A 57,671-nucleotide genomic window follows, 5' to 3' on the forward strand; every position below is an offset into this window, starting at 1 on the left:
CTTGAGCCCGCCCTTTCTTGCCGTAGCGAGCGGAGCTTTTTCTTCGACTTCTCCAGTAGCCAAGTCCACAATAGGCTTGGCAAGCTAATTGGGGTCGCGTGGACGCTTAGGCTTTTGATCTGTCATACTTAGAATATGACATTCAAGTTTGACGATTCCCAGACTGAATTTCAAACTGACCCACGACCGCGCGAAGTGAAAGCTCCACGTTTGGATTATCTAACTTAAATATATGATTGATAATAAACGAAACTTCGTTTCCAAACATTCTTCCCTTTAGAGAAGAATGGCGCGAGTGACGGGGCTCGAACCCGCGACCTCCGGCGTGACAGGCCGGCACTCTAACCAACTGAGCTACACCCGCGCATTGTTCTGATGTTTTTCAATCAGGAACGCTGCTCATGTATTCGGGAAGTGGAGCAGCGTCAATCGTTTCTATGCGTAAGACCATAAAAAAATTCGGATAATTCTAATTTAGACCTGCATTTGTGGAAAACGTCCGAATTTTTTTCATCCTGGATGCGGACAAATGTTCATCCAGGCGGGATTTTGAGCAAAGTGACACCCCAAAATGTGTGTCGCTTAAATGAGATTCGTTATTGCTTGACGGATTCGCCGGTCTTAGGATCGATAAGGTCGCGCTCGGCCGGAGCTCTTATTGCCACGCGCCAAAGTGCGTCTGCAGAAAGCAGCCGAACACGAGGAAGGCCAATATGGCCAGGGCGATCAAGAGTATTTTCATTTTCCGATCATCCGCATTGTTCAGATCACATACAAGAAAACTGTATGTGATCTGAACCTGTCAGATTGATCGGTTTCAGGGAATGATCTTGATCAACGGTTACGATTATCGACCGAAAACGCACCAGCGCCGGTCGCTACCAGCGTCAGAAATACGAAGCAGAAGAGAATGGCTGCATCACCGCCGTTGGCGACAGGGAAAAAGCTCTTCGGGAAGTGCGCCATAAAATAAGCAAAGGCCATATGGCCCGAAAGAATGAAGGCGACAGGACGAGTGAACCAGCCTAGGAAAATCAACGCACCACCGACGATTTCAAGCAAGGCCGATGCGAGCTGAATTGCAGACAAGCTGTCAGGCCCTGCGATTGGAAAGCCGAACGCTTTTTGCGTGCCATGTTCAAAATAGAGTAGCGCGGTCACGACGCGCAGGATGCCAATAGCATAGCGTTGATACTTATTGAGCAAGCTGGATTCTGCCATCAGTTTCTCCAAATATGAGTTTTTAATTCAACAAACTCATGAAGCCAAAAATGTGAGAAAATGCAAGAAGTTGCTAATTTATATTCCACGCAAGCCCATCTGGTGATCTGATTCCGGCGTTTGTATCCCTCGGTTGCAAGTGTTGGACAAATGTCGGAATCAAAATGACCACTCGTAACTTTATGAACCTGGTGGATTTTTCGAATGTGGCGTTTGAAACTGCATTTATGTCAGTCGGGATTCATACGTCAGATTCAATCCACTAACGACAGCGCGATTGCCCGAGTTTAACCTCAAACCGTCGCAGTCCGATCATTCCATTTTCACAAGCTTGGAGGCAATGGTCGCTCTGAGGGAGCCGGGGCCGGCAATGATCCGATATTGATCCTCTTTCTATAACAGCCCGAAAATAAATGGAGCGGGTAGCGGGAATCGAACCCGCGCATTCAGCTTGGGAAGCTAGCAGGCTACCATTACATCATACCCGCCCGGTATCGATCCATCCTAGCAAGACAGACGGCGGCACGCCAGTGCTGTCGGAAGTGCCAGCATGTTTGCTGCAATCTTATCGTCTTCCGGTCCGATCATTAATAGACGTAAGAAGATTTCATTGCCACTCCCATTGATATCCGTAAATCCGTCGCCATTTGCGGTACTCAATATTTCAAATCGGAATGTCCAACAGGTACCTATGGCCACATCTTGCAAGCGCCGAGCATTGCTGATCGTCAATCCGAAAGCCCGCAACGGCAAAGGGTTTAATACCGACATGCGTGGGATACTCGAGCGCGGTGGCATCTCACTCATTGAGAAGACGGCGAAGGGCGATGAAACCATTTCTGATGTTATCCGCGCCAATAGCGAAGTGGATTTAGCTATTGTTGGGGGCGGTGATGGTACATTGAATGCAGCCGCACCGGGCCTCGTCGAAACGAAGGTACCGCTGGCCATACTGCCGCTTGGCACCGCGAACGATTTTGCTCGTACAATTGGCATTCCCGCTGATCCTACAGAAGCGACGCGACAGCTGCTCACTTACAAGCAGCATCCCATTGATTTGGGTGAAGTGAATGGCCACCTCTATTTCAATGTGGCCAGTATCGGTTTTAGTGCGGAACTCGCGCAGAAACTCAGCGCAGAGGCCAAGAAGAAGTGGGGTAAACTGGGCTACGCCATTGCGGCAGGCCGTATTCTGATGCGTTCGGAGCTCTTTACGGCCTATCTCGATCATGATGGGATTACGGAGCAGATAAAGACGCTTCAGGTTTCGGTTGGAAATGGCAAGTTTTACGGCGGTGGCATGGCTGTCGAAAAAGATGCCGCCATAGATGATGGCAAGCTCGACTTTTACAGCCTCGAAGTCGATCATTGGTGGAAATTGTTGCGCCTGCTGCCCAGCCTGCGTCAAGGGACGCAGTCGAAATGGGATGATGTTCGCGCATTTCCAACAACAGAAGTTATCATCCGCACCAAAAAACCGAGGCCGGTGAACACTGACGGTGAGCTATCAACCTGGACGCCAGCCCACTTTCGCTTGCATCGCGAAGCGGTCAACGCTTACAGGCCATCCTCTTTTTGATAAAAAATGGCCCGCTCTTTGAAAAGCGGGCCCAATTCATGACGTTAGGTGACTGGCTCGGAGGTCATAAGAGCCGTAGATGAAACGGCTGAAGCGCCCAATAGTTCCATCATCAGTAGAAAAAGTACCAGGTAAACAGAATAGCGATGAATGATACGCCGAGAAGCCAAAGGATTAGAGCGCATCCCGAAAAGTGTGAAACGGTTTTTGGACAAAGATGCGCATTAAAACAAATATTTAGAGCGCCGATTTGATCCAATCAGATCGAAATGCGCTCTGGTGTACGGAACATGTCCGTTTTTGCCCCTTGTCGAAAAATCAATGCTTTATCGGTCTTTTTATACCCTTTTTACTGTGACGAAATTTATTAACCTACATCGACTCAAATGTGGGATTTGCAAAACCTTTAATGATCCGTCAATAATTCGGTGACATCACTGTATCCTAAAAGATATTTTCGACGTGTTGGGTCGTGTAAAGAGTTGCGGGCGTGCGGCGTATGAGTTCAAACGGATGGCGAAACCGTGTTAAAAGTGCAGGCCTATCGATAACGTGTGAAAAGCGCGGATCGACTGCTATGTTGACATTCATGGCGCTGGCTGTGGCTTTGGCGGGTTGTGCAAGCGCTCCCGAGCCAAAATCCAAGAAAAAACATCCAAAAGAATATTTCGCTGAATCCAAATATGGCGTGAAAGCCAGTCCGCGCGTCACCAGTGTTCAGGGAAAGCCTTTGCCGCGTGGCGGTGGACGTAATCAGGTCGGAAAACCTTATCAGGTTAAAGGTCGCTGGTATTATCCGAAGGAAAACAAGAATTACGCCTCAACCGGCCGCGCTTCCTGGTATGGCAGCGCTTTCCATGGGCGTCTGACCGCCAACGGCGAAATCTATGACATGACGCATTTGACGGCCGCGCATCCAACGATGCCACTGCCAAGTTACGCGCGTGTCACGAATACGTTCAATGGCAGTTCCATTATTGTTCGTGTGAATGACCGTGGACCATTTGAACGCGACCGCGTTATCGACCTGTCGCAGAAGGCTGCCGAGATGTTGGATTATCAGCATCATGGGACTGCTGATGTGAAGGTAGAATATGTTGGGCGTGCGCCACTTGATGGGCAGGATGATGCTTATCTGATGGCGTCTTACCGTTCAGGTAATGGCGATCCTATCGGGCAACCAGCCACGGGCGTCATGATGGCCATGAATGCGCCGACACCAACACCTGCGGGTATCGCCGCCATGCCGGTTCCACAGTCTTCGCCATTTGAAGTTAATCCCGCTTATGGCGATGGTGAAATGCCGTTGCTTCCCGCAAATGTTCCAGTTCCATCGCAGCGTCCGGCTGGCAGCTTTGGCGTCGCCACCGCGGCGCGTATTGGCGGTCTTGGCTATGCGTCGGATCGCTTGGCTGCATCAGCCTATGCAGAAGAGCGTACCTATGGCAGCATCCTGACAGCAAACGCTGTTTCCGATGCATGGAAGCGTCGCAATACGGAAGATCAGCGTGAATATGTCGAAATCGGCATGTTTAATTCGCTGGAAGATGTGGCGCGGCTGGAAAAATCTCTGCCACGATCTGCGCGTGTGACCCGCACAAAGATACCGACAGAGCAGGGGGATGTTTACGAGCTGACGGCTTTTGCCGAAAAAGGCAACAATGACGATTTGCTTCGTGCCGCGTGGAATGCCGGAGCGACTGACGCATTTGTCGTTCGTCCTGACTGATTTTGGCCGGAAAGGCTACGAAGGCTCGTCGGAAGTTGAAAGTATTTAAGCTAAAAGTGTGAAACAGTTTTCGCAATATAATACTTAAAAACAAATAGATAGAGCGGTTCCAACGATTCAATCTTAATTGGACCGCTCTAAGCAGACGGGTAAAGCATGGGGCGTTTTTCAAACAGCGTAAAGCTTGTAGCAGCAGTTTCCGTTGCGGTTTCGATGACTGTGCCGGGTTATGCAGAGACTGTGCAGGCTGCATTCGCTACCAAGGCGCCCCAAGTCCTGTTACTCGACGATAAGAGCGGCACCATTCTTCTGTCAAAAAATCCGGACATGAAGGTGCCGCCCGCATCGCTGGCCAAACTGATGACGGCTGAAGTTGTCTTTGAAGCACTTGAAAAGGGCCAGACAACGCTCGAAACCAGCTATCCCGTTTCTGAATATGCGTGGCGCACCGGCGGCGCACCTTCTGGCACTTCAACGATGTTTGCCAAGATCAAGTCGACCCCTACTGTAGCCGATCTGTTGCAGGGCATGATCGTGCAGGCGGCCAATGATGGCGCCATCATTCTCGCCGAAGGTCTGTCAGGCAGCGAAGCGACCTTTGCGCAAAGGATGAACGAGCGTGCAAAGGAATTGGGGCTCACCGGCTCGAATTTCGTGAACTCAACTGGGCTGCCCGCGGCAGGACAAACGGTAACACTATCCGACCTCATAAAACTCGCCCGACATATTCATAGCGCTCATCCCGAACACTACACCTATTACGCGCAGCCAGCATTTACCTGGAACAACATCATGCAACGCAATCGAAACCCGCTTTTGCGGCTCGATATTGGTGCTGATGGTTTGGGAACAGGCTACACTGAAGCGTCTGGCTATGCTCTGGTCGGCTCGGCAGAGCAGAATGGTCGCAGGCTGTTTCTTGCAATGAGCGGCTTGACCAGCATCAAGGAGCGTGAGGAAGAAGCGAAAAATCTTATCCAATGGGGTATGACTTCATTTGATACTGTCAGTATTTATTCGGCTAACGAAAAGGTCGGTATTGCTCAGGTTTTCGGTGGCTCCGCCTCCAGCGTCCCGCTCAAAGTCAAAGATAGTGTCGAGTTGCTGCTTCCCAAGGAAGGGCGTGACAAGCTCAAAGCCCGTGTTTCCTACCAGGGGCCGTTAAACGCGCCTATCGAGGCCGATACACAAGTCGGGATGCTGCAATTTGAACTGAACGGCAATGTGGTTCAGCAAATGCCGCTTTACACGGAGCAAGCGGTGCCTGTCGGCAGTCTCTCACAGCGAGCAATGGGGGCAGCACTTGAACTCTCCACGGGCTGGCTGAGGAAATATTTGTAAACACTCGACCTCGCTCGCAAACGCCGTTAAACAGTTTGAAAGCCTAAACAGGCATGAACTCAATTTTGCGGAAGTCAGTGTGACCGGATTGTTCATTACATTCGAGGGTGGGGAAGGCGCGGGTAAATCGACCCAGATCGCCTTGCTGGCAGAGCATCTGCGCACTCTTGGTCTTGATCCGCTGATAACGCGCGAACCGGGTGGTTCCGCGGGTGCCGAAGCTGTGCGGCATGTGATTCTGAGCGGTAATGCCGAAAACTACGGTCCTGCCATGGAGGCGCTGCTCTTCGCTGCGGCTCGTGCCGATCACGTGGATCAGCTAATCCGACCCGCATTATCCGAGGGCCGCGTTGTGCTTTGCGACCGTTTTATCGATTCGAGCCGTGCCTATCAGGGCGTGACCGGAAATCTGGATGCCACCTATATGGCAGCTATCGAACGTATTGCTATCGATGGCACAATGCCTGATCTCACGATCATTCTTGATATCCCTGCGGAAAAAGGTCTCTCACGCGCAGTCAAGCGTCGCGGCGCTGATGTGGCCGATCGTTTCGAGAAAGAAGCGATTGCCGTGCATGAAGCGCGGCGTCAGGCATTTCTAGCAATCGCGAAAGCGGAACCAAATCGCTGCAAGGTGGTCGATGCTGATCGATCTCAGGACGTGATATCAGCCGATATTATTGGCATTGCAGACGAAGTTTTGAAGAAAAAGGGACTTCTGTGATCGAAGAACTTGATGTCCCCAAGGCCCATGATTCCATTGAAGGCGTGGCCGAGCCGTCCGCCAGCGATTATCTGACAGGTCACGGCGAAATAGCAGCTTTCCTGGCACAGGCTTATCGTGAAGGCCGTATGCATCATGCACTGCTTTTTGAAGGGGAGCAGGGTATCGGCAAGGCAACACTGGCTTTTCATCTGGCCGGCCACATGCTTGCGCATGGCGACCATAGCTCCGCACCTGAAAACATTGAAACACCTGATTTCAGCAAGCCGCTCTGGCGACAGATCGCAGGCGGTATGCATCCGGCGGTGTTGCATATTAATCGGCCCTTCGATCAGAAAACCGGCAAGTTCAAGACTGGCATTCCTGTCGAGGAAATTCGCCGCGTCACCCATTTTCTGACCCGTACCGCATCAGACGGCGCATGGCGCATTGTCATTGTCGATCCAGCTGACGATATGAACCGTAATGCTGCGAATGCGCTTCTCAAAACTCTGGAAGAGCCACCGGCACGCGCGATGTTTATTCTTATTTCGCATTCGTCGGGACGGCTTCTGCCAACCATTCGTTCGCGCTGTCAGAGCATCCAGTTCAAGCCGCTCGAAGATGATGCGCTGACCGATGCACTTGCACATATTGGACCGAGTGTCGGGCTTGATGCGGATAACATCACTCAATCACTTCTGACGCGCTCTGAAGGCAGTGTTCGCAAGGCGTTGCTTCTTGTCGCGCATGGTGGTCTGGAGATATCGGATACTGTCGATGCAATCTTGCAGGGACAGAATTTCGACCTGCCAAAAGCACAGGCGCTTTCCGGTGTTCTCAATGGTCGTGAGGCCGAAGTCCAATATGAACTGTTCCGCGATTATCTTATGAGCCGGATCGCGGACGGGGCTCGACGTTATGCAGATTCGGGCCGGTTGCGGGAAGCCGATCAATGGTCGCGTTTCTGGAGCGAACTGACGCGCGAAATTTTGAACGCCGAGACCTATAATCTCGACCGGAAACAGGCAGTTATGATCCTTTTGGAAAAAACGCATCGCGCTTTTCGATCTGGCATGCCTCCGCTTACGTGACATGGTGCTTCACTTGCGTTATGTCACCGCTAACGTTTTTTAAACACCACCCTTGAAGAAGCCGGATTTCTGATGAGCCGCGAAAAATTCTATATCACCACCGCAATCGCTTACCCGAATGGCAAGCCGCACATCGGTCATGCTTATGAATTGATTGCGACTGATGCCATGGCGCGTTTCCAGCGCCTGGATGGCAAGGATGTTCACTTCCTGACCGGCTCGGACGAACACGGCATCAAGATGTTGCAGAGCGCGCGCAAGGAAGGCATCACGCCCCGCGAACTCGCAGATCGCAACACGGCTGCTTTCCAGCGCATGGGCGAGTTTCTGAATAGCTCGCACGATGATTATATTCGCACCTCGGAAGAGCGCCATTATAAGGCCAGTCAGGCAATCTGGCAGGCAATGTCGGCCAATGGCGATATTTATAAGGGCGGCTATGCGGGCTGGTATTCGGTGCGCGATGAGGCCTATTACGGCGAAGAAGAAACTGAAGTCCGTAGCGACAATGTTCGCTACGGTCCACAGGGTACGCCGGTCGAGTGGGTTGAGGAAGAAAGCTATTTCTTCCGTCTGTCGAATTATCAGGACAAGCTGCTTGAGCTTTATGAAAACAATCCCAGCTTCATCATGCCGACGGAGCGTCGCAACGAGATCGTTAGCTTCGTAAAGTCTGGCCTGAAGGATCTGTCGATTTCGCGCACGACATTCGATTGGGGCATTCCTGTTCCAGGTGATGAAAAGCACGTCATGTATGTCTGGGTCGATGCTCTGACCAACTACATTACCGCACTCGGCTATCCAGATACGACGAGCGACAAGTGGGCTTACTGGCCAGCAGACGCGCATATTATCGGCAAGGATATTTCGCGTTTCCACGCGGTCTACTGGCCAGCATTCCTGATGTCGGCGGGCGTTCCGCTGCCAAAGCGCGTGTTCGCGCATGGCTTCCTGTTCAATCGCGGTGAAAAAATGTCGAAGTCCCTCGGCAATGTCATCGATCCGTTTGAACTGGTCGAACGCTATGGCCTTGATCAGCTGCGTTACTTCCTGATGCGTGAAGTGCCGTTCGGTCAGGATGGCAGCTACAGCCACGACGCAATCGTCAACCGTACCAATGCCGATCTCGCCAATGATCTTGGCAATCTTGCACAGCGTTCGCTATCGATGATTGCAAAGAACTGCGAAGGCAAGGTGCCTGTTCCGGGCGCGTTTTCGGATGCCGACAAGGCCATTCTCGATCAGGCCGATGCAGCATTGGAAACCGCGCGTAAGGCGGTCGGCGATCAGGCATTGCACATCGCGCTTGGCGGCATTTTTGCGGTTGTTGCGGAAGCAAACCGTTACTTTGCAGGGCAGGAGCCTTGGGCGCTGCGCAAGACCGATCCTGCGCGTATGGGCACGGTGCTGTATGTGACGGCTGAAGTGATCCGTCGCGTCGGTATCATGGTGCAGCCTTTTATTCCGCAGTCGGCAGAAAAGCTGCTCGATACTCTGGCAATCCCAGCAGATCAGCGTCAGTTCTCTGATGTAGCGGCAAGCCCGCTTGTCGGCGGCGCAGAACTGCCAGCGCCACAGCCGGTTTTCCCGCGCTATGTGGAACCAGAAGAACAGAACTGAGCCTATTATGCTTGTCGATAGTCACTGCCATCTCGACTTTGCGGATTTCGAGCCAGAGCGCGACGCTGTTGTGCAACGCGCGCTTGATGCCGGCATCAAACGCATGGTCACGATTTCAACGCGGGTTCGCAAGTTCGATACGATCCTCGCACTCACCGAGAAATACGAAAGCGTCTATTGTTCGGTTGGCACCCATCCGAACAATGCACATGAAGAACTCGATGTGACCGCCGACGATCTCGTGAAGCTGGCAGAGCATCCGAAAGTTGTCGCCATAGGCGAGGCGGGGCTTGATTATCATTATGATTATGCCCCACAGGAAGCCCAGCGTCAGGGCTTTCTCGTGCATATTGAAGCTGCGCGCCGCACGCAGTTGCCGCTTGTAATCCATGCGCGGAGCGCGGATCAGGACATGGCAAACATTCTGGAAGCTGAGACAGCGAAGGGTGCATTCCCCTTCATCCTGCATTGCTTCTCATCAGGAAAAGCACTGGCTGAAAAGGGCGTCGAGCTGGGCGGCTATGTGTCGTTCTCGGGCATTCTGACCTTCAAGAACTCGGCCGATATTCGCGAAATAGCACAGATAGTTCCGCGTGATCGTCTGCTGGTTGAGACTGATGCGCCTTATCTCGCTCCAATGCCGCATCGCGGTCAGCGCAATGAGCCGTCCTTCGTGCAGCATACGGCAGCTGTGCTTGCAGAGACAATTGGTGTGAGCAAAGATGAAATCGCTGACATCACCAGCGAAAATGTCTTCCGACTTTTCTCCAAAATGCCAAAGCCGGTTGAGGGATAGTCATCGTGGGTTCTCCTCGCAATTGCCTGCGTTTTACGATTTTGGGATGCGGTTCATCCCCGGGAACGCCACGCATCAATGGCGATTGGGGCAATTGCGATCCGAAAAACCCGAAGAACAAACGCGGTCGTGCTTCGCTGCTTGTCGAACGTTTCGACGCAGAGGGAAAGAGCACGGTTGTTGTGATCGACACAGGCCCGGATTTCCGCGCTCAAATGATCGATGCCGATGTGCGCTTGCTTGATGCTGCCGTTTATACGCATCCTCATGCCGACCATATCCACGGCATTGATGACTTAAGAACCTATGTCGTTGAAAACCGGCGACTGATGGATGTGTATGCCAACCGGCTGACACGCAACCGCCTGTTTGAAGCCTTCGGTTATTGTTTCGAGACGCCAGCGGGATCGAGCTATCCGCCGATCCTGTCGATGCATGATATCATGGCTGAAACGGCATTCTCGATCACTGGTGCGGGCGGGCCGATCCACTTTGAGCCATTTAGTCAGGTTCACGGTGATATTGAATCGCTTGGATTCCTTATCGGTAATGTCGCTTACTGCACAGATGTCAGTGCTTTCCCCGATGAAAGCCTGAAATATATCCGCCGGGCAGATGTGCTGATTATCGATGCTCTGCAATATCGACCGCATCCAAGCCACTTTTCGCTGGAACAGGCGCTGGAGTGGATCGAGTTTTTCGGACCGAAGCGCGCGATACTGACCCACATGCACATACCGCTTGATTACGAAACAGTCATGCGTGAAACGCCTGATCACGTAGAGCCCGGCTATGACGGATTGCGCTTTGAAGTTTCCATCTGAAAAAAGCCCGCTGCGGTATTGGCAGCGGGCTTTTCTTTTTGAGCTGTAGTTGTTGATCAGGCTGCCGAACCCTTGACCGGGAAGGGCATCACATTGCTGGCTTCTGCGCCTTCTTCTTTTGCGGCCTTTTCACACTTGTCTTCAAGTTGCAGACCGCCAGCACGAAGCAGGTCGGAGAAGCGGCCACCGCGAGCAGCCAGTTCATCGAAGCTGCCACGCTCGACCAGATGGCCCTTGTCCATGAACAGAACAATATCGGCAGAGCGTACAGTCGACAGACGGTGCGCAATGATGAATGTCGTGCGGTTCTGACTCAAATCATCGACGGCCTGTTTGACCTTTTCTTCGGTCTCTACGTCGAGCGCACTGGTCGCCTCATCGAGCACGAGGATTGGCGAATCCTTGAGGATAGCGCGTGCAATCGCCAGACGCTGACGTTCACCACCGGAAAGCTGCGAACCACGCTCACCAACGACCGTGTCGTAACCATTGCCCTTGGCGAGAATAAAGTCGTGGGCAGCAGCAGCCTTGGCAGCGGCATGGACCATTTCGTTGGTCGCATTTTCGTTGCCGACACGAATGTTCTCTTCGACCGAACGGTTGAACAGACCCGCATCCTGGAAGACGGTTGCAATGGCATGACGCAACGAACGACGGCTGACAGTCCGTGTGTCGGTGCCATCGATCAGAATACGACCGGCAGCAGGATCGAATACGCGCTGAAGAATGTTGATCAGTGTGGTCTTGCCAGCGCCCGTTGGGCCGACAATAGCCACCGTCTGGCCGGGCTTCACCTCGAACGATACGTCATAGACGCCCTGACCCGAATTCGGGAACTCGAAGGTCACATTGTCGAAAACAATATCGCCCTTGACGTTTTCAAGATCGGTCGCGCCCTGTGATTCCTGACGATCAGCGGTCGCGTCTTCCATTTCGAAGAACTCTTCAAGCTTGGCGCGTGCTGTTACTGTCTGGTTGATGAAGGCGCTGATCTGGTCAAGACGACCGATCATAAGCTGTGCGAAGCCGATAAAGGCAATCACGTCGCCAACGCGCATCTGACCCTTGGTCACGAAGTATGCACCAAGCAGCAGCACGATAACCATCGAGAGCGTCGAAGCCATACGGTTCAGACCGCTGGCAAGCGCCCACCAGTTGAGGACCGGGAACTGTGCGTTCTCGAGGTTCTTTGCATACTCACGCAGCGACTGCGTTTCAGAAGCAATGCGGTTATAGCTCTGGACAACAGAGACATTGCTGATGGTGTCGCTGACATGCTCGAACAGCTTATGGTGATGCTTTTCAACCGCGGACTGGCCGTCTTTGGTCTTGCGCATGACGAGCTGGCCGATCATCACATAGATGACGCCGAGCACGATCAACACCATGGACATGCGCATATCCATGGTCATGGCGACCGGAATAAGTGCAACCAGAGCCACAACCGTGGTCAGGTGCTGACGCATGAATTCGAGCCAAAGCGTGAAAAGAGAGTCAGTTGCACGGATCAGCGTATGCAACGCATTCGACGTACCGCGCTTCTGGTGCCAGGAAAGTGGCATGGTAATGATACGCTCATAGGAGTCGATCATCACGCCGAGACGACGGCGATGGGCGAGGCGGTCTGCGCCACGCGCCACAAACACGGCCGCGATAATGTTAAACGCACCAAGTGCAGCCCACATGGCAAGCTGCGTAAAGATATCGCCCTTATCCGAGATAGCCTGGATAACCCGACCGAAAAGGATCGGTTCGGCCAGCATGACAAGGGCAACCAATACGCTTGCAATACACATGGTGATCGTTGCAGCCTTTTCAGCCGCAAGATATTCCATGGCGCGCCAGTAGATTTTGAGCAATGACACCTTCGCACTCCCGCTCGTTCTATTTCACAAGACTAAATGGTGCAGTCCTGTTGTTCTAGCAATATGAAATGAAGGCAAGAAGTGGCGAATGCGTGTTAAGATTGACCATAAATTAAAAATGCGTGTAACCGAGCGTGAAGATTCATAGCCGCATTCCTATTCTTTGCGGACGGTTCACGCTTTAGCAAAACAGCGGCAGATTGTTGTTTTCCCCAATTTAGCCTAGCAATCCGCCCCTCGCGCGTCTATTGACTGATTTAAAGCGCATCTCGAAAGACGAAACGGGCTCTCGGATATAAGACGCACAAAAAAGACAGGCACGCAGGTTCGTGCCCAAAAAGTATTGATCGGGTTTTCCATGGCAGGCGTTGAACAGAAGAGTGTGGCTGCAGACGAGACGGGTATGCGTCTTGATCGCTGGTTCAAGGTCCATTTCCCCGGACTGGGGTTCGGACACCTGCAGAAACTGCTGCGTTCCGGTCAGGTCCGCGTCGATGGTGGTCGCGCCAAGTCTGACACGCGTTTGCAGGCAGGTCAGTCGGTACGCATTCCACCCCTTGGTGTTGATGAGAAAGCAGCAGGTCCGGTAACAGCTCGCACCATCCGCAGTCAGGATGACGGTGATGTTCTCAAGCAGATGTTGATTTACGAAGATGCAAAGGTCTTTGTTTTCAATAAGCCGGCAGGTTTGGCAGTGCAGGGTGGTTCAGGTCTGGTGCGCCATGTTGATGGCATGCTGGAAGCATGGCGCAATAAAAAAGGTGAAAAGCCTCGCCTCGTGCATCGTATCGACCGTGATACGTCGGGCGTTCTGGTTGTGGCACGCACGCGCGGTGCAGCACAGGCGCTGACGGCTGCTTTCCGTGAGCGTGATACCAAGAAGACTTACTGGGCCCTGGTGAAGGGCGTTCCGCGCAAGCGGGAAGACAAGATTTCGACATGGCTGGTCAAAGAGCAGACGCCGGATGGCGACAAGATGCGTGTTTGCCAGCACGGTGAACCGGATTCCGATCATGCAGTCTCTTACTACCGGATCATCGAAAAGGTCGGTAACAATCTGACCTGGCTGGAAATGGAGCCCTATACCGGCCGCACCCATCAGCTGCGTGTTCATGCGGCACATATCGGTCATCCGATCATTGGTGATCCCAAATATTTTGAAGCGGATCAGAACTGGGAATTTCCCGGCGGCATTCAAAAGAAGCTGCATCTGCATGCGCGCCGCATTCGTATTCCCAATCCTTCGGGCGGTATCATTGACGTCACGGCACCTTTGCCACCGCACATGGTGCAGTCGTGGAACTTGCTTGGCTTCGACGAGGCAAACGCGGAAGAATAAGAATGTCAGGTGCGGGGGGAGGAACGGCAGGAGGAACAGTTCCTGGCCGGGTGTCATTCGACGGGCTGGCGATTGCGCTCGTCATGTTCATCATGTTCACGTGGGGGCTTAATCAGGTTGCCATCAAGATCGGCAATCGCGGTTTTAACCCCATGCTCATGGCCGCAGGCCGCGCGGCATTGGGTGGCCTCTGCGTTTTTCTCTGGTGCTACTGGAAACGTATTCCGCTTTTCGGACGCGACGGCACGCTGATACCCGGCATTCTGGCTGGTTTTCTATTCGGTGTCGAATTCGTCCTGATCTTTCTCGCGATGGAGCTGACTAGCGTCGGTCGCGTCACACTGATGATGAACGTGATGCCGTTCTGGGTCGCGATCGGCAGTCATTTTCTTTTGGGGGAGCGCATGTCCGTGCGCGCCTTCATCGGCATGTGCGTGGCATTCCTTGGCGTCTTTGTCGTCTTTTCAGATCATATCAGTCGCCCGGGTCCCAATGCTATTTACGGCGATCTGCTCGCGTTGATTTCCGGGATGCTTTGGGGAATGACGACGCTCGTCATCAAGCGGACGAAGCTTGCAAGTGCTGCGCCCGAAAAGACCCTGCTTTATCAGTTGGCTGTTGCTGCACTGGTGCCATTGCCATTCATACCATTGAGCGGTCCATTGATCCGTGATCCCGATGTGCTCTCGGTTCTGTCATTTTTATTCCAGTCGATGTTTGTGGTAGCCGTGACTTACCCACTATGGTTCTGGATGGTGCGGCGCTATCCCGCGTCCAAACTGTCCAATTTTGCATTCCTCACGCCCGCTTTCGGTGTGCTGTTGAGCGGTGTGCTGCTCAATGAACATCTGGGTTGGAAAATCTTTGTGGCGCTTGCTCTGATCGGACTGGGGCTCGTTATCATCAACCGACCAGCAAAAACGGGAGCCGCCCGATGAAACTCGTTCTCTTTGATTGTGACGGCACGCTTGTCGATAGCGGTGACACGATTCACCATTGTATGGCTGCAAGCTTTGCCGACGCAGGGCTGGAGCCGCCGGAAATTGCTCAGACACATTCGATTATCGGCCTTTCGCTTCCTTTGGCGATTGCACAATTGCTGGATCGGGAAGTCGATGAGCAGGTCAACTGGCTTACACAACGCTATAAGGAAAATTTCGTGCGGCTGCGTCAGACGCCGGATTTCTCTGAGCCGCTTTATGATGGTATCCTGCCGCTGCTGACAGAGCTCGGCAGTCGCGACGATCTTCTGCTGGGCATCGTTACCGGCAAGTCTCAGCGCGGCGTTCGTTTAGTGTTTGAGCAGCACAATATTGGCCACCATTTCATGGTCATTCGGACAGCAGATGATTGTCCGTCCAAACCGCATCCGGCCATGGTGCTTGAATCCTGTGCCGAAATGGGGATAGAACCGGACAGAACCATCGTGATCGGCGATGCGATTTACGATATGCAAATGGCTCGTTCAGCAGGTGCACGTGCCGCAGGGGTTTCTTGGGGTTATCATGGCCCGAGCTTACTTGTAGAAGCAGGTGCGCATCATGTCCTGAATAGGCCTGAAGAACTCCATGCGATCCTGCATGAAATGGATGCTGTGGTTTCCTGACACTAGAGCATTTCCAGCAAAAGTGCGAAGCGGTTTTGCGTCGGATAATGCGAAAAAACAAAGAGATAGAGCATTTCCAGTGATTCAAGCAAAACAGGAAATGCTCTAAACAACTGGACAATATTATGCGCGACACTCTGAGCGATCCTCAATCTGAAATGCCAATTTCGCAAAAAGACCCGGTGGCGCGCTCACAGGAACTGATGCGGACGCCATTGCCGAAACGCTTTTATGAAAAAGCTGAGGTGGCCGAAGTTGAAGGCGGTTTCACCGTGCATCTGGACGGCCGTCCAGTCAAAACGCCGGCACGTGCGGTTCTGCTTTTGCCAACTGCATCAGCTGCCGAAATCATTGCAGAAGAGTTCCGTGCGCAGGAAAAGGTCATTGATCCTTCCAAGATGCCGGCCACACGTCTGGTAAACACAGCCATCGATGGCATCGCGCAAGACCCGCAGGCGGTTTTCGAAGACATCCTGCGTTTCGCTGGTACAGACATGATCTGCTATCGTGCCGCGACCCCGAAAGAATTGGTTGCCCGGCAGACTGAACAATGGGACCCGCTGATCGACTGGGCGGAAAGCCTTGGTGCACGTTTTGCACTTGCAGAAGGTGTGATGCATGTCGAACAGTCACGCGAAGCGATTTCAGCTTTCGGCATCCATCTTTCTGAATTCAAGAATCCTATAGCGCTGGCATCACTCCACACTATGACGACATTGACTGGCTCGGCACTTATCGCATTGGCAATTGCCAAGGGCGAGATATCTGTCGAAGACGGTTGGTCGCGCGCGCATCTCGATGAAGACTGGACCATTGAGCATTGGGGGGAAGACGCCGAAGCGCAAGCCCGCCGCAAGACGCGTAAAGGCGAAATGATGGTTGCGGCGCAGGTTCTGCAAGCGCTCTAGTCTTTATTCAATTAAAAGGCGTAATATATTGATAGTAATAGAAAACCCGGCTTTCGCCGGGTTTTCTTTCGCGTGCTTCAGCACGTCGTTCCCCTCGGTAACTGAGATAACCAGGGCGGGTCTCCAATCTATTGATTGTCGACCCGCAATATTGGTTAGACCGAGTAGTACATGTCGAACTCGATCGGGTGAGGCGTTGTTTCATAACGCATCACTTCAGCCATCTTGAGTTCGATGAAGCTATCGATCTGATCGTCTTCGAATACACCACCAGCCTTGAGGAACTCGCGATCCTTGTCGAGCGACTGCAGCGCTTCACGAAGCGAACCGCAAACAGTTGGGATCTTCTTGAGTTCCTTGGCAGGCAGATCGTACAGATCCTTGTCCATAGCCTGACCTGGGTGGATCTTGTTCTTGATACCGTCAAGACCAGCCATCAGCAGGGCTGCGAAGCAGAGATACGGGTTCGCTGCTGGATCCGGGAAGCGGACTTCAAGACGCTTCGACTTCGGCGACGAGCCGAATGGAATACGGCAGGACGCGGAACGGTTACGAGCCGAATAGGCCAGCAGAACCGGAGCTTCATAACCCGGGACCAGACGCTTATAGGAGTTGGTCGATGGGTTGGTGAATGCGTTCACAGCCTTGGCGTGCTTGATGACGCCGCCGATGAAGAACAGGCAGTTTTCCGACAGACCGGCATATTCGTTACCAGCAAACGTTGGCTTGCCTTCTTTCCAGATCGAGAAGTGAACGTGCATACCCGAGCCATTGTCGCCAAAAACTGGCTTTGGCATGAAGGTTGCAGTCTTGCCGTAAGCATTGGCAACCTGGTGCACGACATACTTGTAGATCTGCATCTTGTCGGCATTGCGAACGAGCGTGTCGAACTTGACGCCGAGTTCGTGCTGAGCCGAAGCCACTTCGTGGTGATGCTTTTCAACGGTCACGCCCATTTCCGTCAGAACGGTGAGCATTTCCGAACGCATGTCCTGTGCGCTGTCGATTGGCGGAACTGGGAAGTAACCACCCTTAACGCGTGGACGGTGGCCGAGGTTGCCGGTTTCGTAATCGGTGTCGTCATTCGACGGAAGTTCGGTCGAGTCGAGCTTGAAGCCTGTGTTGAACGGATCAACCTTGTATTTCACGTCATCAAAGACGAAGAATTCGGCTTCTGGACCAACGTAAACAGTGTCGCCGATGCCGAGCGACTTCATGTAAGCTTCAGCCTTCTTCGCAGTCGTGCGTGGGTCGCGCCCATAAGCTTCACCCGAAATCGGATCAAGAATGTCGCAGAGAATAACCAGCGTGGACTGAGCGAAGAACGGGTCAATGTGAGCCGTTTCCGGATCTGGCATAAGAACCATGTCGGATTCATTGATGGCCTTCCAGCCAGCAATCGAAGAGCCGTCAAACATAACGCCGTCAACGAACATATCTTCGTCTACGAGGCCGATATCCATCGTGACGTGCTGCAGCTTGCCCTTTGGGTCAGTGAAGCGGAGGTCAACAAACTTGATGTCGTTGTCTTTGATCTGTTTCAGAATGTCATTGGCAGTCGTCATTTTGGTATCCTGTTTGCACGACGATGGTCGGTAGACTGGGGTCGGGTAGGCTGGTTTTATCAGATAGCATCCACGCCGGATTCACCGGTACGAATACGGATAACTTCTTCGATATTGGAGACGAAAATTTTACCGTCACCAATACGACCCGTCTGGGCTGCCTTGCGAATAGCTTCAATGGCGCCATCGACGGTTTCGTCGGCGACGATGACTTCGACTTTCACCTTGGGAAGAAAATCGACAACATATTCCGCACCGCGGTAAAGCTCAGTGTGGCCTTTCTGTCGGCCGAAGCCCTTGGCTTCAATTACAGTAATTCCCTGCAAACCAACTTCCTGAAGGGCTTCCTTCACTTCATCGAGCTTGAAAGGCTTAATGATGGCTTCGATCTTTTTCATCAGAGAATGGTCTCCGCTCTTGTTCGGAAATGGGCATCGTGCCCGTTTCGCTGATATAGAAGCACGAACTGTGCCAACTCGGTAAGTGCTGACCAAATTTTTTCAGTTCGTTGCTCTTTCAAGCAAAATTTCCCGCAATTGCCGTATGGCTCCTATTGAAAAGAGCGCTATTGTCGATGTTGGCGTAATTTCAATAATCTCAGAAGTGCAACTTTCTTTGCCCTAGAGTGGCATTATTATCGTCATCTCGACAAGGCGGTCTGTGTGAAAGATTTTCAACAGGGTTTCGATCTCGTTATTGTGATTAAAAATTAGACAAAATGCAAAGAAGTTAGTCAACCTTGCGTCGATGCGATTGCCGCGTAATTAATCATCCGCATAACCAGAGGAAAAGAGTGTGCCATGTTCGAACTGCTGACACCGGAAGAAATGGCACGAGCTGATAGCCTGACAATCGATGCCGGAAAACGCGACGGCTTTTCTCTTATGCTTGCTGCAGGTCACGCTGTGGCGGATGTCGCTCAGCGCATGTTTGTTGGGGAAGGCCCGGTGGCAATTCTATGCGGGCCGGGAAACAATGGCGGTGATGGCTATGTTGCCGCACAATTTCTGCTTGAGGCTGGACGTGATGTCGTCTGCTTCGGAACAGCGCAACCGCGCCAGGGCAGCGATGCCATGCGGGCGCTTCTCTTTTATAAAGGCGAAGTGCGGCGCATAAGCGCTTTGATACCTGCAGACTTTATCGGTGTTATTGATGCAATCTATGGTGCCGGGTTGGCGCGTCCTGTGGGAGGGGCAGAGGCTCGTGTGATAGAAGCGGTCAATGCGTCGGATATTCCTGTGCTTGCAGTGGATTTGCCGAGCGGGATTTCCGGTGAAAGCGGACAGGTTCTTGGAACGGGGATGCAAGCGCGGGCGACTGTAACCTTCTTTCGGAAGAAGCCCGGGCATCTGTTGCAGCCTGGCCGAACTCATTGCGGCGTGCTGCATGTCGCAGACATTGGTATTTCTGATGATGTACTCAACAAGATAGGCCCTGATACCTTTGAAAATACGCCTGAGCTTTGGCGAGATAGCTTACCTGCGCTTTCAACCAGCGCTCATAAATATAGCCGCGGCCATGCGGCAGTATTCTCTGGGCCAGCCCATTCGACTGGCGCCGCCCGCCTGTCAGCAATGGCAGCGGCCCGAAGTGGTGCAGGGGCGGTAACGTTGCTTTCTCCACCTGACGCGCTTTCCACCAATGCAGCGCATCTGACGAGCATTATGGTGCGAGAAACACGCAGCCTCAAAGATATAGAAGCATTTTTGATCGACCGAAAAGTCGCTGCCTGCGTGCTGGGACCGGGCTATGGTAGCTCATCATTTGCACGCGATCATGCCTTGATGCTGTTGACAGCCGCTGATGGACGCGCAGAAAGCTTTAAGGGACTGGTGTTGGATGCGGATGGCATCACGGCATTTGAAAGCAAGCCTGAGCAACTCTTTAACGCGAAGCGCAGTTCACACACCGCCCTCGTTCTCACACCACATGAGGGTGAATTTCGCCGTCTTTTCCCTGAAATTTCGGTCGAGAATAATCTCTCCAAGACTGATAAAGCCCGTAAAGCAGCGAAGTGCGCGAATGCAGTGGTGATCTATAAAGGTCCAGATACGGTGATTGCTGCCCCTGATGGGCGAGCCGTTATCAACGCAAATGGCACGCCATTTCTGGCAACGGCCGGATCGGGCGACGTGCTTTCGGGAATTGTTTGCGGATTGCTTTCACAGGGAATGCCTGCCTTTGAAGCAGCAAGCGCCGCCGCGTGGGTCCATGCTGATGCCGCCCGGCGTTTTGGCCATGGGCTTATCGCAGAAGATTTGCCAAACCAGTTGCCTGCGGTCTGGTCCGGGTTAACGCCCTGAACTGCGGCTGCCTCCGGTGCCGACATCGACCGTAATGCTGCCGGAGATCGAAACATCGGTATTGCCGATGCGGAAATTCTTCCATGTTCCAGCAGCCTGAGAGTTAGGTTCCGGCACAGGTGGAGGAGCCGAAACGATCGGCTTCTGTGGTTCTACGCCGGGAAGACCAGTAGGTGACGGATCATTTGCAAAAGCGCTTGCTGATAATACCGTTGAGAAAACAGCAGTAAATATAAGAAATCGCTTCATAATCATATCGCCTTATCTCAGACTTTATCTGCGACTGCTTCCAACAACTGTTCGGCCATTTCCAACGTGAACGCGTCATAATGAGATATGACGCGGCTTGGCTCATAGTGCTGCACTGGCAAATCAGTATAACCGAAATCAACCGCAACGACAGGAATACCTGCAGCCTTGGCCGTGTCGATATCGGTGCGGCTGTCTCCAACCATCACCGCGCGGTCACGATTTCCACCGGCTTTGGCGATTGTTTCCGTCAGATGACGCGGATCGGGCTTACGGAAAGCAAAAGTGTCGGCACCGCAGATAGCGGCAAAGCGGTGCGCTTCGCCCATTGAAGTCAACAGCTTGATGGAAAGGGCTTCAAATTTGTTTGTGCATACGGCGAGCGTATATCCGTTCGCAGAGAAGCGGTCCATTGCTTCCAGAACACCGGGATAGAACGTCGAATGCCCCGGCATATGCGCTGCATAGTGCTCGCGAAATTCTTCAACCAGATGATCGAGTTTCACATCGTCTATCTGCTTCTGTTGTGCAGCAAAGGCGCGCTCAATCATGACGCGGCCACCTTGTCCGACGAAACGGCGCAGGGAATCCTTGTCAGCAGTATGCAAACCTGAAATCGCAAGACAATGATTTAAGCTATCCAAAAGGTCCGGCGCTGTTTCAACCAATGTACCGTCGAGGTCGAAAACGATGATAGGCTTGGAATTTACAGCGGACATATGATTTCCTTCAGGAATGAGACTTGCGAGCGCATTTCTAATCGTTGTTTCAAATAGGCTAAACTTCGCGCAGAAACGAGGGCCTATCGCAAAAATCGCGATATTTTGTATTGAGTGCTTTGTTGCGCTGCACGCTCATGCTAGAGGCGTTCTCGGAGCCGGATGAGAATCCGCTAGTGGTCTGATTCCGATATTTGTATCCCTTTGTAACAAGCGTCGAGCAAATATCGGAATCAAAAAGACCACTAGGAACCGTATTAAACTAGTGGATTTTTCGAATTTGACGTTTGAAACAGCATCTCACTCGGTCGGGATTCAAACGTCAAATTCAATCCACTAGGAAATCAGGAATTCAGGCATGGATGAAGCACGCAAGCTGAAGATCGCCGCTGCAGCAGAGGCATTGACGCACGTCAAGGACGGAATGCGTCTGGGAATTGGAACCGGTTCTACCGCCGAAGAATTTGTACGGCTGCTCGCCGAAAAAGTAAGTGGCGGCTTCAAGATCATCGGTGTGCCGACTTCCGAACGTACCGCTGCTCTTTGCACTGAACTCGGTGTTCCTCTGACGACCCTCGAAGAAACTCCACATCTCGATCTCACCGTTGACGGTGCGGACGAGTTGGATGTGAACCTGACCCTCATCAAGGGGGGCGGTGGTGCCTTGTTGCGCGAAAAGATCGTTGCAGCTGCTTCCGATTCAGTGATTGTTATTGCGGACGGATCGAAAGTGGTTGAAACACTTGGCCGTTTTCCTTTGCCAATTGAAGTCAATCGCTTTGGCCTTGGCGCAACTTTACGCGGTATTGAGATGGCTGCATCGCAATGCGGCCTTGCAGGTCCACTGGTCCTGCGGTTAAAAGATGGCTCGCCGTTTGTAACGGATGGTGGACATTATATCGTGGATGCATCTTTTGGCCGCATTCACGATCCAAAGATTCTATCTGACGCTCTCTTCGCCATACCGGGTGTTGTTGAGCATGGACTTTTCATCGGACTGGCAAATGCCGCGGTTATCGCAGGCGCTGACGGCATCCGAACCATGAACCGGCCTTGAAACGCCGACAAGAATTGTTTGAACGGAGTACTGACCATATGATCCCGGCAACTGGCTTCCGCCGTCTGATTGCACCGTTTTCCGCACTCGTCCTGATGTCAGGCGTTCATGCGGCCTCTGCTCAGGAGATTTCAGCATCTCATCTGGAAGCTGCACGTGCAGCAATCTCCTCGATCAATGCCACCGAGCAGTTCGACGAGATCCTGCCGAGTGCTGCGCGCGCCCTTAAGGGTGAGCTCATTCAGAAAGATCCAAACCTTGAAGCACTCATCACCAAGACGGTTGATGACAAGGCTCTGGCTCTTGCAGCCCGCCGTGCAGATCTCGAAACCGAATCTGCCCGCGCTTATGCAAATGCGTTCAGCGAAGACGAACTCAAGGCAATTGCAGCTTTCTACACGTCGGACGCTGGCAAGAAGCTTCTTGCAGAAGGCCCAATCGTGACGCGTGAAGTCGTCAAGGCCGCCAACATCTGGCAGAATGGCATTGCGCGCGATCTCGCAACATCTGTTGCAGAAGTTCTCGCAGCACAGGCCGGCGCAACTGCTGCCCCAGCTCCTGAACAGCCAGCTCAGCAGTAATTCGCTATTGTAACGCAGATTTTAAAAGCCCGGCTACTTGGCCGGGCTTTTTCTTTTGCTTACATAGGTTTCAACATGAGAGCGCATCCGGAAAAATGTTAAGCGGTTTTCGGGAAAAATGCGCGTTTAACAAAGGATTAGAGCGCCAATCTGATGCAATCAGATTGAAACGCGCTCCAGATTTTGAACGGAGAACACCATGGCCGGCTACGATTATGATCTTTTTGTTATCGGCGGTGGCTCCGGTGGAGTGCGAGCAGGGCGTCTTGCTGGCGCCATGGGCAAAAAGGTAGGATTGGCCGAAGAATATCGTATGGGCGGGACCTGCGTCATTCGCGGCTGCGTTCCCAAGAAGCTTTTTGTCTATGCTTCACAGTTTCCCGAGCATTTTGAAGATGCTGCCGGTTATGGCTGGGAAGTTGGCAAAAGCAGCTTTGACTGGAAGAAGCTGATCGAAGCCAAAGACAAAGAGATCACTCGCCTTGAAGGCCTGTATCGCAAAGGGCTTGAAAATTCGAAGGTCGATATCTTCGCAAGCCGCGCCGAACTGATCGATGAGCACACAATTGAACTCAAGGCGGACGGGCGCCGCGTAACTGCTGATCAGATTTTGATCGCGACAGGCGGACATCCAAGCGCACATGAAGCCTTGCCAGGCAACGAATATTGCATCAGCTCCAACGAAGCCTTTCATCTCGAAGAACTGCCGAAAGCAATCGTGATTGCAGGTGGTGGCTATATCGCTGTCGAATTCGCCAATATTTTCCATGGCCTCGGAGTTGAAACCACGATTGTTTATCGAGGTAAAGAAATCCTCTCCCGCTTTGATCCAGATATTCGACGCCTGCTTCATGAAACGATGGAAGCAAAGGGTATCAGAATTATTTGCGGTGCGGTTTTCGAGAAAGTCGAAAAGCAGGCTGATGGCGAGCTGAAAGTTTCGCTGACCAATGGCGAAACGCTGAATGTCGGGCAGGCTATGCTGGCCATTGGTCGCAAGCCGAATACGCAAGGCCTTGGGTTGGAGAAGGCCGGGGTCAAAACCGATGTGCTTGGCGCAATTGAAGTTGATGATTATTCACGCACCAGCGTCTCTAACATCTGGGCTGTTGGTGATGTCATCAACCGTGTTCAACTGACGCCTGTAGCCATCCATGAGGCCATGTGTTTCCTTGAAACAGCCTTCAAAAACAATCCAACGAAACCCGATCACGAACTGATTGCGACAGCGGTCTTCTCGCAGCCTGAAATCGGCACAGTTGGTTTGCCGGAAGATGAAGCTGCGAAGAAATATCCTGAACTGGAAGTTTATCGCGCCTTGTTTCGCCCAATGAAGAACACGCTTTCGGGCCGAAACGAGAAAATGCTGATGAAACTCATTGTAGACGCCAAGAGCCGTAGGGTTATCGGCGCGCATATAATGGGTCCGGATGCAGGTGAAATGGCACAGTTGCTCGGCATTTCGCTGAAGGCTGGTGCAACGAAGGATGACTTTGATCGCACCATGGCGGTCCATCCGACAGCGGCTGAAGAGCTGGTAACGATGTACAAGCCAACCTACCGCGTCGTGAACGGAGAAAGGATCGAAAGCTAATCTTTCGGGGCCTTTTATCCTGTTAACGATTCTCACTGGTATAAAGCGAGCGTCTGCATTATATCAACGCGGTCACGTATGCCGGTATCCGTGTTCAGGCATTGATTTGTCTGATGAAGTGGATTCCGGCTTTCGTGTTAAGGAGGAAGCAATCCGAGAGAAATCGCGCGGATAATTAAACAGGTGTGAAATGACGAAGAACTGGACCCCGAATTCCTGGAGAGACAAACCGATCAAGCAAGTGCCGTTTTATCCAGACGCACAGGCTTTGACCGATGTTGAGGCTCGCCTTCGTACCTATCCACCGCTCGTTTTTGCAGGCGAGGCACGCAAGCTCAAATCACAGCTTGCAGACGTTGCTGAAGGCAAGGCATTCCTGCTGCAGGGCGGCGATTGTGCAGAGAGTTTCGCAGAACATGGCGCGGATAATATTCGCGACTTCTTCCGCGTCTTTTTGCAGATGGCCGTTGTTTTGACATTCGGTGCGTCGAAGCCTGTTGTTAAAGTTGGCCGTATTGCTGGTCAGTTCGCCAAGCCGCGCTCTTCCGATATGGAAACGCTGAATGGCATTGAGCTGCCTTCATACCGTGGCGATATCATCAACGGCATCGAGTTCGATGAAGCATCGCGTATCCCCGACCCACAGCGTCAGGACATGGCTTACCGCCAGTCTGCTGCGACGCTGAACCTGTTGCGTGCATTCGCTCAGGGTGGTTACGCGAACCTTGAGAATGTGCACCAGTGGATGCTCGGCTTTGTTGGCAAGAGCCCGCAGGCAGAGCGTTATGCAGCTCTCGCTCAGCGCATCTCCGAGACGATGAACTTCATGCGTGCGATCGGCATCACAGCGGACAGCAATCATTCGCTGCGTGAAACCGATTTCTACACCAGCCATGAAGCACTGCTGCTTGGCTATGAAGAGGCGCTGACACGCGTCGATTCAACGTCCGGCGACTGGTACGGCACTTCCGGTCACATGATCTGGATTGGTGACCGCACACGTCAGGCTGATCATGCGCATATCGAATATTGCCGTGGCATCAAAAACCCGCTTGGTCTGAAATGCGGTCCGTCGTTGCAGCCGGATGATCTCATCCGTCTGATCGACCTTCTCAATCCTGAAAACGAAGCAGGGCGCCTGACGCTTATTGCTCGTTTCGGCTACGACAAGGTCGGCGATCATCTGCCACAGCTTATCCGCGCTGTTGAACGTGAAGGCCGCAAGGTTGTTTGGTCTTGCGATCCGATGCATGGCAACACGATCACCGCTGGCGGTTACAAGACGCGTCCGTTCGACCGCATCCTCAAGGAAGTGGAATCCTTCTTCGCAATCCATCGCGCTGAAGGTTCGCATCCAGGTGGTATCCATGTCGAAATGACCGGCAAGAACGTCACGGAATGCACGGGCGGCGCCCGCGCAATTTCGGCAGAAGACCTGCACGACCGTTACCACACGCATTGCGACCCACGCCTGAATGCAGATCAGGCGCTTGAGCTGGCCTTCCTTCTGGCAGAGCTTCTCAAGAAGGAACGTGATTTGGGTTCGGAAAAGCAGGCCGTTAACGCCTGATCGGAATAAGTCACTTTTTAGTTTGCGCGGGGCGGAGGAAATATCCTTCGCCCTGTTGCATTTAAACTGGACTCACTTATTGATTTTCACGAAAGCTGATAGGGGCATCGATGAAGCGAATTTTACTGGCGTTTCTCAATTCAATGCGTGCTCTCAAGCACTTAGCTCGGCATGAAAAGGCAGTTCAACAAGAACTCGTTCTGTTTCTGATCTCGTTGCCCGTTGCATTTTTTCTGGCTCCGAGCTGCCTTGCATTCCTGATGATGACAGGGTCGATCCTGTTTCTCATTCTGGTCGAAGTGCTGAACACTGGCATTGAAGCGACCTGCGATGCTGTCTCCCGCGATTTTCATAAGGAGATTCAGATTGCCAAGGATTGTGGATCTCTTGCCGTATTGATCGCCATTGTTTTTGTAGCCATCACATGGGGCTATGTACTCTTCACAACCTATCTGATCTGACAAAGAACAGTCGTTCTTCCACTCCATCCGTTGCAATTAATTGCACAAGCGCGTTAAAGCTTGGGCATGATCAGCGCTAGCGAGAATCTCGATATGCTTCGTATTGCTGTTGCACAGCTCAATCCTGTTATGGGCGACATTGCCGGAAATCTTGCCAAGGCTCGTAAGGCACGCGCAGAAGCTGCCAAATTAAATGCCGACCTCGTGATGTTCACCGAGTTGTTCATCGCAGGCTATCCGCCTGAGGATCTTGTTCTGAAAACAGCCTTTGTTGCAGCTTGTGAAAAGGCAGTGACAGAGCTTGCTAAGGATACAGCTGACGGTGGCCCAGGCGTTATCATCGGCACGCCATTGCAACGTGATAGTGGCTTGCACAATTCTATCGCTGTTCTCGACGGTGGCGAAATCATCGCCGAACGTTTTAAGGTTGATCTGCCGAATTACGGCGAGTTTGACGAAAAGCGCGTTTTTCAGCCCGGACTGATGCCGGGACCTGTGAATTTCCGTGGTGTTCGCATCGGTATTCCGATTTGCGAAGATATCTGGGGCGATATGGGCGTAGCGGAAACTTTGGCTGAAAGTGGCGCAGAATTCCTATTGGTTCCAAACGGTTCGCCTTATCATCGCGCCAAGATTGAGCGTCGCTATCAGGTTGTGCTGAAACAGGTTATCGAAACCGAACTTCCAATGCTCTATGCCAATCAGGTTGGCGGGCAGGACGAACTGGTCTTCGACGGCGGTTCCTTTGTGTTCAATACGGACAAGACCCTTAGCCTGCAGATGCCGCAATTTGCAGAAGCGATCGCGCTGACCGTCTGGAAGCGGGATGGTGACGGATGGCATTGCGAAGCAGCCGAAAAGGCAAAGCTGCCGGAAGGTCTGGAAGCTGATTATGCAGCCTGTATGCTGGGCCTGCGTGATTACGTGAACAAGAACGGCTTCAAGGATGTCGTGCTTGGTTTGTCTGGTGGTATCGACTCGGCGATCTGTACGGCGTTGGGTGTCGATGCATTGGGTAAGGATCGTGTGCGTTGTGTGATGCTGCCCTATCGTTACACGTCGGAAGAGTCGCTGAAAGATGCAGCCGATTGCGCGAAAGCGCTCGGCGTGCGTTACGATATCGTGCCGATCGCAGAGCCCGTCGAAGGCTTCCTGTCTGCATTGAAGCCAATGTTTGAAGGCACTGAAAGTGGCGTTACCGAAGAAAATCTGCAAAGCCGTGCGCGCGGCACCATTCTTATGGCGATCTCCAACAAGTTCGGCTCAATGGTCGTGACTACGGGCAACAAGTCTGAAATGTCGGTGGGCTATGCAACGCTTTATGGCGACATGAATGGTGGCTTCAACCCCATCAAGGATGTCTATAAGATGCAGGTCTATGCGTTGTCTGAGTGGCGCAACAGCAACGTTCCGGTTGGCAGCCTTGGTCCTTCTGGCGAAGTGATCCCGCAGAATATCATTTCGAAGGCACCGTCTGCTGAACTGCGCGAAAACCAGACCGATCAGGACAGTCTGCCGCCTTATCCGGTGCTGGACGACATTCTCGAATGCCTCGTTGAAAATGAGATGAGTAACGCAGAGATTGTCGCACGTGGTCATGCGCTTGAAACCGTGCAACGCATCGAACATCTGCTCAATCTGGCTGAGTACAAGCGCCGGCAATCCGCGCCCGGTGTCAAAATTACCAAGAAGAATTTCGGACGTGATCGTCGTTATCCAATAACGAACCGCTTCCGCGACCGCTGAAAGATTTTATGATGACCGTAACCGTTCGTTTTGCACCGTCTCCGACGGGCTATATTCATATTGGTAACACGCGTACCGCGCTTTCAAACTGGCTTTATGCCAAAAAGAATGGCGGTAGTTTTATTCTGCGTTACGACGATACCGACGTTGAACGCTCGAAGCAGGAATATGCCGACGCTATTGCGGTTGACCTCGAATGGCTGGGCGTGAAGCCAGACCGTGTTGAATACCAGTCAAAGCGCTTCGACGTTTATGCGAAGGCTGTCGAGAAGCTGAAGCAGGCAGGATTGCTTTATGCCTGCTACGAAACAGCCGATGAACTGGAACGCCGTCGCAGATTGCGATTGGCTCGCCGTCTTCCGCCCGTTTACGGTCGGGAAGCGCTGAAGCTGACCGATGAAGAAAAGGCAGCTTTTGAAGCAGAAGGGCATAAGCCGCATTGGCGCTTTCTTCTACCTAATTTCGAGAGCGACCCGTTCGTAACAACGCGCACAGAAGTTCATTGGGACGATCTGGTTCGCGGCCCTCAGACAGTCGATCTTGCTTCGATGTCAGACCCTGTTCTCGTTCGTGAAGATGGTACTTATCTTTATACGCTGCCATCGGTTGTTGACGATATTGATCTGGGCGTCACGCACATCATTCGCGGTGATGATCACGTCACCAATACAGGTGTCCAGATTGCGATTTTCAATGCACTCGGCGCTAAGTCACCTGTGTTTGGGCATCATAATCTTCTGACAACAATTTCGGGCGAGGGCCTTTCCAAGCGCTCCGGTGCACTGTCGATCGGCTCGCTGCGCGATAGTGGATATGAGCCAATGTCTGTTGCGTCTCTTGCCGTACTTATCGGGACTTCCGAAGCGGTTTCCGCTGCTACGGATATGGATGCGCTTGCAGACCGCTTTGACCTTGCCTCTATTTCAAAGTCATCGGCAAAGTTCGACCCGGCTGAACTTGATACGCTCAATCGGGCATTGTTGCACGAGATGCCGTATGAGAAGGCAGCAGGCCGTCTCGAAGCATTGGGTATTCATGGTGAGAATGTTGAGCAATTCTGGCTGACTGTACGCGGTAATCTTGAACGATTTAATGATGTTGCTCATTGGTGGCAGATCATCAACGCCGATTTGCCTGAAAAGCCTGAACTGTCCGAAGAGGATTCTGCCTTCGTGCGTGAATCACTCACGATGCTACCGGCTGAGCCATGGGACAAACAGACCTGGAAGATCTGGACCGATGCTGTGAAAGCAGCAACGGGACGCAAGGGCAAGACACTGTTCATGCCCTTGCGAATAGCTCTTACGGGGCAGGCGCATGGTCCGGAGCTTGCGGATCTGCTGGTTTTGATTGGTCCGGAAAGAACGAAGAGCCGACTACTCTGACTTTCGAACTTTCCGTGTAGGTTCGCTCCGTTGGCGGCGTAGTCGCTGCCGGAGCAACATAAGCAGCCGGTTGTACCTTTGGAAGAGCCGTGGGCACATAGCCTGTTTCCGGCGCTTCATATGCTGGCACAACGAAATCTTCCACCGGCTCGCTCACCGCTTTCGCGACTTTAGCGTAATCCTGTTTCGGTGCCTTCTTCGCGGATGGCTTCTTTGGAGCAGCCTTTTGCATTTTCCGAGCTGGCATCCAGTTTGCAGAACACGCCTGCACAAATCTGCCTGCGTGAGGTCTGCCAGCAAGTGTGGCGTTCAGCTCCGCAACCCGGCCTTCAAGTGTATTAATCTCCGATTGAAGTTTTTCGGCTCTCGTCTTGAGGCGTATGCAAGCGGAAGATTTACTTGCTGAAATGCCAATACAACTTTGTTTTGCCATCTCAGTGCGCGTTCGAGAAAGTTCATCTTTGTTGCGATCAAGCTTTGCTTTTGTAGAAGTTATATTATTTGTTAAACGTGCTTTATCTTTAGGGCTGCATTGCTGTATTGGTTGCGTTGTTGTGCATCCAGCAATCAGCGCTGCGGTCGCTATTAACGTCACCAGAGATGATACACGAAAAAAATTCTTATTAGAAACCATCATAGAACAAGCCCGTCCCGTTGTCCGTATGGGGATTGTTATATGTTACAATTAAAAAATCATAAACGCCAAGTATGTTTATTCATACTTGGCGATTTTTATTTAATGGTATTATCTATATTAAAGTAAAAGCTTATTTAGCTCTATCTTTTTACTTCACCGGAACGTTGAAGTGCTTCAACAACCGCAAGCGCAGTCATATTAACCACGCCGCGCGATGTAACCGATGGTGTAAGGATATGGGCGGGGCGTGCTGCTCCAAGCAGGATCGGACCGACATGCAGTGCATCGGTAACGGTCTTGACTACGTTCAGCGTAATATTTGCGGCATCAAGATTGGGGAAGACCAGAAGATTAGCTTCCCCTTTGAGGCGAGAATTCGGGAATACGCGATCACGCAGAGCTTGTGACAGCGCCGAGTCACCATGCATTTCGCCATCAGATTCAAGTTCTGGTGCTTTTTCAGCAAGGATTGCTGCCGCCCGACGCATTTTTTCAGCACTTGCCGACTCTTTCGAACCAAAGTTCGAGTGTGAAACAAGGGCTGCTTTTGGTTCAATGCCAAAGCGGCTGATTTCTTTTGCCGCCAAAATTGCCATTTCCGCAATTTCTTCGGCTTCCGGTTCAACGCTGACATAAGTATCGGTGAGGAATAGCGCACCGCGCTGCGAAATAAGCAGGCTCAGTGCAGAATAATCGCTGATGCCCGGCAGTTTGCCGATGATTTGCTTTACAACGCGCATGTGGCGTTCAAAACGTCCTTCCAGACCGCAGATCATAGCTTCCGCTTCATCACGCATGACAGCGAGCGCTGCAATTGCGGTTGAATTGGTACGAACGATTGTGCGTGCTGCCTCAGGCGTTACACCCTGACGACCGGTGTAGGACAAATACAGATCAACATAGTCGCGGTAGCGTGGATCATCCTCCGGGTTGATGAGATCGAAATCCTTGCCCGGACGAATTTTCAAACCGTAGCGCTGAAGGCGTGTTTCGATAACATGCGGACGGCCGACCAAGATTGGCAGCGCGATGCGTTCTTCAATCACCACCTGTGCAGCACGCAATACGCGTTCATCTTCACCATCAGCGTAAATCACGCGCATTGGCTTGCTCTGCGCGCGTGCTGCAGCGAAGACCGGCTTCATTATGAGACCGGAGCGGAAGACGAAGCGGTTCAGCCTGTCCATATAGGCTTCCCAATCGTCGATTGGGCGCGTGGCTACACCGCTCTCCATCGCAGCCTTGGCGACTGCGGGAGCAATGCGCAGGATCAAACGCTGATCGAATGGCGATGGGATAATGTGGTCTGGTCCGAATGTCGGTGTATCACCTGAATAGGCGCGGGCGGCTACGTCTGAAGGTTCTTCGCGTGCAAGTGCTGCAATGGCACGAACTGCTGCAAGCTTCATTTCTTCATTGATGGCTGTTGCACCGACATCGAGCGCACCACGGAAAATATATGGGAAGCAGAGAACGTTGTTGACCTGGTTTGGATAATCCGACCGTCCGGTACAAATCATGGCGTCAGCGCGTGCTTCACGGGCGGCTTCCGGCATGATTTCCGGATTTGGGTTTGCAAGCGCCATGATAAGTGGCTTGTCCGCCATCTGCTTGAGCAGTTCAGGCTTGAGAACACCTGCTGCTGAAAGTCCAAGGAACACATCGGCGCCGCCAATGACATCCGCGAGTACGCGTGCGTCAGTCTTCTGCGCGTAAATTTCCTTCCAGCGATCCATAAGAGTGTTACGGCCTTCATAGACCACACCCTCGAGATCGCAGACCCAGATATTCTCGCGCTTGGCGCCGAGATTAACGAGGAGATTAAGGCAGGCGAGTGCTGCCGCACCGGCACCTGACGTTACGATCTTTGCGTCTTCGATCTTCTTGCCAGCAAGTTCCAGACCATTGAGCACTGCCGCAGCGACAATGATCGCCGTTCCGTGCTGATCGTCATGGAAAACCGGGATGTTCATTTTGGCACGGAGCTGCTCTTCAACTTCGAAGCACTCAGGTGCTTTGATGTCTTCGAGGTTGATGCCGCCAAAGGTCGGCTCCAGAGCAGAAACCACATCCACAATGCGTTCGATCTCGTGAGCGTCGATTTCGATATCGAAAACATCGATATCAGCAAATTTCTTGAAGAGGACGGCCTTGCCCTCCATTACCGGCTTGGATGCGAGCGCGCCGATATTGCCAAGACCGAGAACGGCAGTGCCGTTGGAAACGACAGCGACCAGATTGCCGCGCGCCGTATATTCGGCAGCAGCGGCTGGATCTTCATGGATCGCCAGGCAAGGGGCCGCGACGCCAGGCGAGTAGGCAAGCGCAAGATCGCGCTGATTGCCGAGCGGTTTTGTGGCCTGAATTTCCAGCTTACCGGGCTTTGGATAGCGGTGGAAAAACAGCGCCGCTTCGTCAAAATCTGAACGCGTGGAAGTGGAGGGGGTCTTTTTGTTGGTCATTATCGCATCGCTTTCCGGTTCATACGCGCAGCCGAGGGAGGAAGCCACGCAGTGACGCAAATTTGCGTCCTTTGAGCCATTATCGTTCTTATCTCAAACTATCAAATCACTATAGGCTCGATTCCAAGAAGCAGTTATTCCACAGCCGCAGGGTATTACAAATGAAACCGCTTCTTTTATGGCGGTAGACATGCCACCAAGCGATCCCACCAATCAACTGGATTTTGGTTGACGCGCGGAAATGTCCACCTGTTCCAAGCCTTTTGCGCCCTCCATGTGATGGCAGGCTTTATTTTGCGATAAAAATCAGGGGAGGTTAAACAATAAGCGGCGCATGGCCGACAGTTCTAATATCAGAATTATTATATAAGACTATACTTTAATAGCTAACTATATTGAACTGTTTCGCCGGATTTTGAGAGGAATATACTTAGTAAAATTCAGTAAACAATTTTAAGGTTATGTGTCATGAACGCCGGTCTTGAAGATGTGGTCGCAGCTGAGACTATTCTATCAGATGTCGATGGTCTCTTGGGGAAACTTATCATTCGTGGACGGTCACTCGACAGCCTTGTGCCTCACACTCGCGTTGAGGATTGCATTGAATTATTATGGAATGGCTTTTTTGATGATTTTCCCAAGGGGGGTGAGCTTCAGCGCGCATTGGGCGAAGCACGCGCTCAAATCTTCCATCATACGGACGCCATTGATGATGAGCTTTTGGATTTACAGCCCATTGAGGCGGTTCGTGCGCTTATAGCAAGAATCCCGGATGGTGACGATCTTACGGCAGCTCTGTATATGGTCGCCGCACCCGCCGTTTTTACGCCAGCTATCATGCGTGCAAAACGCGGCAGGCAGATGGTTTCACCTGATCCATCCCTTCCACATAGCGTTGATATTCTGCGCATGGCGAATGTTCGGATGCCTGAAGAGCACGATGTTCAAGCTTTGGATAGTTATCTCGTCTCAGTTTCGGATCATGGCTTAAACGCGTCGACCTTCGCTGCACGCGTCGTAGCATCGACCCAAGCCGGAATGACATCTTCGATTCTGGCCGCCATCGGCGCTTTGAAAGGGCCGCTGCATGGCGGAGCTCCGGCTCCTGTCCTTGATATGCTGGACGCTATAGGGAAGGCGGATAATGCCAAACAATGGCTGCAAGATGCAATTTCCAGAGGCGAACGGTTGATGGGATTTGGCCATCGTGTTTATCAAGTTCGTGATCCGCGTGCCGACGCTATTAAGGCTGCTCTTCTGCGCGTTCTGGAGAACAAGAATAAGGATGAAAGCCGTTTGATGCTGGCCGAAGCTGTTGAGGCCGCAGCGATTTCTGCGTTGGCAAACCACAAGCCAGACCGTTCACTTAAAACCAATGTCGAATTCTACACCGCCCTTCTTCTTGAGCAGCTGCATTTTCCGCGTGAGGCCTTTACCTGCGTATTTGCTATGGGCCGGGCAATGGGCTGGGCCGCGCATTGTCGCGAGCAGATAAAGGAAAATAAACTCATTCGACCCAAGTCAACTTACATAGGTCCGAAACTGGAACTGGTAAGTTAAGACATAGGTAGGAATAGCCAATTTCATTGATTGATACGGGTGGTCCGCAGTTTCTTTCGGCACTCCCAAAGAGGCGCGAAACTTCCAGTTTCGCGCCTCTTTTTTCGTCGTCATATGTTTGTGACATGAATCGGGTTTTCTGCGCTCAAATCCGGGTTGCCCCAAGGTTGCCAATGGAAGGACAACCAAATGAGCGAAGATCAGATCGAGCCAAAGCAATTCCGCACTCTATTCATCTCGGATGTGCATCTTGGCTCTAAAGCGGCACAGGCCGAACTTTTGCTGGATTTTCTGCGTTGTCATGAGGCGGAAACAATCTATCTGGTTGGAGACATCGTTGATGGCTGGCGCCTGCGACGCAACTGGCATTGGCCGCAAGAGCATAACGACGTGGTTCAGAAGCTTCTGCGCAAGAGCCGCAAAGGCGCGACTATCATCTATATTGCCGGCAATCATGACGAGTTCCTGCGCAATTTCCAGGGTACGCATTTTGGTGGCATTGAAGTCATGAACCGGGCCATCCACGAAACTGCAGATGGCCGCAAGTTTCTTGTCATCCATGGCGATCAGTTTGATGTGGTGGTACGCAATGCACGCTTCATCGCCTATCTCGGTGATTGGGCTTACGATACGGCAATCTGGATCAACACAGTGATGAGCCGTGTCCGCGCCATGTTCGGATTGCGATATTGGTCATTCTCGGCCTGGGCCAAGTTTCGCGTCAAAAAGGCAGTCAACTTCATTGGCAATTTCGAAGACGTTGTTTCGGAAGAAGCGCAGCGTATCGGGGTGGATGGCGTGATCTGCGGTCATATTCATCACGCAACCATCGAGAAGTTGAATGGTGTTGAATATATCAATACGGGCGATTGGGTCGAAAGCTGTACAGCAGTCGTTGAGCATTTCGATGGTCGTATGGAGTTGCTGGAGTGGACAGAGCGCCTTGGTCAGCGACCATCGCTTCCTGCCGTTCAGGAAGGCAATACGGGCGGCAGGATAATCAGAATTCCGCGAGCCGCAAGCAAAGCAGTGAACGGAAACCGATGAAGAAGCTGGTCATCGTCACCGACGCCTGGCATCCGCAAGTGAATGGCGTTGTAAGAACACTGGCGAAATGCTGCGAGCTGATGACCGAACGTGGTTATGAAGTTATTGTCATCTCGCCACAGGATTACCGTTCGGTTCCCTGCCCAACCTATCCGGAAATTCGTCTGGCATTGACAACGCCCCCGGCCTTTCGGCGAAAGCTGGCACGCTTAAACCCTGACTATGTACACATCGCGACAGAAGGCCCGCTTGGCTTTATGGCACGACGCGCCTGTATCAAAATGGGGTGGAGCTTCACTACAAGTTTCCATACCCGGTTTCCCGAATATCTTCGGGATCGATTTCCTATTCCGCCAAAGTGGACCTATGCGTTTCTGCGTCGTTTCCATAATGCAGCATCGCACACACTGGTCCCAACCCAATCGATTCTGGACGATTTGCAGGGGCGTGGCTTTACCGGGCTGGAGCTTTGGACGCGGGGTGTTGATCGCACGCTGTTTCATCCACGCGATGATGTTGTGAGGGAGTTGCCCCAGCCTGTCTTTATCTGTGTCGGCCGTGTAGCAACTGAAAAGAATCTGCCAGCGTTTCTGGAACTTGATTTGCCTGGAACAAAGCTGATCGTAGGGGACGGCCCGGCTTTAGACGACTTGAAATCACGTTTTCCGAAGGCTGTCTTTGTTGGTAAGAAAGAGGGAAAAGATCTGGCGCGCATCTATGCATCGGCAGATATTTTCGTATTTCCAAGCAGAACAGATACATTTGGTCTGGTTCTGCTTGAGGCGATTTCATCGGGCCTGCCTGTTGCGGCATTTCCCGTACCAGGTTCTGCCGACGTTATTGGTGCCACCAGGGCCGGTATTCTTTCTGATGATCTGCATCAAGCATGTCTGCAGGCGCTTGAAATGCCAACCTTTGATCCGGCCGAAGTGCTTAAACCTTTTACATGGAAGGCCTGTGCAGACATTCTCGAAAACGTGCTCTCGTCAACAAAGAGTGTCGCACAGCCAATAAACAAGCTAGATAATCAGCCCCAGACGGTTGCTTCGGGCGGATAAACCAGAGCGCCATCGTAATGAAGGCCGGGAACGCGATCCTGTGCCAGAAGCAGTGGACCATCAAGGTCAACCACATTGGCTTTTTGTGCGAGCAATACGGCAGGCGCCATCCCCAGCGATGTGCCAACCATGCAACCGACCATGACCTGCAAGCCAAGCGATATCGCTTTTTCTCGCATGATCAATCCTTCAGTCAGCCCTCCAGCCTTATCCAGCTTGATATTCACGGCATCGTAGCGTTTTGCGAGGTCTTCGAGGCCCTCAGACGTGTGCACACTCTCATCAGCACAGATGATCACCGGACGGGTGATGCGGCTCAGAATGTCGTCTTTGCCAGCAGGTAGGGGTTGCTCGATCAAAACCACACCTGCTTTAGCTGCCGCTGCCATGTTTTCTTCGATATTCGCATCCGTCCAGCCTTCGTTTGCATCGATGATGATGCGGCTGTTTGGGGCGGCATTCGCAACGGCATGGATACGTTCAATATCGTTATCACCACCCATCTTGACCTTAATCAGCGGGTAATGCGCGACTTTTGCTGTGGAAACTGACATTTCCTCTGGTGTGCCAAGCGACACCGTAATCGCTGTCTCAAGTGCGCGTGTTGGCGTCTCGAGCATATCAGCAACGCTTTTACCGGACTGCTTTGCTTCCAGATCCCAAAGCGCGCAATCAACCGCATTGCGTGCTGCACCCGCAGGCATAATTGTCTGGATATCCTGACGCGTCGCACCGCTCTCGATAGCATCGCGAACGGATTCAATCTGTGCACTTACGCTTTCGATCGATTCGCCATAACGGGCATAAGGAACACACTCACCGCGTCCCAACCGGCCATCCCGGCCAATCTCGCAGACAACCACCAAGGCTTCGGTCTTGGAGCCACGGGAGATTGTGAATTTCCCAGCGATGGGATAGCGTTCATGAATGATTTTCAAGCTATTGTGCATGGATATGCCTTTAAGGACGCAGTATTTCGGTCGTGCAACGACTCGTATAAGAGGTTAGGCCATGTTGACCGACGCTGCCGACAAAGCAAGTACTGCCGCCAATGTCGCGCCAAAGATTGATTTGGCCGAGCATGATGGTGCACGTCTTATCAGCCTGAGTGGACGTTGGATTTCGCAAAGCGTCAGCATTATCGATAAGAAGATGCGTGAGCTAGAAAAAGTCGGTGGTTCACAAGCCGTTATCATCGATGCAACGGATGTGGCGGGACTTGATACTGCTGGTGCATGGCTGATTGAACGGCTGCGCCAAAGACTATTGTCTCAAGAGATAGATGTTCGTCTGGAAGGCGTTAAACCGGCCTGGCTTCCTCTGATGAAAGAAGTCGGCGATTCTGTTGTGCGAACTTTGGATGTGCCTCAGACGAAGAAGCCATTCTTCATCATCTCAATGCTGGAATCCGTCGGCCGGGGCGTTGCTGCCATCTATGAAGACTTCCTGATGGCGATGCATATTCTGGGTGCCACTATTCGTGGCGCACAGCTGAAAGCAGGACGCGGAACCGGCATTCCAATTCCTGCAATCGTCAAGCAGATGGACCGGATGGGTGTGGGAGCAATCCCGATCATCATCCTCATGTCAACGATTGTAGGCGCCATTATTGCACAGCAGGGCGCGTTTCAGCTTCGCTATTTCGGAGCTGAAATTTTTGTTGTCGATCTGGTTGGCATTCTGGTTCTGCGCGAACTCGGGGTTCTTTTGACTGCCATCATGATTGCGGGTCGATCGGGCAGTGCGATTACGGCTGAAATTGGCTCGATGAAAATGCGTGAGGAAACTGACGCGCTCACCGTTATCGGACTTAATCCGGTAGGTGTTCTTGTCTTTCCGCGGCTTGTCGCTCTGGTAGTGATTTTGCCGCTTCTGACAATCATTGCAGATTTGGCTGCCTTGATTGGCGCAGCCGCTGTCGCATGGTTTTATTCGAATATTTCGCCAGAGGCTTTCATCAGTCGTCTGCATGATGCGGTGGCACTCAACACCTATTTCGCCGGCCTCATTAAAGCGCCTTTCATGGCCATGATCATCGGTATTCTTGCCTCAGTTGAAGGCATGAAAGTTGGCGGTAGCGCAGAATCACTTGGCCGCCGAGTGACTGCTTCGGTGGTGAAGGCAATCTTCGTTGTGATCGTTGTCGACGGCATGTTTGCCATGTTCTACGCAGCTATTGATTTCTAACCCGCTGGGTCGAAAGTTTTATGGGGTCTTTCGGACACAGTCGCGGACAAATCCGAATTAGCGCGGTCCCGAGCGGTTCAGTCGAATCGCAAGCTCGGTTAAAGAATACATATGGAGAATAACATCGATATTCAGCAGGAATTGCAGGACGTAGAGAGCAACGATGCGCCTGTGCCGATCATTTCGGTGCGGGATGTTACCGTTGGTTTCGGCGGACGCGCTCCTGTGCTCGATAATCTGTCGCTTGATATCTACAAGGGCGAAGTTCTTGGCTTTATCGGCCCGTCAGGTGCAGGTAAGTCTGTGCTGATGCGAACCATCCTGGGGCTGAATAAGAAGCAGTCAGGCGAGATCGAGATACTGGGGCGCAATATCGATAAGCTGACTGAAATCGAGAAGATGGCAATCGATATGCGCATGGGCGTGCTGTTTCAGCATGGTGCGTTGTTTTCTGCCCTCAATGTGCTTGAGAACATTCAGGTTCCAATGCGCGAATATCTCGACTTGTCTCCAAAGCTCATGGATGAACTGGCACGTCTGAAAATTGATCTGGTGGGATTGAAGCCGGATACGGCTGAAAAATTCCCGTCTGAACTTTCTGGCGGCATGATCAAGCGCGCCGCATTGGCACGTGCGCTGGCACTCGATCCGGATATCGTTTTTCTCGATGAGCCGACATCGGGTCTTGATCCAATCGGTGCTGCGGACTTCGATGAATTGATCGCCAATCTGCGCGATACGATGGGGCTCACTGTTTACATGGTGACGCACGACCTCGACAGTCTCTTTGCGATCTGTGATCGCATCGCTGTCCTGGGGAACAAAAAAGTTTTGGTTAGTGGTTCCATTGAAGACATGCTGACTGTAGACGACCCATGGGTAAAATCCTATTTTCGAGGAAAGCGCGCACGTCAGATCGACACATCAGCGCCGAGCAGACGGCGGCCCGGCAGCCGCTTGCAGACTGGATAAGATATGGAAACGAAGGCCAATTACGTACTGGTAGGAGTTTTCACGCTACTCGTCAGCCTGCTGGCTTTCGGTTTCGTGTACTGGATCGCCCGTTTCGGTGAAGCGCGGGATTCGGTTGAGCTCGACGTGCGCATACCCGGATCAGTTACAGGTTTGGGTATTGGTAGTCAGGTCTTGTTTAATGGTATCAAGGTCGGCGATGTCCGCTATCTGCATCTCGACGAAACCAATCCAGGAATGGTGATCGTTAAAACGCGTGTAAACGCAACCACGCCGATTACACGCTCAACCGAGGCTACGCTGGGCTTTCAGGGCTTGACAGGTCAGGCCTATGTTGAGCTGAAAGGCGGACGTCTCGATGAGCCGAACCTCCTCACAGAAGCAGCAAAAGAAGATACAGTCGCCCGAATAGATGCCGACCCTTCTGCTGTGAACAACCTGCTGGCTACTGCACAGGACATCTTCGCCCGGGCAAACTCCGTGCTTGGTGAGCTGGAAGGCTTTGCCAAGGAGGCGCGTGGCCCTCTGACCGACACGATCAAAAATACCAAGACCTTTACAGATGCACTTGCCAAAAATGCTGATGTGATTGACGAACTTGGTTCGAACGCCGCAAACATCAACAAGATCGTTTCTGATGCACAACAAATGATGGCGCGCCTGAATGCTGCCTCCTCACGCGTTGAAAGCGTTATCGCAAAAGCGGATCAGTTGCTTTCCAGCGATGATAAAGACGGTGTGGTCGCGCAAGCCAAGGCAACACTTGAATCCATCCGTCAGCTGTCGAGCAATCTGGATAAGCGTATTACGCCAATCGCCAGCAACCTTGAGCGTTTTTCGGGACAGGGCTTGAGCGATGTTCAGGCGCTGATTGGTGATAGCCGCCGCGCTGTGCAGCGTGTAGAACAGGCTGTAACTGACCTCGAACGCAATCCTCAGCGTTTGCTGTTTGGTGGCTCTGGTAGTGTTCCGCAGTATAACGGAAGGACGCGTCATTAATGTCCATTACAGGTTCTGTCGTGACAAAATCCCCTCGCAATTTGATCCGAAATGTTACTGCGCCCCTTCTGCTTGCAACTTTGTTGGCAGGATGCGGAACGACCACGCCGCTCGATACGTTTAGCTTGTCAGCCCCACAACAGACGAAATCTGCATCCGCAAGCCGCAAAAACCTTCAGCTTCTGGTTCCTGCGCCGAGCGCGTTGAAAGCACTGGATAGCGAGAATATTGTCGTCAACACAGCACCCGGTGCGATTGAGTATCTCAAGGGCGCTCAATGGGGCGACAGACTGCCGAACCTTGTTCAGTCGCGCCTTGTGCAGGCCTATGAAAATACGGGCGTCTTTGGTGGCGTAGGGCGACCTGGCGATGGCCTCGCTATCAATTACCAGATACTGACTGACCTTCGTGTATTCAGCATTCAGGCCTATGGTGCACAAAAGGCAGCTGTCGTTGAAATCGCGGTCAAGCTTATGAACGACAAGAACGGTGAAGTACGTGCAACGCACGTCTTCCGTTCGGCTGTTCCCGTTTCAGGAACGACCAATAGCGGTTACGTAAAAGCTCTTGATGCCGCATTCGAACGCACAGCAAGCGACATTGTCAGCTGGACTATATCTTCGCTTTAAGTGTTGAAATTCGAGATCATTGAAGGCAGTTCGGTTCACTCCGGGCTGCCTTTTTATTGATCGCGTTTCGATTTTGCACTTCTGCCAAGTGTCTATTGTTCCGATCTTAGAGCGCATCCCGAAAAGTGTGAAACGGTTTTCGAACAAAGATGCGCGTTAAAACAAATATTTAGAGCGCCTATCTGATCCAATCAGATCGAAACGCGCTCTAATGTCAGGCCGAGCCCACATCCACGGGGTTAGAGAAGACTCAATATCTTTCGGCTCGCAGCTAACTCAACGAACATAGAATCTCATCAAAAATGTGCACCGCTTGAAACAGCGACGATAAAAAACGCGGCCTGAAAGCCGCGTTTTTTATTGTTCATTTCACTGCGTTTAGCGCAGGCGTCCACTTGCGTGAGCAAGCATGGTGTAGACTTTGCCGGTGTCCGACGTCAGGTAAGTCTGTGTCACCATGTTGTCACGATCATTACGGGCAACGTCTTCGAGCAGACGCTGGAAGTCATCCATGTAACGGTCTACCGCACGGCGGAATTCACCATCTGTCTGATACTTGCGCTTGATATCATCAAAGGTCTGCTGACCCTTCAGCGTGTAGAGGCGGCGTGTGAAGACATTGCGTTCACCACGGCGGTAGCGGTCCCAAAGTTCAACTGATGCTTCATGATCGATTGCGCGAGCGATATCGACCGAGAGCGAGTTGAGCGATTCAACCACATGGCTTGGCGAACGTGGAGCCTGGGTCGGCTGTGCCTGCGAAGGTGCAGCAACTTCATCTTCGCGTGATGCGCGAGCCAGAAGATCGGAAACCCAACCGCGTGGCTTTTCAGCTGACTGAGCAGGTTGTGCAGCCTTCGGAGCTTCTGCCGGACGGGCGCGAACAGCAACCTCTGCCGGTGCAGAAATCTGAGGGCGCTGGACCGCAGCAGGTGCCTGAACTGGGGTAGGTGCTGCCCGCTGAGTCTGGACCGGACGCGAAACTGGACGATCTGCGCGGCTTTCACCGACGTCGACCAGACGACCCGACTTGTTGACGATTTCAGCAAGCTCCTTAAGAGCATTGATCTGTTCGCCAACAGCCTTGCGCATTGCGCTCGTGGTTTCCTTGGCTTCAGCAGGCATATCGAGAACGCCGCGCTTGAGTTCGCCACGTGTAGTGTCGAGCTCGCTACGGATTTCCGTTGCAGTGCGACGAATGTCGTCGGTTGCAGCCGAGAATCTCTGCGATGCCTGTTCAACGATCTCGGCAACGCTCTCACGCATTTTCTCAGCCGAAGAACGTGTCTGGCCTTCAGCGCGCTGGAATGCCGACGCAACAACGGTTTCAAACGACTGCATCAGTTTTTCGATGCCTTCAGACTTTTCAACCAGACCGGAAGCCAGCTTGTCGAGCGCCAGATGACGATCTTCAAGTGTTCCCGCGAGGCCGTTCTGTGCCGAGCTGATCATGTCCGAAGCGGTCGAGAGAACTTTGCCGTGCTCTTCAAAGCGCTCGGCAATATCTGCGATCTGCGACAGCGTGCCGTCTGACAGTGCGCGCAGCGTACCAATATTGGTGTCGATGAGACCAGTCGAAGCCTGGAACATCTGTGCCGCACGGTTGGCGTTTTCGACGAAGCTGCTTGTTGTTTCAACAAGACGACCATCGATATTCGTCAGATTGCGCGCGGCAGCATCGATCAGCTTGCCAAGTTCGCCGTTTGAAGCGGCGAGACGGTCGATCAATTCGCTGACATTTTCCGAAAGGCCGGTCTTTGCTTGCTGAACCGCTGCAATGGTTTCTGCCGTGCGGTTGGCCAGTGCGTTGACGAGTGCTGCATTTTCAGCGCGCAGGCGATCAGTGGCTGCGTGGGTGGCTTCTTCCAGCTGTTCTGCAAGTCCGCGACCGCTATCTGCCAGACGCTGCACGAGAGGTTCGGCAGTATCATTGAGAATCTGCGTGATTTCCTGCGAGCGGGCCGCGAGAACTGCATTGAGTTCACGCGTGCGTTCTTCAAGCGTTACAGCAGTCGTGTCTGTCACCTGAGCGATGCGTGCTTCAACAGAACCAAGTTCCATCGTGATGCGTGAACCGATGTCACCAAGGCGCGTTGCGATGGCATCTGCCCGTTCAGCAAGGCGTGCTTCCGTGCCGGACAGGTTCTCTGTAACGCTCGACGAGAAGGCTTCGCTGTGACCAGCCAGCGTCTCGCTGGTTTTCGTCGCAGTATCAGCGATACGGGCTTCAATTGCCGACAGTTCGCCGGTGAGGCGGTTTTCGATAACTTCAAGGCCACCAGCAATCGCGCTTGCACGTTCAGCAAGACGCGCCTCAGTACCAGCGAGATTATCAACAACGCTGGCAGAGAATGCTTCGCTATGACCAGCCAGCGTTTCGCTGGTTTTCGTCGCAGTATCAGCAATACGGGCTTCGATTGCCGACAGTTCACCGGTGAGGCGGCTTTCGATGGCTTCAAGTCCACCAGCAATCGCGCTTGCACGCTCGTTCAGGCGGGCTTCAGTGCCAGCCAGATTGTCGGCAACGCTTGCCGCAAATGCTTCGCTCTGACCTGCGAGTGTTTCGCTTGTCTTGCTTGCAGTGTCAGCAATGCTGCGCTCAATCTGGCCCAGACGCGATGCGATTGCATTTGCGCGTTCACCGAGGCGCTCTTCAGTAGCGGCGAGGTTGGTGGTGAGATCAGCACTGAAGCTCTGGCCGAAACCGTCGAGCGATTCACCAGCTTTTGCAGCTTCTGCGGACAGAACGCTTGCTGCTTCGGTAATTTTTTCACGCAGCGAGCCAGCAACGACACCTGCACTCTGTTCAAGCGCGCGGCGAACGTTATCGACGCCGATAGCGAGCGCCTTTTCCATAGTCTGTGTGCGTTCTTCGATAATGCCAGTCTGGCCTTCGAATGCGCGGGTAATGACATCGCTGCTGTTTTCAATCGCATTGTGCAGGTTTGCAGCACGCTGCGAAAGAATATCGCCGTGATCCTGAAGGGTCTGGCTGAGCGAAGCGGTGCTGTCGGTCAGCGTCTCACGGATCGCAGCTGTACGACCTTCAATGGTCTGCTCATGTCCATCAAGAATGTGGGCAAGGGCACTGTTATGATCGTTCAGAACTGAACGGAGGCCACTTGTACGCTCCTCAACACGCTGAACATGATCCGTGAATGTCGCTTCGAATGCATTGCGGCTTGCGCCGATCGTTTCGCTGATCGCCTGTGAACGTTCGTCAAAGACGCGCGCCAGTTCCTGCTGATTATCAGCGATAAGCGCCGTCAACGAGCTCACACGCTCATCGAATGTGCGTGCCAGAACTTCACGATTTTCATTGAAATTATCGCGCAGTGCGGTTGTACGTTCATCCATCAGTTGAGCAAGCACCGCCTGATTTCCGGCGATGACGCTATGCAAGGCAGCAGCGCGTTCGTCCAGCGAGCGGGCATGATCAGCAAAAGTCGCATCAAGGCGCGAGGCATTGTTAGCCATTTCTTCCTGCAGAACACTGGTTCTGTCTGCAAGGATGGCTGCATGCTGCTCTGCAGCTGAATTAAGAGCCGAAGCGCTGTTGTTGATGGCGCTCTCGATATCGCTCGTGCGTGCAGCAAGCGTATCGGCATGACCGCGAATGACCGCAGAAACGCGTTCGGTTTCACCTTCAAGCGACGATGCCAGGATATCGCGGCTTTCAGCAAGCTTGCCTGCGAAGGACGACGCCTTCTCGTTGAGAATGCCACCCACGGTTTCGCTGATCGAAGTCAGATCATCGCTGATCTTCGTCTTCGTGTCATCAATCATGGTGCTGAATGCAGTACGGCCACCGGAGAAGGTTTCTGCAATCTCACGGGTGCGAGCAATGAGATTTTCATTGATCTGGCGCGAACGGGTTTCGAGAGCTGCATTGAGTTTTTCTGTGCTGCTGTCGAGTGCATGGGCGCGTGTTTCGAACTCGGTGAGGAGCGAACGACCACGTTCGTTGAGCGTTGTGTCGAGCTGTGTCAGACGCGCATCGAATTCGCTGACCATCGACTGAGTGGCTCCGCCCAGCAAGGTGGCGATGCCAGCGGTGCGCTCATCAAGCGCGGAGCTCACGCGTTCCGAAATGTCACGTGATTGCTGATCGAGCGTGGCAATGCGGGTATCGAGTTCATTTGCAAATGCTTCACCAGAAGTGGTGATGCGCGTTGCAATATCGCCGGTACGCTTTTCAATCGCCTCAGCAATTGCGCCACCGCTTTCATTGATGCTGCCGATGAGACGTTCACCAGAATCACCAAGAAGCGAGCTAAGTTGTTCAGATGCAGAGACAACATTGTCGCGTATGATATTGGCAGCGCTAGACAATTCTTCCTTCAGTTGCTCATGAGCGCCGGTGATTGAAGAGCGGACACGCTCAGCATGGCTGACCACGGCTTCGCGCTCATTGCCAAGATCGCTGACGAGCGAACGGATACGAACTTCGTTGTCGCTATAAGCGCGTTCAAGCTGATTGACCTCGGACTGAACGAGAGTCTCAAGTTCAACAGCGCGTGCGAGTGTGCGTTCAATGCCTTCGTTCATCGCGGCAACTTCGCGACGGACAGCCTGGCTCAGTGTGGATACACGATCACCAGCGGCGGCTTCAGGCTGCAAGAGCTTGAGAGCAGCTTCCGACATGCTGCGCGCTGCGACATGCATTTCCTGCGCACGGCGGACGAGATGTGCAAAGCCCCAGAACATGACCACAGGCAATACTGTGCCAGCAATTACGCCAATACCGGCGGGGGATGTGAAGAAATCTTTGGTCGCCTGCAGGTTCGAGAAGACGTCAGGGCTGATAGCCTTGCTGATCGCAACGCCACCGGCAGCCCAGAGCACGCTCATAGCTGTCGTTGTCCAATAGAGCTTGGAAGAACGTTCGGTTACACGGCGAGGCGCAGCAGCAACGGCTCTGCCATTGCGAGAATCGTCATTGGCAGGCGTGAGGGCGGTAGCGGGCGTGGCAGCAACAACGGCCGATACTGGCGCTGATACTGGCGCCGATACTGGCGATGAGGTTGCAGGCTTAGGCGCGGCTTCCTGAACTGCTGGCTTGGCTTTGTTGGCAGGCTTTGGCGCAACATTGGCAGCTTCAAGTGAGGCGGATGGGAGCACAGCACTGACGACTGGAGGCACAGGCGGTGCGGCAGGGCTTGCAATGACGGAAACGGTGGCAATCGTTTCGGCCTTTGCCTTTCCTTCTGTCGTAATGTCTACGGGAGAGATCTTCTCAGCGCCGACTACTTTCGTGTTCTGCTCCGCAACCAACTCTTCGGCCGCGCGCGAAATCTGCTCTTCCAGGTCATCGATTGAAAATTTTTCATCAATCGCACTCAGGTCCATATCAATATCGAAATCGTCGCCGAAATCGATATCAAGTGCCTGTTCAAGTGCCTGTTCGACCTCTTGGTCGAGCTTTTGCGCCTTGGATTTAGAAGCCATAGCCTTGCCTACCTCGTACTCATTACTGCGACGGCCGGATCAATATAGAGCCGTTACAAAACTTACTCCGCCATTTTTCATCGTATCGGCTCGGGCTTGTTAAGGAAATAGGCACCCGCGCCTGATGTCTAAAACTTTAAATACAAGGTTAACAAAAATGGGCAGACTGGAAAAAAATGCCGGATTTCCGGCGTTTTGACATTAACGATCATTCTGTGGAAATCAAACCGATGCGATAAAGCATCATAACTCATCTCTGCCAAATCGTTAACAAAAATACGCGTTAGAGGAGAGCTGTTATTATTATTCTACCGATGGTTTGATTCATAAGGCGAAAAATCTGCACCACTTTCAAGCTTACTTTTCTATATGCCACTTTAATGCCTATTGTGCCTGCATCACAAGTGAACATCAGAAAACGCTTATATTTTCAGATCAAAGCGAGCTCTAATGCAATGGCATATTGGCGCAGTTATTGGCCGAATATGCTCCAATGGTTGAAACTCTAAGCATAAGGCCGTATTTGCCTCTGCGAGATATCAATCGCGCCGAGGAAGGCGTGTGCAGGAACATAAAATGACAAAAATTGTATTCGTATCCGCTGATGGCGCTTCACGCACGGAAGTTGAAGCTGACAACGGATCGAGCGTAATGGAAGCTGCAATCCGCAATGGCATTCCGGGCATTGATGCTGAATGCGGCGGCGCTTGCGCTTGCGCAACCTGCCATGTCTATGTCGATGAAGACTGGACCGAGATCGTCGGTGGTCCAGATGCGATGGAAGAGGACATGCTGGATTTCGCATATGAGCCGCAGCCCAACTCGCGTCTTTCCTGCCAGATCCGTGTGACGGATGAGATTGACGGCCTCGTTGTCCAGGTTCCGGAACGTCAGAACTAATATTTCAGGCAGAGTGGCGACATATAAGGAGCGTCGATGGTAGCCGAACGTCATTCTGACATCGCAATCATCGGCGCCGGGCCTGTCGCCCTTTTCTCTGTCTTCCAACTCGGATTGTTCGGTTTCAAATGTCGGTTGTTTGATTCCATGAGCCGGGCAGGCGGACAGTGTACCGCGCTTTATGCTGACAAGCCCATCTTTGATATTCCGGCTTTTCCCGAGATTATGGGTGACGAGCTGATCGATCGTCTGCTTAAGCAGATTGAGCCCTATCGTCCTGACTTTGAATTTAATCAGCTGATCTCAGGCATCACCGTTGATGAGCAGGGCGTTCGGATTAATACCGCCGCCGGCATCACCTTCAATGTCAAAGCTCTGGTAATTGCTTCAGGGCTCGGCGCCTTGACATCTGCTGGTCAAATCGTACGACCCGATCCACTCGCTACTGCTGATATCAAGCGGTTCGGAAACGCAATCGTGGTCAGCCCCGAGACGTTTCGCACATCGCAGCCGAAAATATACGCTATTGGTGACGTTTGCCATTATCCGGGAAAGCTGAAACTCATAGTTTCCGGTTTCCATGAGGCTGCCCTGATGACACAGGCCATCAGGCGCGAACTGCAGCAAGTCAGATAAGCTTCAGATTCTACTGCACCATTTTTTCGAGTTTATAGGTCAGCAAGCGTTCAAAGCGACGTTCAAAATTGATGGTTTCGACCCGGTCAAACCGTTCCTGCGCCTTATCATGCGCAGCCATCTGGCGTTCCGTTACCTTGTCGATATCAGCACGCAGCGTCACACAATCGGTACGGCTACGTAGAGAACGTATCTCTCTCTCCATCTCGCTGGCATGACTGCGTGCAATCACGATATGGCTTTCTTCGTGGCGGCGGATATCCTGATACAAAGTATCCCATATCAGCGCGAGTTCGGCAGTGGTTTTGCGGCGTTGCTTCCAGCGCGGCAACATGACCTTTGCATGGACATTCACATAAACGTCCTGGACCTTGCAGGCGCGATCACCGGCAGCACGGCCATAACGCACCTTGGCGTCGAAGCGGATTTCAGCTGCACCCGGATGATGCTGGCCGGTCTTCTTGAGAAATGGACCACTGCGTGACAATGCCTTGTCGAGATCTTCAGCGGTCTTTCCGTTGACATTATAATAGCTGAACGTCCGGAAAATGGAGGCTGCTTCAGCGTTAGGTGCAACAACTGCAAATGCCAACCCCAGAGCCAGAACCCGTTTTCTCATAGACATGTTCCGGCACCTCTTCATAAAACCAGAAAGAAACTCGTAAATTCACTGATGAGCAACATGGCATGCAATCGTCAAGAGAACTATAACGACCCTTATAAAACGACATGGTGCTAGTGGTCTTTTCAATTTCGACGTTTGTTCAACGCTTGTAACTGACGATTGCAAATGTCGGAATCAGACCACTCGTTTGGCTGCATTCGGTTCGAAGAAAAATAATCGGAATATTCGTCAATGATGAAACAATGGCAACTTGCCCACGATCGTAGCCTCCAATTGGGTACAAAATCTGTCATTATGGGCATTCTGAACGTTACACCGGATTCCTTTTCCGATGGTGGCCTCCACAACGATCTTGATAAGGCCCTCGCAGTTGCTGAAACAATGCTCGCGGATGGGGCAACAATTATCGATGTTGGGGGAGAGTCCACACGCCCAGGCAGTGATGCCGTTGATGCTGAAACTGAAGCAGCACGCGTTGTGCCAGTTATTCGAGCTATTACACAGCGTTTAGGCTGCATCGTTTCAATCGATACCTATCGCGCCTCGACCGCACGCCGTGCGGTGGAAGCAGGCGCGCATATTGTGAATGACGTGTGGGGGCTGCAACGAGAACCTGAGATCGCCCAAGTTGCAAAAGAGACAGGCGCAGGGCTGGTTATCATGCACACCAGTCGCGATAGAAACACCGATCCTGATGTAATTGCCGATCAGTTTGCATTTCTGGATGTATCGCTGGAGATCGCGGGCAGGGCAGGCATTGAAACCTCCCGTGTCGTTCTTGATCCGGGTTTTGGTTTTGGCAAAGACAAGGACGAAGATGTTGCGCTGATGGCACATATGGAGGAATTGCAGCGGTTCGGTTATCCTTTACTTGTCGGAACCTCGCGCAAGCGCTTCATCGGTGCGATTACTGAACAGGCGGATCCTTTGAAGCGCGATGTGGGAACTGCTGCAACATCAGTTGCAATGCGTTTGGCGGGAGCCGACATCTTCCGTGTTCACAATGTCGCTTTTAATAGGGACGCTCTTGCAGTTGCCGATGCTATCCTGCAAAGCAAAGCAAATTCAAAATAGGAACCATGGCCGTGTACACAATCCGTATCATGAATTGCGCATTCTTTGCGCACCACGGCGTCTTTGACGAGGAACATAAACTCGGTCAGCGTTTCTATGTCGATGCGATACTGGACGTCGATCCCGGCGACTCGCTGGACAATGACGATATTGAAGGCACGGTCCATTACGGGATTGCTTTTACTGTTATTCAGGACATCATCACCGGCCGTCAGCGTTATCTCATCGAGACACTTGCGCTCGATGTCGGTAAAGCACTGGTCGCGCGTTTCCCGCAGATCAAGCGTGCTGAAATCACCATTCGTAAGCCGAATGCGCCGGTTCCGGGCGTTCTGGATCATGTCGAAGTAACAGTGGTTTATCCACGCTGATGAGCAATGCCATGCCTTATCGCGCCTGGCTCGGGCTTGGCGGTAATATCGATGATCCTGTCGCGTCCATGGCCAAAGCGTTAAAGCTGCTTGATGCTCGTGACGACACAAAGGTCACCGCCGTTTCAAATGTTTATCGCACACCGCCTTGGGGTAAAACGGATCAGGCCTGGTTTCACAATGCCTGTGCGGAAATCGAAACAGCACTTGAACCACTTAAGCTTATTGAGACGTGTCTCGACGTTGAACGCTCTCTTAAACGGGTACGGCTAGAGCGTTGGGGGCCACGAATTATCGATATCGATATTCTTGCAATGGAAAAGTCAGGCGAGGCGGTCGTCATGAATGAACCGGCGCTTGAGCTTCCACATCCACGCATTCAGGAACGTGCATTCGTGCTCGTCCCACTCAATGACATTGCTCCGACACTTAAGATTGCAGGCAAAAGCGTTTCTGAGTGGGAAATGGCATGCGCCAGTTCTGAAATAGAAAAAGCCCGCACTGGTGCGGGCTGGTGGTTTGAATAGAGGTACTAGCTTTCAGAGACTAATTCTTGGCGATGCTGCCAACCGCCATGTTGTCGATGCGTTTTAGGCTCATCCCGATGACGGGTACGAGTTCCTTGTCAACGCGGACAGACACCGTGACATTCATGGTGTTTTTATCGGCGACGCGCGCAAGCATCGCACCATTGAGTTCCTTGCGATTCAGGCCGAGAACCACTTTGTTTCCAGTCACGGAGCCTGACGTTACATTCAGACCCTTGCCCTCTGCACCGTCATTGAACTTGCCAGAATAGCTGGAACCAACGCGTGTGACAGTTGCTTTCATTGGCTGAGAGAAAACACCGACCCGGCAAGAGCCATCCAGTGTCATGCCGACTGCGTCGTTGGGCGTTGTGCCCGCCAGCGAGCAAACAAACTTGGTGCCCTTATATTTCCCGGCGACAATTTCACCCGGACCGGACCATTGGCCCTCAATTGTCTGGAAAAACTGTTCATCTTTATCTGCGGCCAGAGCTGGCGCAGCAAAAAGCGATGCGGGCAGTAGCGTGAGGCATGCAGCGATGTAGTTTTTCATATTCAGCTCTGTCCCGGAATCTCGACCCTAAGGCACCATTCCAATAATTTATCTGTAAAGACTTCGCAACCGAATGCTCGATAATCGGGCGTCAGTGCGTTTCTATGGTGCAAGGATCACAGATTCGAGCACCCGATACGTCTATCTCATATTCGTTGCGAATGGTTAATGCTTCGTTGTCATAGCCATTAAAGTCAACGTTATTACCGGAATATGAATGTACTCTAGAGCGCGTTTCGATCTGATTGGATCAGATCGGCGCTCTAAATATTTATTTTAACGCGCATCTTTGTCCGAAAACCGTTTCACACTTTTCGGGATGCGCTCTAGCTGCGAGATGTCGGTTTCGTGCCTTTCTCGCTGCTTATGCGCGCGATATCGCCGATAAAGTCACCAACACCGGGACGTTTTTCCGAATTGAATGGAAAGGGCCGCACGACATCCATCGCTGCAATGCCAATGCGAGCCGTCATCAGTCCATTGACGACACCCTCACCGAGTTTCGCAGAAAGGCGCGATGCCAGTCCATGGCCGATGAGCTGCTGAATGACACTGTCGCCCATGGCAATAGTTCCAGTCACGGCGAGATGTGCGACGACCCGACGGGCAAGTTTGATAAAACCTAGGGTGCCCGGGCGTCCACCGTAAAGCTGTGACAGCCGGCGGATCAGACGAGCGGATTCAAAAATCACATAGCCGATATCGACAAGCGCGCGCGGGCTAATCGCGGTTACGATGGAAACTCGCTTTGAAGCATTCAGGATTAATGCACGCGCTTCGCGATCAAGAGGGCGCAATATTTCAGTTTCAGCAAGGCGGATTAGATTGCGACCATCAATGATTTCATCAGTCAGGCCGTCAAGCATCTGTCGTCCACGTGCGGTTTCAGGCAGGTCTGCCGCTATTGTGCGAAGCGCGTCAACAGCCTTGCGTGCGGCAGCCATATCGTCACGTTCCGCCGCATCGGCGGCATCTTTGCGCAGGTGCTGCACTGATGCCAACCGTCGCAAAGCCAATAGTTCACGCACGATAATTGCAACGAATGAAGCAAGCGCAACTATGGCCACGCCAAGTGCTATCCAGCCAAGCCAATCGGCACGCGTGAAAAGCGCCCGAATGAGGTCTTCTGTCCAAATACCAATAGCAAATGAAACCAATATACCCAGAGCACCCAACAAGACCTTGCTCAAAGACCAGCGCCGCCGGGGTGGTGCATCAAATGACGGGTCCAAAACCTCCAGTTCAGCGGCTTCTTCGTCGCTCAAGGCAAAGACGTCAGTCTCTGGAACGACCTTATCCAGGTCTGTGACAGCACGCGGACGACGCGGTGCGTCTTGCGTCGCCTCAGATACTGAAACCGCTTCTGTTGGCTTCTTAACGGCAAAAGCTGCGGGTTTGCGTGGAGGCTGTTCACTCATGCCAGACGATCCCCGATTAGAAACTGGAGTGCACGATCAAGCCTGATGTGCGGCAATGAAAGCGTTAAACCTTCGGCCGTTCTCTCCAGACGTGGAGGTCGAAAACGGACGAAGCGAATGGCTGGTTCATCGCTCGAAAGTGAAGGTTCGAATATTACATTAGGATTTTTTGGTAAATCACCGGGAAATATAGCAGTTTCTGTTTCACCATCGAACACTTCTGCATCAATTCGTTCGCCTTTAAGCGGTGTTCCGATGATGACTGGCAGTGTGTCCTTGCCTTCTTTCACAGTTGCTTCACGTGTGGCACGAACAGCCGCCATAGCCAGCACGTCAATATCAGCACCTGAAAAATCAGCGCGTTCTATTGCGCGTTCAACAAGACGGCGAACAATCGCTTGCAATCTGTCATGGCTCTCGTGGTGAAGGTGATCAGCCTTGGTGGCTGCAACCAGAATACGGCCAATGCGACGCTGGATAAGACCGGTCAAAAGGTTGGCACGTCCGGGACGGAAGCAAGAGAGAATGTCGGTCAATGCACGTTCAAGATCGGCCACCACAGCACCACCTGCATTCATGGCTTGCATGGCATCAATCAGGATAATCTGGCGATCAAGCCGGGCGATGTGTTCCCGGAAGAACGGTTTGATCACATGCGTTTTGTAGGCTTCATAACGACGCTCCATCATCGCAGCCAGACTACCGGTTTTGAAGTCTTCCGGCTTCAGTCCGGGTAGCGGAGCAAAAGTAAGCGCTGGTGAACCTTCAAGATCACCCGGCATCAGAAAACGTCCCGGCGGCAGTGTTGAAAGAGCACGTTCGTCTGCTTTGCCGGCACGCAGATAAGCCGTGAAACTTCTCGCCAGTCGCTGAGCGGTCAATTCATCTGCACTATCGGATAGTGAAACGGTTTGTGCGTCGTGCAGCCACATCTGCGCGAGATCTACATGGGTTGGCTCATTGGCCAGAGCAAAGGAATCCGCACTGAACTCGCTATAGGTCTTTCCGAGCAAGGGGAGGTCGAGCAACCACTCACCAGGATAATCGACAATATCGACCGACAGTCGCCCCGGCGAAAGCCAGCGACCCCACGCCGATGCGGTCTCATATTCAATCGTGAGACGAAGTTGTGAGATAGCACGCGTCGAATCCGGCCAGATACGTTCGTCGAGCAAAGCCGAAAGATGTTCTTCATACTGAAAACGCGGAACAGCATCATCTGGCTGCGGTTCAAGCATGGAACGTGAAATGCGACCCGACTTGTAGGCTTCAAACAGGGGCAGGCGGCCACCATGCACCATATTGTGCACCAATGCGGTTATGAAAACCGTCTTACCAGCGCGAGAAAGACCAGTGACGCCAAGTCTCAACGATGGAGACATCAAACCCGTTGCTCGATCTGTCAGCGTATCGAGCGCAATCCTTGCTTCATCGCCGAAACTGGTCAGTTTTGCCAATTGTTCCCTCGTGAGAATTACATCTTGTCACAGCCATACATAGGAACTCGTGAGGCGTATCAACAAGGAAGCGTTGGATTCAATCGACAAGTCATTAACAGGGCAGAGGAAAACTCTTCAGAAAACCCTGCCCACGTGCAATCTCCGATAGCGGTCCATCAAAGGTGATTGTAGCGAGTGCTGCCGTCGGGAAGCCAGCTTCGAGCCTTGAAACACTTGCGTGCTCACCGTCGCCGCATAGGGCCAATGCAAGATCCTCGATACTTGGATTGTGACCGACCAGCATCAAATTCTCTGAACCCGCATTTTTCCTTATTGCCAGCATGTATTCACCGGCACCGCCACTATAGATCGTCTCATCGACGATCATTTCTGCATCTATTCCGAGCCGTTCAATCAAACCGGATGCAGTTTCGCGCGTGCGGCAGGAAGCAGAAAGCAAGACCTTGTCCGGAAAAAGCTTTGACGTCCTCATAGCTTCGGCCAACTGGTTCAACGAGGAAATACCTTCTTCGGCCAGCGGCCGGTCAAAGTCTTTCATCGCAGGCTTTGCCCATATTGCTTTCGCATGACGGAGGAGAAAAAGACGACTCATTGAGGGCTCCAGAGTGCATTTTGATGCGCTTGCAGCTCAATTCATGCCACATTTTCTGCGATATTGCTCCGTCTACATGCAGTTTCGGGCAATTTTCTGGTATGCCGCGTGAATATTCACAGATAGTTTTGCTGCATAATTGGGCATAATCTGAAGGATCGATTGTTCTTCATTCGTAATTATGTTTCTTAAGCAGGTGACTACCTAATAGCTTGAAGTCTTTTATAAAAAGCAAAATCGAATAAATTACTTTTTGAAATTTAATTGCTTATTTTTTCATCAAAATCATACAATTTTGATGAATTAAAAAGTAGTGAGACGTGTGTGTTTGATGTTGTGTCCTTGTTACTATGGACTTATATAACCGCTCGCGTCTCCTAGATGTGGGGTGATTCAGAATGAGTGAATTGATCGACCTTGACTATAGGCCCACTGAAGACGAGCCGTTCATGAATGAACGGCAGAAGTCTTACTTTCGTGCAAAACTTGTTGCATGGAGGAATGATATTCTGCGCGAAGCGCGCGAAACTCTCGAAGCGCTGCAGCAGGAAAATGCAAATCACCCGGACCTGGCGGATAGGGCATCCTCCGAAACGGACCGGGCAATTGAACTTCGCGCTCGTGACAGGCAGCGCAAACTGATTTCTAAAATCGATGCAGCTTTAAGCCGTATTGACGAGGGAACCTATGGTTTCTGTGAAGAAACCGGCGATCCAATCAGTTTGAAACGACTTGATGCACGACCAATCGCAACGCTTTCTATTGAAGCACAAGAGCGCCATGAGCGCCGCGAAAAGGTCTATCGCGACGATTGATCTTCATCAGGTTGAGTAGAAAATTCTTTAAAGGCTGCGTCTCACGCAGCCTTTTTTCTTTGTGCTCTAATCAGTCAAAAATCATGGGTATCAGCCTGTTCGACTGATACCCATGATTTTGGCCGTTGCTTTCAAGCCCGCTTTGAGCTGTAAAGATTACTTAACGGTTGCGGGTCTCATTCTTGGTAAGTTCACCGAGAAGCTTTTCCATTTCATCCTCGATACTGTCATCCGGCTTACCGCCGTTGGGGGAGATATCGAGCGAGCCGAGAAGCTCTTCTTCAAAAATATCCACTTCCAGCATCTCCGGTTCGCCACTGGCAGAACCCTTCGGGCTTTCTGTTTCAAGATCGGCCATGATGGCATCGTGAAAAGCGCCACCAAGATCGCCTAGATCATCATCAACGGCTTCCGGCTCCGGATTTGAAGGCGCTGAAATTTGCTCTGTCTTAGGAGCGACAGGTGTAAAATCTGGTGCTGATGAAGTCGTCACCGCCGGGCTTTGCAAAATGTCATCAACTTCAGGAACTGTTGTCTTTGCATCAGCTGAAACTTCGCGCTCTGGCGTCACACCACCAAGATCTGATGTTGCAACAGTTGCGGCAGCAACTACAGCGGCGCTTGCACCCAGGCCAGAGGTTGAACTGAGAACACCGCGCGAAACCTGGCTGAGAGGGTAGGCAGGATGCAGGCGTGGTGACTGTGGCTGTTCGGTTGGACGCTCAGCTGGAAGAACCGTACGTGGTTGTGGCGGATAGTTCGGAGCTGGGCGTGGCGGCTGTGGACGTGCTTGAACGGCGGGTGCCTCAACAGTTTTCGGCGCCTGAGGGGCAATTGGCGTTACGGGCGAGCGTGGAGGAGCACGAAACTGTGGCGTTTCAGGATTTACCTGCTGGGCTGGGGTTTCCCGAACCGGTTCGGATTTGCGCTGAACCGGCGTTTCGATCGGGGAATTGAGCTGAATGGCTTCGCCTTTTTCCGCTGCTTGCTGCGTGAGGGCCGGTCGCTCTGTCACCTCGGATGTGATGCTCGCCTCATGCTGACGAAAACGTTCGATATGTTCCGCTTCGATACGTACATTTTGCGTGCGCGAATTGGCCCGCGATTCCATGACGATATTCTGTTCAACAACAACGTCAGTAGGGCCACCGATAAGCAGCAGGTGTTCAACATCATCGCGGCGGATCAGAACCAGCTTGCGGCGGCTATCGACCGCTGCTGCATCCATAACCGAAAGTCGTGGCTGGCGTCCTGTTCGACCGTTCGTGGCAAAAGTGCCACCGCTGAAGCGACGAATGATACTCAGAACCACGAAAATTCCGCCTAAAATGATCGCAAAAATAAGGATGAAGCCGACAATATTTGCCGCGCTTTCTCCAACAAGACCGCTGAGCCAATCCTTCATGCGGGTAACCCTCTCATACTAAAACGAATAATGTCCGGTTGACGGAAACCACAAATTCCCCGCGCTTCAAATCAACGTGACAACTCATGTCCATAGAACACTAGTTCAATTTACCTTGCTTGGGAATGTTCCATCAATTTAGGAGAAACATATGATCCCCAGCCAAAACGGTGCAAAACACCTTAGTTGATGCTGTTTTGAGGTCGGCAAGCTTGTGCTACCGGGCAATTAACGCATTCTGCGAATCGTATATACCCTGCAATATGCGTCAAAATCTGGCACAAGACATGAAGCTGGAAAACGATGCAGGGAACGTGATTGGTTTTGCTTGATGAACAAGATAGCGCTTGAGCTGGAAGTAACAGCGAACGGACGTTTTTTCGTCCATGCAGTTCAGCCAAACAGCATGAAAGGGCAGTGGGCCTGATGTCGCGACAGACG

Annotated in this window: 50 protein-coding genes, 2 tRNA genes and 1 pseudogene (1 of these 53 running past the window's edge); 34 read left to right on the top strand and 19 right to left on the bottom strand. The window is 52.3% G+C overall.

What is annotated here, in order from left to right; all coding sequences use genetic code 11:
• Positions 1 to 287: 287 nt before the first annotated feature.
• From CEV33_RS05820 to CEV33_RS05830, 3 genes are all read right to left on the bottom strand, one after another.
• A tRNA-Asp gene (locus CEV33_RS05820) sits at positions 288 to 364 on the bottom strand.
• A gap of 470 nt (positions 365 to 834) precedes the next feature.
• Positions 835 to 1,221 (bottom strand): DoxX family protein, encoded by a 387-nt coding sequence (locus CEV33_RS05825; RefSeq protein WP_094539556.1) that lies wholly within the window; start codon positions 1,219 to 1,221, stop codon positions 835 to 837.
• A 414-nt stretch (positions 1,222 to 1,635) separates the two neighbouring features.
• Positions 1,636 to 1,709: transfer RNA gene (locus CEV33_RS05830), tRNA-Gly, on the bottom strand.
• Between the two features lie 203 nt (positions 1,710 to 1,912).
• Here CEV33_RS05830 and CEV33_RS05835 point away from each other — a divergent pair.
• From CEV33_RS05835 to CEV33_RS05870, 8 genes are all read left to right on the top strand, one after another.
• A complete protein-coding gene (locus tag CEV33_RS05835; protein ID WP_094539557.1) occupies positions 1,913 to 2,800 on the top strand; it encodes a lipid kinase in 888 nt (295 codons plus the stop codon).
• 499 nt (positions 2,801 to 3,299) lie between these two features.
• A complete protein-coding gene (locus CEV33_RS05840; protein ID WP_094539558.1) occupies positions 3,300 to 4,529 on the top strand; it encodes a septal ring lytic transglycosylase RlpA family protein in 1,230 nt (409 codons plus the stop codon).
• A gap of 213 nt (positions 4,530 to 4,742) precedes the next feature.
• Positions 4,743 to 5,870 (top strand): D-alanyl-D-alanine carboxypeptidase family protein, encoded by a 1,128-nt coding sequence (locus tag CEV33_RS05845; protein WP_374818029.1) that lies wholly within the window; start codon positions 4,743 to 4,745, stop codon positions 5,868 to 5,870.
• A 79-nt stretch (positions 5,871 to 5,949) separates the two neighbouring features.
• A complete protein-coding gene (tmk, locus tag CEV33_RS05850) occupies positions 5,950 to 6,594 on the top strand; it encodes a dTMP kinase (protein ID WP_094539560.1) in 645 nt (214 codons plus the stop codon).
• Positions 6,591 to 7,667, top strand: a complete 1,077-nt coding sequence (locus CEV33_RS05855) for a DNA polymerase III subunit delta' (protein ID WP_094539561.1) — start codon at positions 6,591 to 6,593, stop codon at positions 7,665 to 7,667. Before tmk ends, CEV33_RS05855 begins: the two co-directional genes overlap by 4 nt.
• Before the next feature lie 72 nt (positions 7,668 to 7,739).
• On the top strand, positions 7,740 to 9,287 hold the full coding sequence (gene metG, locus CEV33_RS05860; protein ID WP_094539562.1) for a methionine--tRNA ligase: 1,548 nt from the start codon (positions 7,740 to 7,742) through the stop codon (positions 9,285 to 9,287).
• Between the two features lie 7 nt (positions 9,288 to 9,294).
• Entirely contained in the window at positions 9,295 to 10,083 is a 789-nt protein-coding gene (locus CEV33_RS05865) for a TatD family hydrolase (protein WP_094539563.1), read from the top strand.
• Between the two features lie 5 nt (positions 10,084 to 10,088).
• On the top strand, positions 10,089 to 10,907 hold the full coding sequence (locus CEV33_RS05870) for an MBL fold metallo-hydrolase (protein ID WP_094539564.1): 819 nt from the start codon (positions 10,089 to 10,091) through the stop codon (positions 10,905 to 10,907).
• Positions 10,908 to 10,963: 56 nt separating this feature from the next.
• On the opposite strand, the gene CEV33_RS05875 is transcribed toward CEV33_RS05870, so the two are convergent.
• Complete coding sequence (locus CEV33_RS05875) at positions 10,964 to 12,772, bottom strand: glucan ABC transporter ATP-binding protein/ permease (RefSeq protein WP_094539565.1); 1,809 nt, start codon at positions 12,770 to 12,772, stop codon at positions 10,964 to 10,966.
• Positions 12,773 to 13,130: 358 nt separating this feature from the next.
• Between CEV33_RS05875 and CEV33_RS05880 the strand changes: the two genes are divergently transcribed.
• From CEV33_RS05880 to CEV33_RS05895, 4 genes are all read left to right on the top strand, one after another.
• Positions 13,131 to 14,111, top strand: coding sequence for an RluA family pseudouridine synthase (locus CEV33_RS05880; protein ID WP_094539566.1), 981 nt, complete (start codon positions 13,131 to 13,133; stop codon positions 14,109 to 14,111).
• A gap of 2 nt (positions 14,112 to 14,113) precedes the next feature.
• Positions 14,114 to 15,049, top strand: a complete 936-nt coding sequence (locus CEV33_RS05885; RefSeq protein WP_094539567.1) for a DMT family transporter — start codon at positions 14,114 to 14,116, stop codon at positions 15,047 to 15,049.
• Entirely contained in the window at positions 15,046 to 15,717 is a 672-nt protein-coding gene (locus CEV33_RS05890) for an HAD-IA family hydrolase (protein ID WP_094539568.1), read from the top strand. The genes CEV33_RS05885 and CEV33_RS05890 overlap by 4 nt, the downstream gene beginning before the upstream one ends.
• 125 nt (positions 15,718 to 15,842) lie before the next feature.
• Entirely contained in the window at positions 15,843 to 16,625 is a 783-nt protein-coding gene (locus tag CEV33_RS05895) for an ATP12 family chaperone protein (protein WP_094539569.1), read from the top strand.
• A 155-nt stretch (positions 16,626 to 16,780) separates the two neighbouring features.
• On the opposite strand, the gene glnA is transcribed toward CEV33_RS05895, so the two are convergent.
• A complete protein-coding gene (gene glnA, locus CEV33_RS05900) occupies positions 16,781 to 18,190 on the bottom strand; it encodes a type I glutamate--ammonia ligase (RefSeq protein ID WP_094539570.1) in 1,410 nt (469 codons plus the stop codon).
• A 59-nt stretch (positions 18,191 to 18,249) separates the two neighbouring features.
• Positions 18,250 to 18,588, bottom strand: coding sequence for a P-II family nitrogen regulator (locus CEV33_RS05905; protein WP_007874909.1), 339 nt, complete (start codon positions 18,586 to 18,588; stop codon positions 18,250 to 18,252).
• A gap of 402 nt (positions 18,589 to 18,990) precedes the next feature.
• Here CEV33_RS05905 and CEV33_RS05910 point away from each other — a divergent pair, with 402 nt between their 5' ends.
• The gene (locus CEV33_RS05910; RefSeq protein ID WP_094539571.1) at positions 18,991 to 20,493 is read left to right on the top strand and encodes an NAD(P)H-hydrate dehydratase; all 1,503 of its coding nucleotides are present in this window, start codon (positions 18,991 to 18,993) and stop codon (positions 20,491 to 20,493) included.
• Here CEV33_RS05910 and CEV33_RS05915 read toward each other — a convergent pair.
• Both CEV33_RS05915 and CEV33_RS05920 read right to left on the bottom strand, forming a co-directional pair.
• The gene (locus CEV33_RS05915; RefSeq protein ID WP_094539572.1) at positions 20,482 to 20,748 is read right to left on the bottom strand and encodes a hypothetical protein; all 267 of its coding nucleotides are present in this window, start codon (positions 20,746 to 20,748) and stop codon (positions 20,482 to 20,484) included. The two genes, CEV33_RS05910 and CEV33_RS05915, sit on opposite strands and share 12 nt — an antisense overlap.
• An 11-nt stretch (positions 20,749 to 20,759) precedes the next feature.
• Complete coding sequence (locus CEV33_RS05920) at positions 20,760 to 21,461, bottom strand: HAD family hydrolase (RefSeq protein ID WP_094539573.1); 702 nt, start codon at positions 21,459 to 21,461, stop codon at positions 20,760 to 20,762.
• Positions 21,462 to 21,819: 358 nt separating this feature from the next.
• Between CEV33_RS05920 and rpiA the strand changes: the two genes are divergently transcribed.
• The 7 genes from rpiA (at position 21,820) to gltX (ending at position 29,855) form a co-directional block, all read left to right on the top strand.
• A complete protein-coding gene (rpiA, locus tag CEV33_RS05925; protein WP_094539574.1) occupies positions 21,820 to 22,518 on the top strand; it encodes a ribose-5-phosphate isomerase RpiA in 699 nt (232 codons plus the stop codon).
• A gap of 38 nt (positions 22,519 to 22,556) precedes the next feature.
• Complete coding sequence (locus tag CEV33_RS05930; protein WP_024898725.1) at positions 22,557 to 23,099, top strand: DUF2059 domain-containing protein; 543 nt, start codon at positions 22,557 to 22,559, stop codon at positions 23,097 to 23,099.
• 199 nt (positions 23,100 to 23,298) lie between these two features.
• A complete protein-coding gene (gor, locus tag CEV33_RS05935; RefSeq protein WP_094539575.1) occupies positions 23,299 to 24,693 on the top strand; it encodes a glutathione-disulfide reductase in 1,395 nt (464 codons plus the stop codon).
• Between the two features lie 190 nt (positions 24,694 to 24,883).
• A complete protein-coding gene (locus tag CEV33_RS05940; RefSeq protein ID WP_094539576.1) occupies positions 24,884 to 26,263 on the top strand; it encodes a class II 3-deoxy-7-phosphoheptulonate synthase in 1,380 nt (459 codons plus the stop codon).
• A gap of 110 nt (positions 26,264 to 26,373) precedes the next feature.
• Complete coding sequence (locus CEV33_RS05945; protein ID WP_094539577.1) at positions 26,374 to 26,724, top strand: diacylglycerol kinase; 351 nt, start codon at positions 26,374 to 26,376, stop codon at positions 26,722 to 26,724.
• A gap of 66 nt (positions 26,725 to 26,790) precedes the next feature.
• Complete coding sequence (locus CEV33_RS05950) at positions 26,791 to 28,470, top strand: NAD+ synthase (RefSeq protein ID WP_094539578.1); 1,680 nt, start codon at positions 26,791 to 26,793, stop codon at positions 28,468 to 28,470.
• Positions 28,471 to 28,481: 11 nt separating this feature from the next.
• Entirely contained in the window at positions 28,482 to 29,855 is a 1,374-nt protein-coding gene (gene gltX, locus CEV33_RS05955; protein WP_094539692.1) for a glutamate--tRNA ligase, read from the top strand.
• Here the strand turns inward: gltX and CEV33_RS23660 are convergent.
• Positions 29,773 to 30,492 (bottom strand): hypothetical protein, encoded by a 720-nt coding sequence (locus CEV33_RS23660; protein WP_141211567.1) that lies wholly within the window; start codon positions 30,490 to 30,492, stop codon positions 29,773 to 29,775. The two genes, gltX and CEV33_RS23660, sit on opposite strands and share 83 nt — an antisense overlap.
• Positions 30,493 to 30,632: 140 nt before the next feature.
• Complete coding sequence (locus CEV33_RS05960) at positions 30,633 to 32,954, bottom strand: NADP-dependent malic enzyme (protein ID WP_094539579.1); 2,322 nt, start codon at positions 32,952 to 32,954, stop codon at positions 30,633 to 30,635.
• Positions 32,955 to 33,422: 468 nt separating this feature from the next.
• On the opposite strand from CEV33_RS05960, the gene CEV33_RS05965 reads away from it, so the two are divergent.
• The 3 genes from CEV33_RS05965 (at position 33,423) to CEV33_RS05975 (ending at position 36,619) form a co-directional block, all read left to right on the top strand.
• On the top strand, positions 33,423 to 34,514 hold the full coding sequence (locus CEV33_RS05965; RefSeq protein ID WP_094539580.1) for a citrate synthase/methylcitrate synthase: 1,092 nt from the start codon (positions 33,423 to 33,425) through the stop codon (positions 34,512 to 34,514).
• Between the two features lie 189 nt (positions 34,515 to 34,703).
• The gene (locus CEV33_RS05970; protein ID WP_094539581.1) at positions 34,704 to 35,561 is read left to right on the top strand and encodes a UDP-2,3-diacylglucosamine diphosphatase; all 858 of its coding nucleotides are present in this window, start codon (positions 34,704 to 34,706) and stop codon (positions 35,559 to 35,561) included.
• The gene (locus tag CEV33_RS05975; protein WP_094539582.1) at positions 35,558 to 36,619 is read left to right on the top strand and encodes a glycosyltransferase family 4 protein; all 1,062 of its coding nucleotides are present in this window, start codon (positions 35,558 to 35,560) and stop codon (positions 36,617 to 36,619) included. Before CEV33_RS05970 ends, CEV33_RS05975 begins: the two co-directional genes overlap by 4 nt.
• Here CEV33_RS05975 and dgcA read toward each other — a convergent pair.
• Positions 36,589 to 37,569: an N-acetyl-D-Glu racemase DgcA gene (gene dgcA / locus CEV33_RS05980; RefSeq protein ID WP_094539583.1), complete on the bottom strand. Its 981-nt coding sequence runs from the start codon at positions 37,567 to 37,569 to the stop codon at positions 36,589 to 36,591. The genes CEV33_RS05975 and dgcA overlap by 31 nt on opposite strands.
• A 61-nt stretch (positions 37,570 to 37,630) precedes the next feature.
• Here dgcA and CEV33_RS05985 point away from each other — a divergent pair, with 61 nt between their 5' ends.
• From CEV33_RS05985 to CEV33_RS06000, 4 genes are all read left to right on the top strand, one after another.
• Positions 37,631 to 38,806: an ABC transporter permease gene (locus tag CEV33_RS05985; RefSeq protein ID WP_094539584.1), complete on the top strand. Its 1,176-nt coding sequence runs from the start codon at positions 37,631 to 37,633 to the stop codon at positions 38,804 to 38,806.
• A 111-nt stretch (positions 38,807 to 38,917) separates the two neighbouring features.
• Positions 38,918 to 39,778: an ABC transporter ATP-binding protein gene (locus CEV33_RS05990; RefSeq protein ID WP_167388133.1), complete on the top strand. Its 861-nt coding sequence runs from the start codon at positions 38,918 to 38,920 to the stop codon at positions 39,776 to 39,778.
• Between the two features lie 3 nt (positions 39,779 to 39,781).
• Positions 39,782 to 40,777 (top strand): MlaD family protein, encoded by a 996-nt coding sequence (locus tag CEV33_RS05995; RefSeq protein WP_094539585.1) that lies wholly within the window; start codon positions 39,782 to 39,784, stop codon positions 40,775 to 40,777.
• Positions 40,777 to 41,406 carry an ABC-type transport auxiliary lipoprotein family protein gene (locus tag CEV33_RS06000; protein WP_094539586.1) on the top strand — a complete coding sequence of 210 codons (630 nt, stop codon included), beginning with the start codon at positions 40,777 to 40,779 and terminating at the stop codon, positions 41,404 to 41,406. The genes CEV33_RS05995 and CEV33_RS06000 overlap by 1 nt, the downstream gene beginning before the upstream one ends.
• Positions 41,407 to 41,784: 378 nt before the next feature.
• Here CEV33_RS06000 and CEV33_RS24855 read toward each other — a convergent pair whose 3' ends face one another.
• A complete protein-coding gene (locus CEV33_RS24855) occupies positions 41,785 to 44,598 on the bottom strand; it encodes an apolipoprotein A-IV repeat region-like domain-containing protein (RefSeq protein ID WP_456236562.1) in 2,814 nt (937 codons plus the stop codon).
• A pseudogene (locus CEV33_RS24860) lies at positions 44,575 to 46,854 on the bottom strand (kinesin); the annotation flags it as partial. The gene CEV33_RS24855 and the pseudogene CEV33_RS24860, both read right to left, overlap by 24 nt.
• 576 nt (positions 46,855 to 47,430) lie before the next feature.
• On the opposite strand from CEV33_RS24860, the gene CEV33_RS06010 reads away from it, so the two are divergent.
• Positions 47,431 to 47,754 (top strand): 2Fe-2S iron-sulfur cluster-binding protein, encoded by a 324-nt coding sequence (locus tag CEV33_RS06010; RefSeq protein WP_024898709.1) that lies wholly within the window; start codon positions 47,431 to 47,433, stop codon positions 47,752 to 47,754.
• 36 nt (positions 47,755 to 47,790) lie between these two features.
• The gene (locus CEV33_RS06015) at positions 47,791 to 48,390 is read left to right on the top strand and encodes an FAD-dependent oxidoreductase (RefSeq protein ID WP_094539588.1); all 600 of its coding nucleotides are present in this window, start codon (positions 47,791 to 47,793) and stop codon (positions 48,388 to 48,390) included.
• A gap of 10 nt (positions 48,391 to 48,400) precedes the next feature.
• On the opposite strand, the gene CEV33_RS06020 is transcribed toward CEV33_RS06015, so the two are convergent.
• Positions 48,401 to 49,015, bottom strand: coding sequence for a DUF922 domain-containing Zn-dependent protease (locus tag CEV33_RS06020; protein ID WP_094539589.1), 615 nt, complete (start codon positions 49,013 to 49,015; stop codon positions 48,401 to 48,403).
• A gap of 231 nt (positions 49,016 to 49,246) precedes the next feature.
• Between CEV33_RS06020 and folP the strand changes: the two genes are divergently transcribed.
• From folP to folK, 3 genes are read left to right on the top strand one after another with little or no spacing between them, the layout of a single operon-like run.
• On the top strand, positions 49,247 to 50,089 hold the full coding sequence (folP, locus tag CEV33_RS06025) for a dihydropteroate synthase (protein ID WP_094539590.1): 843 nt from the start codon (positions 49,247 to 49,249) through the stop codon (positions 50,087 to 50,089).
• Between the two features lie 11 nt (positions 50,090 to 50,100).
• A complete protein-coding gene (gene folB / locus CEV33_RS06030) occupies positions 50,101 to 50,460 on the top strand; it encodes a dihydroneopterin aldolase (protein WP_024898705.1) in 360 nt (119 codons plus the stop codon).
• The gene (gene folK / locus CEV33_RS06035; protein WP_374818024.1) at positions 50,457 to 50,987 is read left to right on the top strand and encodes a 2-amino-4-hydroxy-6-hydroxymethyldihydropteridine diphosphokinase; all 531 of its coding nucleotides are present in this window, start codon (positions 50,457 to 50,459) and stop codon (positions 50,985 to 50,987) included. The genes folB and folK overlap by 4 nt, the downstream gene beginning before the upstream one ends.
• Before the next feature lie 19 nt (positions 50,988 to 51,006).
• On the opposite strand, the gene CEV33_RS06040 is transcribed toward folK, so the two are convergent.
• The 4 genes from CEV33_RS06040 to CEV33_RS06055 form a co-directional block, all read right to left on the bottom strand.
• Positions 51,007 to 51,540 (bottom strand): hypothetical protein, encoded by a 534-nt coding sequence (locus CEV33_RS06040; RefSeq protein ID WP_024898703.1) that lies wholly within the window; start codon positions 51,538 to 51,540, stop codon positions 51,007 to 51,009.
• A gap of 326 nt (positions 51,541 to 51,866) precedes the next feature.
• Entirely contained in the window at positions 51,867 to 52,958 is a 1,092-nt protein-coding gene (locus CEV33_RS06045) for a YcjF family protein (RefSeq protein ID WP_094539592.1), read from the bottom strand.
• The gene (locus CEV33_RS06050) at positions 52,955 to 54,415 is read right to left on the bottom strand and encodes a YcjX family GTP-binding protein (protein WP_094539593.1); all 1,461 of its coding nucleotides are present in this window, start codon (positions 54,413 to 54,415) and stop codon (positions 52,955 to 52,957) included. Before CEV33_RS06050 ends, CEV33_RS06045 begins: the two co-directional genes overlap by 4 nt.
• Positions 54,416 to 54,509: 94 nt before the next feature.
• A complete protein-coding gene (locus tag CEV33_RS06055) occupies positions 54,510 to 55,010 on the bottom strand; it encodes a SixA phosphatase family protein (RefSeq protein WP_094539594.1) in 501 nt (166 codons plus the stop codon).
• A 398-nt stretch (positions 55,011 to 55,408) separates the two neighbouring features.
• Between CEV33_RS06055 and dksA the strand changes: the two genes are divergently transcribed.
• Entirely contained in the window at positions 55,409 to 55,825 is a 417-nt protein-coding gene (gene dksA / locus CEV33_RS06060; protein ID WP_024898699.1) for an RNA polymerase-binding protein DksA, read from the top strand.
• 160 nt (positions 55,826 to 55,985) lie between these two features.
• Here the strand turns inward: dksA and CEV33_RS06065 are convergent, their stop codons facing one another.
• The gene (locus tag CEV33_RS06065) at positions 55,986 to 57,230 is read right to left on the bottom strand and encodes a flagellar biosynthetic protein FliO (protein ID WP_094539595.1); all 1,245 of its coding nucleotides are present in this window, start codon (positions 57,228 to 57,230) and stop codon (positions 55,986 to 55,988) included.
• 426 nt (positions 57,231 to 57,656) lie between these two features.
• Here CEV33_RS06065 and cckA point away from each other — a divergent pair, with 426 nt between their 5' ends.
• Positions 57,657 to 57,671, top strand: partial view of a cell cycle histidine kinase CckA gene (cckA, locus tag CEV33_RS06070; protein WP_094539596.1) — the 5' end (the start) only. Its footprint extends 2,556 nt past the window's final position; only the first 15 of its 2,571 coding nucleotides appear in the window; its start codon is at positions 57,657 to 57,659; the stop codon falls past the right edge of the window.

Origin of the sequence: Brucella grignonensis (genome assembly GCF_002252505.1) — a bacterium.
Classification (GTDB): Bacteria; Pseudomonadota; Alphaproteobacteria; order Rhizobiales; family Rhizobiaceae; genus Brucella; species Brucella grignonensis.

Coding starts and splice junctions, on each gene's coding strand:
- CEV33_RS05825 (WP_094539556.1), bottom strand. CDS start 1,221: ATGGCAGAATCCAGCTTGCTCAATAAGTATCAACGCTATGCTATTGGC.
- CEV33_RS05835 (WP_094539557.1), top strand. CDS start 1,913: ATGGCCACATCTTGCAAGCGCCGAGCATTGCTGATCGTCAATCCGAAA.
- CEV33_RS05840 (WP_094539558.1), top strand. CDS start 3,300: ATGAGTTCAAACGGATGGCGAAACCGTGTTAAAAGTGCAGGCCTATCG.
- CEV33_RS05845 (WP_374818029.1), top strand. CDS start 4,743: ATGACTGTGCCGGGTTATGCAGAGACTGTGCAGGCTGCATTCGCTACC.
- metG (WP_094539562.1), top strand. CDS start 7,740: ATGAGCCGCGAAAAATTCTATATCACCACCGCAATCGCTTACCCGAAT.
- CEV33_RS05865 (WP_094539563.1), top strand. CDS start 9,295: ATGCTTGTCGATAGTCACTGCCATCTCGACTTTGCGGATTTCGAGCCA.
- CEV33_RS05880 (WP_094539566.1), top strand. CDS start 13,131: ATGGCAGGCGTTGAACAGAAGAGTGTGGCTGCAGACGAGACGGGTATG.
- CEV33_RS05885 (WP_094539567.1), top strand. CDS start 14,114: ATGTCAGGTGCGGGGGGAGGAACGGCAGGAGGAACAGTTCCTGGCCGG.
- CEV33_RS05890 (WP_094539568.1), top strand. CDS start 15,046: ATGAAACTCGTTCTCTTTGATTGTGACGGCACGCTTGTCGATAGCGGT.
- CEV33_RS05895 (WP_094539569.1), top strand. CDS start 15,843: ATGCGCGACACTCTGAGCGATCCTCAATCTGAAATGCCAATTTCGCAA.
- glnA (WP_094539570.1), bottom strand. CDS start 18,190: ATGACGACTGCCAATGACATTCTGAAACAGATCAAAGACAACGACATC.
- CEV33_RS05905 (WP_007874909.1), bottom strand. CDS start 18,588: ATGAAAAAGATCGAAGCCATCATTAAGCCTTTCAAGCTCGATGAAGTG.
- CEV33_RS05910 (WP_094539571.1), top strand. CDS start 18,991: ATGTTCGAACTGCTGACACCGGAAGAAATGGCACGAGCTGATAGCCTG.
- CEV33_RS05915 (WP_094539572.1), bottom strand. CDS start 20,748: ATGATTATGAAGCGATTTCTTATATTTACTGCTGTTTTCTCAACGGTA.
- CEV33_RS05920 (WP_094539573.1), bottom strand. CDS start 21,461: ATGTCCGCTGTAAATTCCAAGCCTATCATCGTTTTCGACCTCGACGGT.
- rpiA (WP_094539574.1), top strand. CDS start 21,820: ATGGATGAAGCACGCAAGCTGAAGATCGCCGCTGCAGCAGAGGCATTG.
- CEV33_RS05930 (WP_024898725.1), top strand. CDS start 22,557: ATGATCCCGGCAACTGGCTTCCGCCGTCTGATTGCACCGTTTTCCGCA.
- gor (WP_094539575.1), top strand. CDS start 23,299: ATGGCCGGCTACGATTATGATCTTTTTGTTATCGGCGGTGGCTCCGGT.
- CEV33_RS05940 (WP_094539576.1), top strand. CDS start 24,884: ATGACGAAGAACTGGACCCCGAATTCCTGGAGAGACAAACCGATCAAG.
- CEV33_RS05945 (WP_094539577.1), top strand. CDS start 26,374: ATGAAGCGAATTTTACTGGCGTTTCTCAATTCAATGCGTGCTCTCAAG.
- CEV33_RS05950 (WP_094539578.1), top strand. CDS start 26,791: ATGATCAGCGCTAGCGAGAATCTCGATATGCTTCGTATTGCTGTTGCA.
- gltX (WP_094539692.1), top strand. CDS start 28,482: ATGACCGTAACCGTTCGTTTTGCACCGTCTCCGACGGGCTATATTCAT.
- CEV33_RS23660 (WP_141211567.1), bottom strand. CDS start 30,492: ATGATGGTTTCTAATAAGAATTTTTTTCGTGTATCATCTCTGGTGACG.
- CEV33_RS05960 (WP_094539579.1), bottom strand. CDS start 32,954: ATGACCAACAAAAAGACCCCCTCCACTTCCACGCGTTCAGATTTTGAC.
- CEV33_RS05965 (WP_094539580.1), top strand. CDS start 33,423: ATGAACGCCGGTCTTGAAGATGTGGTCGCAGCTGAGACTATTCTATCA.
- CEV33_RS05970 (WP_094539581.1), top strand. CDS start 34,704: ATGAGCGAAGATCAGATCGAGCCAAAGCAATTCCGCACTCTATTCATC.
- CEV33_RS05975 (WP_094539582.1), top strand. CDS start 35,558: ATGAAGAAGCTGGTCATCGTCACCGACGCCTGGCATCCGCAAGTGAAT.
- dgcA (WP_094539583.1), bottom strand. CDS start 37,569: ATGCACAATAGCTTGAAAATCATTCATGAACGCTATCCCATCGCTGGG.
- CEV33_RS05985 (WP_094539584.1), top strand. CDS start 37,631: ATGTTGACCGACGCTGCCGACAAAGCAAGTACTGCCGCCAATGTCGCG.
- CEV33_RS05990 (WP_167388133.1), top strand. CDS start 38,918: ATGGAGAATAACATCGATATTCAGCAGGAATTGCAGGACGTAGAGAGC.
- CEV33_RS05995 (WP_094539585.1), top strand. CDS start 39,782: ATGGAAACGAAGGCCAATTACGTACTGGTAGGAGTTTTCACGCTACTC.
- CEV33_RS06000 (WP_094539586.1), top strand. CDS start 40,777: ATGTCCATTACAGGTTCTGTCGTGACAAAATCCCCTCGCAATTTGATC.
- CEV33_RS06010 (WP_024898709.1), top strand. CDS start 47,431: ATGACAAAAATTGTATTCGTATCCGCTGATGGCGCTTCACGCACGGAA.
- CEV33_RS06015 (WP_094539588.1), top strand. CDS start 47,791: ATGGTAGCCGAACGTCATTCTGACATCGCAATCATCGGCGCCGGGCCT.
- CEV33_RS06020 (WP_094539589.1), bottom strand. CDS start 49,015: ATGTCTATGAGAAAACGGGTTCTGGCTCTGGGGTTGGCATTTGCAGTT.
- folP (WP_094539590.1), top strand. CDS start 49,247: ATGATGAAACAATGGCAACTTGCCCACGATCGTAGCCTCCAATTGGGT.
- CEV33_RS06040 (WP_024898703.1), bottom strand. CDS start 51,540: ATGAAAAACTACATCGCTGCATGCCTCACGCTACTGCCCGCATCGCTT.
- CEV33_RS06045 (WP_094539592.1), bottom strand. CDS start 52,958: ATGAGTGAACAGCCTCCACGCAAACCCGCAGCTTTTGCCGTTAAGAAG.
- CEV33_RS06055 (WP_094539594.1), bottom strand. CDS start 55,010: ATGAGTCGTCTTTTTCTCCTCCGTCATGCGAAAGCAATATGGGCAAAG.
- dksA (WP_024898699.1), top strand. CDS start 55,409: ATGAGTGAATTGATCGACCTTGACTATAGGCCCACTGAAGACGAGCCG.
- CEV33_RS06065 (WP_094539595.1), bottom strand. CDS start 57,230: ATGAAGGATTGGCTCAGCGGTCTTGTTGGAGAAAGCGCGGCAAATATT.